Origin of the sequence: Neobacillus vireti, assembly GCF_036962465.1 — a bacterium.
Classification (GTDB): domain Bacteria; phylum Bacillota; class Bacilli; order Bacillales; family Cytobacillaceae; genus Neobacillus; species Neobacillus vireti_B.
In genome coordinates this window covers 1-40,386 of the sequence record NZ_JBALNF010000040.1, presented here as the reverse complement: position 1 = coordinate 40,386, position 40,386 = coordinate 1, and the positions used below count along the sequence as shown (strand labels likewise).

At 38.1% G+C, this 40,386-nt stretch carries 38 protein-coding genes and 3 pseudogenes; 8 read left to right on the top strand and 33 right to left on the bottom strand.

Going from position 1 to position 40,386, the window contains the following annotated elements; translation table 11 throughout:
- Both V7077_RS17420 and V7077_RS17415 read right to left on the bottom strand, forming a co-directional pair.
- Positions 1-783: pseudogene (locus V7077_RS17420) on the bottom strand (RCC1 domain-containing protein); the annotation flags it as partial.
- A 190-nt stretch (positions 784-973) separates the two neighbouring features.
- Positions 974-1,450, bottom strand: coding sequence for a PAS domain-containing protein (locus tag V7077_RS17415; RefSeq protein ID WP_335504197.1), 477 nt, complete (start codon positions 1,448-1,450; stop codon positions 974-976).
- 308 nt (positions 1,451-1,758) lie between these two features.
- Here V7077_RS17415 and V7077_RS17410 point away from each other — a divergent pair, with 308 nt between their 5' ends.
- Entirely contained in the window at positions 1,759-2,058 is a 300-nt protein-coding gene (locus V7077_RS17410; RefSeq protein WP_335504195.1) for a hypothetical protein, read from the top strand.
- A gap of 228 nt (positions 2,059-2,286) precedes the next feature.
- Here the strand turns inward: V7077_RS17410 and V7077_RS17405 are convergent, their stop codons facing one another.
- The 9 genes from V7077_RS17405 to V7077_RS17365 all read right to left on the bottom strand — a co-directional run bounded on the left by V7077_RS17405 (position 2,287) and on the right by V7077_RS17365 (position 11,709).
- The gene (locus tag V7077_RS17405) at positions 2,287-3,276 is read right to left on the bottom strand and encodes a Gfo/Idh/MocA family protein (protein ID WP_335504192.1); all 990 of its coding nucleotides are present in this window, start codon (positions 3,274-3,276) and stop codon (positions 2,287-2,289) included.
- Between the two features lie 8 nt (positions 3,277-3,284).
- Positions 3,285-4,127 (bottom strand): sugar phosphate isomerase/epimerase family protein, encoded by an 843-nt coding sequence (locus tag V7077_RS17400; protein WP_335504190.1) that lies wholly within the window; start codon positions 4,125-4,127, stop codon positions 3,285-3,287.
- Positions 4,128-4,162: 35 nt separating this feature from the next.
- On the bottom strand, positions 4,163-5,134 hold the full coding sequence (locus V7077_RS17395) for a Gfo/Idh/MocA family protein (RefSeq protein WP_335504187.1): 972 nt from the start codon (positions 5,132-5,134) through the stop codon (positions 4,163-4,165).
- On the bottom strand, positions 5,131-6,156 hold the full coding sequence (locus V7077_RS17390) for a Gfo/Idh/MocA family protein (protein ID WP_420489668.1): 1,026 nt from the start codon (positions 6,154-6,156) through the stop codon (positions 5,131-5,133). Before V7077_RS17390 ends, V7077_RS17395 begins: the two co-directional genes overlap by 4 nt.
- Positions 6,157-6,193: 37 nt before the next feature.
- Positions 6,194-7,171: an ROK family protein gene (locus tag V7077_RS17385; RefSeq protein WP_335504183.1), complete on the bottom strand. Its 978-nt coding sequence runs from the start codon at positions 7,169-7,171 to the stop codon at positions 6,194-6,196.
- A gap of 35 nt (positions 7,172-7,206) precedes the next feature.
- Positions 7,207-7,968, bottom strand: coding sequence for a carbohydrate ABC transporter permease (locus V7077_RS17380; RefSeq protein WP_335504252.1), 762 nt, complete (start codon positions 7,966-7,968; stop codon positions 7,207-7,209).
- A 71-nt stretch (positions 7,969-8,039) separates the two neighbouring features.
- Entirely contained in the window at positions 8,040-8,987 is a 948-nt protein-coding gene (locus V7077_RS17375) for a carbohydrate ABC transporter permease (protein ID WP_420489667.1), read from the bottom strand.
- A 74-nt stretch (positions 8,988-9,061) separates the two neighbouring features.
- On the bottom strand, positions 9,062-10,327 hold the full coding sequence (locus tag V7077_RS17370; protein WP_335504180.1) for an ABC transporter substrate-binding protein: 1,266 nt from the start codon (positions 10,325-10,327) through the stop codon (positions 9,062-9,064).
- Positions 10,328-10,503: 176 nt separating this feature from the next.
- Entirely contained in the window at positions 10,504-11,709 is a 1,206-nt protein-coding gene (locus V7077_RS17365; RefSeq protein WP_335504178.1) for an ROK family transcriptional regulator, read from the bottom strand.
- A gap of 411 nt (positions 11,710-12,120) precedes the next feature.
- On the opposite strand from V7077_RS17365, the gene V7077_RS17360 reads away from it, so the two are divergent.
- Positions 12,121-12,699: an NUDIX domain-containing protein gene (locus tag V7077_RS17360; RefSeq protein WP_335504175.1), complete on the top strand. Its 579-nt coding sequence runs from the start codon at positions 12,121-12,123 to the stop codon at positions 12,697-12,699.
- A gap of 97 nt (positions 12,700-12,796) precedes the next feature.
- On the opposite strand, the gene V7077_RS27770 is transcribed toward V7077_RS17360, so the two are convergent.
- The 4 genes and pseudogenes from V7077_RS27770 to V7077_RS17345 all read right to left on the bottom strand — a co-directional run bounded on the left by V7077_RS27770 (position 12,797) and on the right by V7077_RS17345 (position 15,212).
- Positions 12,797-13,399 carry a Gfo/Idh/MocA family protein gene (locus V7077_RS27770; RefSeq protein ID WP_420489670.1) on the bottom strand — a complete coding sequence of 201 codons (603 nt, stop codon included), beginning with the start codon at positions 13,397-13,399 and terminating at the stop codon, positions 12,797-12,799.
- A gap of 150 nt (positions 13,400-13,549) precedes the next feature.
- Positions 13,550-13,808: pseudogene (locus V7077_RS27765) on the bottom strand (Gfo/Idh/MocA family protein); the annotation flags it as partial.
- 67 nt (positions 13,809-13,875) lie between these two features.
- Positions 13,876-14,739 carry a sugar phosphate isomerase/epimerase family protein gene (locus V7077_RS17350; protein WP_335504173.1) on the bottom strand — a complete coding sequence of 288 codons (864 nt, stop codon included), beginning with the start codon at positions 14,737-14,739 and terminating at the stop codon, positions 13,876-13,878.
- A 308-nt stretch (positions 14,740-15,047) separates the two neighbouring features.
- Entirely contained in the window at positions 15,048-15,212 is a 165-nt protein-coding gene (locus V7077_RS17345; RefSeq protein WP_335504171.1) for a hypothetical protein, read from the bottom strand.
- Positions 15,213-15,461: 249 nt separating this feature from the next.
- Between V7077_RS17345 and V7077_RS17340 the strand changes: the two are divergent.
- Positions 15,462-15,530 (top strand): annotated as a pseudogene (locus tag V7077_RS17340) (hypothetical protein); the annotation flags it as partial.
- Between the two features lie 124 nt (positions 15,531-15,654).
- Here the strand turns inward: V7077_RS17340 and V7077_RS17335 are convergent.
- From V7077_RS17335 to V7077_RS17315, 5 genes are all read right to left on the bottom strand, one after another.
- Complete coding sequence (locus V7077_RS17335; protein WP_335504170.1) at positions 15,655-17,232, bottom strand: glycoside hydrolase family 32 protein; 1,578 nt, start codon at positions 17,230-17,232, stop codon at positions 15,655-15,657.
- Positions 17,233-17,305: 73 nt separating this feature from the next.
- Positions 17,306-18,781, bottom strand: coding sequence for a glycoside hydrolase family 68 protein (locus V7077_RS17330; protein WP_335504168.1), 1,476 nt, complete (start codon positions 18,779-18,781; stop codon positions 17,306-17,308).
- A 188-nt stretch (positions 18,782-18,969) separates the two neighbouring features.
- On the bottom strand, positions 18,970-20,265 hold the full coding sequence (locus V7077_RS17325; protein ID WP_335504167.1) for an ABC transporter substrate-binding protein: 1,296 nt from the start codon (positions 20,263-20,265) through the stop codon (positions 18,970-18,972).
- Positions 20,266-20,306: 41 nt separating this feature from the next.
- A complete protein-coding gene (locus V7077_RS17320; protein WP_335504166.1) occupies positions 20,307-21,491 on the bottom strand; it encodes a response regulator transcription factor in 1,185 nt (394 codons plus the stop codon).
- Between the two features lie 29 nt (positions 21,492-21,520).
- Positions 21,521-23,314, bottom strand: a complete 1,794-nt coding sequence (locus V7077_RS17315) for a sensor histidine kinase (RefSeq protein ID WP_335504164.1) — start codon at positions 23,312-23,314, stop codon at positions 21,521-21,523.
- 365 nt (positions 23,315-23,679) lie between these two features.
- On the opposite strand from V7077_RS17315, the gene V7077_RS17310 reads away from it, so the two are divergent.
- Positions 23,680-24,780 (top strand): DUF4236 domain-containing protein, encoded by a 1,101-nt coding sequence (locus V7077_RS17310; RefSeq protein WP_335504162.1) that lies wholly within the window; start codon positions 23,680-23,682, stop codon positions 24,778-24,780.
- A gap of 264 nt (positions 24,781-25,044) precedes the next feature.
- On the opposite strand, the gene glgA is transcribed toward V7077_RS17310, so the two are convergent.
- From glgA to V7077_RS17285, 5 genes are all read right to left on the bottom strand, one after another.
- Complete coding sequence (gene glgA / locus V7077_RS17305) at positions 25,045-26,490, bottom strand: glycogen synthase GlgA (RefSeq protein WP_335504159.1); 1,446 nt, start codon at positions 26,488-26,490, stop codon at positions 25,045-25,047.
- Positions 26,487-27,512 (bottom strand): sugar phosphate nucleotidyltransferase, encoded by a 1,026-nt coding sequence (locus tag V7077_RS17300; protein WP_335504157.1) that lies wholly within the window; start codon positions 27,510-27,512, stop codon positions 26,487-26,489. Before V7077_RS17300 ends, glgA begins: the two co-directional genes overlap by 4 nt.
- Before the next feature lie 32 nt (positions 27,513-27,544).
- Complete coding sequence (locus V7077_RS17295; protein WP_420489669.1) at positions 27,545-28,648, bottom strand: glucose-1-phosphate adenylyltransferase; 1,104 nt, start codon at positions 28,646-28,648, stop codon at positions 27,545-27,547.
- A 151-nt stretch (positions 28,649-28,799) separates the two neighbouring features.
- A complete protein-coding gene (locus tag V7077_RS17290; RefSeq protein ID WP_335504154.1) occupies positions 28,800-28,994 on the bottom strand; it encodes a hypothetical protein in 195 nt (64 codons plus the stop codon).
- 271 nt (positions 28,995-29,265) lie between these two features.
- Entirely contained in the window at positions 29,266-29,832 is a 567-nt protein-coding gene (locus V7077_RS17285; protein ID WP_335504152.1) for a PadR family transcriptional regulator, read from the bottom strand.
- Between the two features lie 125 nt (positions 29,833-29,957).
- On the opposite strand from V7077_RS17285, the gene V7077_RS17280 reads away from it, so the two are divergent.
- Positions 29,958-30,458, top strand: a complete 501-nt coding sequence (locus V7077_RS17280; RefSeq protein ID WP_335504150.1) for a phenolic acid decarboxylase — start codon at positions 29,958-29,960, stop codon at positions 30,456-30,458.
- A gap of 243 nt (positions 30,459-30,701) precedes the next feature.
- On the opposite strand, the gene V7077_RS17275 is transcribed toward V7077_RS17280, so the two are convergent.
- Positions 30,702-31,028 carry a hypothetical protein gene (locus tag V7077_RS17275; protein WP_335504148.1) on the bottom strand — a complete coding sequence of 109 codons (327 nt, stop codon included), beginning with the start codon at positions 31,026-31,028 and terminating at the stop codon, positions 30,702-30,704.
- 254 nt (positions 31,029-31,282) lie between these two features.
- Between V7077_RS17275 and V7077_RS17270 the strand changes: the two genes are divergently transcribed.
- Positions 31,283-31,483, top strand: coding sequence for a hypothetical protein (locus V7077_RS17270; protein WP_335504147.1), 201 nt, complete (start codon positions 31,283-31,285; stop codon positions 31,481-31,483).
- 11 nt (positions 31,484-31,494) lie between these two features.
- Here V7077_RS17270 and V7077_RS17265 read toward each other — a convergent pair whose 3' ends face one another.
- On the bottom strand, positions 31,495-32,628 hold the full coding sequence (locus V7077_RS17265; protein ID WP_335504146.1) for a low temperature requirement protein A: 1,134 nt from the start codon (positions 32,626-32,628) through the stop codon (positions 31,495-31,497).
- Between the two features lie 339 nt (positions 32,629-32,967).
- On the opposite strand from V7077_RS17265, the gene V7077_RS17260 reads away from it, so the two are divergent.
- Positions 32,968-33,807 (top strand): HAD family hydrolase, encoded by an 840-nt coding sequence (locus V7077_RS17260; RefSeq protein WP_335504144.1) that lies wholly within the window; start codon positions 32,968-32,970, stop codon positions 33,805-33,807.
- Between the two features lie 305 nt (positions 33,808-34,112).
- Here V7077_RS17260 and V7077_RS17255 read toward each other — a convergent pair whose 3' ends face one another.
- The 6 genes from V7077_RS17255 to V7077_RS17230 all read right to left on the bottom strand — a co-directional run bounded on the left by V7077_RS17255 (position 34,113) and on the right by V7077_RS17230 (position 38,280).
- Entirely contained in the window at positions 34,113-34,235 is a 123-nt protein-coding gene (locus tag V7077_RS17255) for a hypothetical protein (RefSeq protein ID WP_335504143.1), read from the bottom strand.
- Entirely contained in the window at positions 34,232-34,453 is a 222-nt protein-coding gene (locus V7077_RS17250; protein WP_335504141.1) for a hypothetical protein, read from the bottom strand. Before V7077_RS17250 ends, V7077_RS17255 begins: the two co-directional genes overlap by 4 nt.
- Before the next feature lie 645 nt (positions 34,454-35,098).
- On the bottom strand, positions 35,099-35,419 hold the full coding sequence (locus tag V7077_RS17245; RefSeq protein WP_335504139.1) for a ribonuclease E inhibitor RraB: 321 nt from the start codon (positions 35,417-35,419) through the stop codon (positions 35,099-35,101).
- 133 nt (positions 35,420-35,552) lie between these two features.
- The gene (locus V7077_RS17240; RefSeq protein ID WP_335504137.1) at positions 35,553-35,972 is read right to left on the bottom strand and encodes a hypothetical protein; all 420 of its coding nucleotides are present in this window, start codon (positions 35,970-35,972) and stop codon (positions 35,553-35,555) included.
- A 65-nt stretch (positions 35,973-36,037) separates the two neighbouring features.
- Positions 36,038-37,300, bottom strand: coding sequence for a replicative DNA helicase (locus V7077_RS17235; protein ID WP_335504135.1), 1,263 nt, complete (start codon positions 37,298-37,300; stop codon positions 36,038-36,040).
- A complete protein-coding gene (locus V7077_RS17230; RefSeq protein WP_335504248.1) occupies positions 37,297-38,280 on the bottom strand; it encodes a DnaD domain protein in 984 nt (327 codons plus the stop codon). Before V7077_RS17230 ends, V7077_RS17235 begins: the two co-directional genes overlap by 4 nt.
- Before the next feature lie 374 nt (positions 38,281-38,654).
- Between V7077_RS17230 and V7077_RS17225 the strand changes: the two genes are divergently transcribed.
- Positions 38,655-39,506 (top strand): hypothetical protein, encoded by an 852-nt coding sequence (locus V7077_RS17225; protein ID WP_335504133.1) that lies wholly within the window; start codon positions 38,655-38,657, stop codon positions 39,504-39,506.
- Positions 39,507-40,386 lie beyond the last annotated feature (880 nt).

The window sequence follows — 40,386 nt, the reverse complement described above, 5'->3', positions numbered from 1 at the left end:
ACCCGCCGAGATCGCCACAATATCGCGCCAGCTGCTTACATTGCATTGACCATGCTGATTTAAACCTACAGCCAACACCGTTCCGTCCGATTTAAGGCCAATAGTATGCTTACTACCTGCCGCTATCTCTACAATACCACGCCAGCCGCTTACATCGCATTGACCATGCTTATTCTGACCAACAGCTACCACCGTCCCGTCCGATTTAAGACCGACGGTATGCAGGTAACCCGCTGAGATCGCCACAATGTCACGCCAGTTGCTTACATTGCATTGGCCATACCGATTATTACCCACAAGCGTCACCGTTCCGTCCAATTTAAGACCGGCCGTATGCCAGTCACCCGCCGAGATCGCCACAATATCATACCAGTCACTTACATTGCATTCGCCTTCATTATTTCGGCCCACTGCTACCACCGTTCCATCCGATTTAAGCCCAATGGTACGACACCAACCCGCCGCAACCGTGACAATATCGCGCCAGTTTTTTACATCACATTGGTAATGCTTATTCCAACCTACAGCCACCACAGTGCAGTCAGATTTAAGACCGATTGTATGAGCATTACCCGTGTTCGTCGCCATATGAACATTACCCGTTGCGACTGCCACAATATCGCGCCAGCTGCTTACTTCGCATTGACCATATTGATTACCACCTACAGACGCTACCGTTCCGTCAGACCTTAGCCCAACGGTATGACGACGACCCGCCGATATTGTTTTTTTAGGCCACTCTTTCACCTTTATCGTCGCTTCTTTCGGTGAGATATATTTCATGTTTTACCCCCTTTATAAATGAGTAGATTGGGGCCGATGTAACATCTGCTAAAAATACATATCTATCATTCTTCTTGTTGTTTAAGCGAAATAATCACCTAACATATAAGTCTATTATAAAGAAAAACACATTGAATTGGTGTATTCAATGTGTTTTTCTGCAATTCCTCAAATGGGAAGGTACTTTTTATTATTCAGGCTTAACAGCTTTAAATTCGTCAATCGTTTCAGGGGTATTTAATCCTTCTTTCCCTTGAAAAAGTTCTATATTAACGGTCACATCCATATAGCCAAGGTACCTTCCACTTACATCACGCAATGCCATAAACTTTTGATATATCTGTCCAGATTCACCAGAGCGTTTTGGGAACCAAAATTCCCATTCGTCGCGTGTTCCTGACCGGAAATCATTCAACAATTTTTCAACGTGGTGAGCCACTTTTGGGTGAAGCTCAAGCACATGCTGACCAATCGCTTCTTTACGGCGACCATGTACGCGGTTTGGATTGTTTGAATACCAGCGGAAAATATCGTTGGCATCGCAAAAGCCCATTTCAAATGGCAAAAGTTTTATGATTGAATCCAAAGTGCTTGCTTTAATCGCACCAGTTTCAAAATTAATTACAGCTTCAGGACTAATTAAATCTGACAATTTTTCTTCAGACATTTTTAAATCTCCTTTATAAAAATAATAGAATAGAATAGTAATGTGCAAAATACACCCATTAATATGATAATTTTTTTATTACTATATTCATTTTTAAAAAATAACTCTTATAAGCTGATTATCATTCTCATTTGTAAATACATTTTTATCATAAGGGAAATGCATTGCTATTTCCTTGATTTAAATCAATTTTTTTATAATCAAATATTTATAACATCGCTTCCCTTTTAGTTATTCTACAAAAATAAGAGGAAACTGCTGCTTGTTTCAAGTATAATTTCCCCATATACATCTTAGGAGGTAAAATTATGAGTAATTCAACAATAAATGTTAATCAGATTTATACTTCACAAATGGAAGGAAAATCATATTTTGATGGTGGTTTATTACAATACATAGGTTGGACTATTTTAGGGGGAATTGTAACTATTTGCACATTTGGAATTTGTTATCCTTGGGCCATTACGATGATATTAGAATGGAAAACAAGAAATACGGTGATAAATGGAAGAAGATTAACCTTTAACGGGTCAGCCAACGGATTGTTTGGAACCTGGATAAAATGGTGGTTATTGTGCATTATCACACTATTAATCTATAGCTTCTGATTGTTTATTGCATTGGAAAAATAGAAAGTAAAACATACAGTATTTGATGATTAGCAAATAAAGCCTCCCAACAAGGAGAGGCTTATTTTTATGCGATTAAATATTTGATTATTGGATCCAAGTAATCTTTGCATTCCGCTCAAAATGATAATGTAGACTATTTGATACTTCAAAATAATATTCTATACTAATGTGTTTAACCACTTTCTCGGCATTTTTAATTCCCCATTATACCTCAGCAACTATTTCATAATCGTCCAGTTGTTTTGGCTGGCCTGTTTCCCCTGAATGATTAGCCGCCAATGTGACTGCTAAAGTTTTGACAGCTTCGGAGTATGGAGCTAGGATTAATTCCTTTTTGTTGAATCGGATTGCTTCAATAAATGCATTGTCCTGTTCCTCGTAGAAATCAATTTCACTTTCGAATGTGACTTTATTATCTTTCTCAATGACATGTAAGGATGTCCCATCGATGATCACTCTGAAATCCCGACCCATGATTTCAATTCCGGTTTGGTGATCAGCCTGGATAAAGGTACTTGAAAGGTTGCCGACAGCCCCAGACTCCATCATAAAGTTAACAGACGTCACATCCGGTATATCGATATCGGGGATGTCATTCATGACATTCAACGCTGAATTCGTATACACTGTGCGAAAATCGCCTCCCAGATAGCGAATTAAGTCAACGGTATGGGTTGTCTGTTCAACCAATTGACCACCAGATAAGGACATTTTCCTGTACCAAGGTGTCGGCACAAACTTGGTCAAATAATGCGCACGAATCATGGCAATTTGTTTACCTGTCAGGTATTCTTTGGCTTTTGCAACTGTATCAAGGTAGCGTAAACAATATCCTGTTGAACATATAATGTCTGAATCGGATATTGCTTTTTCCTTCGCCCTAACCATCGGAAGATCCAGTCCAACTGGTTTTTCAACCATGAGGTGGATGCCACGGCTGGCCGCTTTTTCCTCGATCAATCCATGTGCAAATGGCGGAACACAAACAAACAATGCGTGAAGAGACTCATTTTGCAACATATCATCTACATTTACATAGGAAGGTACTCCATATTGTTCCCCAACCTCACGGACTCTGTCAGGATTGATATCACATACAGCAACAATCGAGGCATGCTCATTTTTACTGATATTCTCCAGATGTTTAGCGGCAATTCCTCCCACTCCAATGAATCCAACGTTTATTTTTTCCATAAATGTATTTAGGCCCTTTCTGTTGTTAATAGGCAGTTAAAGATAACATCCATATGACGTGAAGTATCATGAGCTAAATCATATGAAGAAATCGAATAGGACGGAATTTCAGCGGTGACGGTATCATTATATCCAATCTCATGAAGAGCCGTCATAACCTCTTTCCAGTTAACGTCCCCAGCTAGCAATGGAACAAAGCCTGTGATGTTACCAACACTTCTTCTAAAATCTTTCACATGGACCTTCCTGATTTGCTTCCCTAAAATCCGGATCCATTGCTCAGGATAGCCAAACTGAAGCACATTTCCTGCATCGAAATAGACGCCGATTAAATCAGAATTAAGCTCATCGACATAGCGTTTCATTTCAAGCGGGGATAACAAAAATTTGTTCCAGACATTTTCAATTCCGATGTGAACGCCAAGCTGTTCAGCGAATTCCGAAAGCAACCGAAGCTCGGCCTGGCTATTTTGATAGCAATCCGCATAGGATGTCTTCTCATCCACGATTCCCGGAACGACCAAGACGGTATCCATTCCCATCACACTTGCCAACTCAAGCTGCTTTTTGACAATCGTCCTTCCCCGCTCCCTGGTGCTCGCATCATTCGAGGAGAGGGGGGCTTCCCACAAAAGGCCGGTTGACAGACTGCGCAGCTCGATGTCATAGCTTTCGGCCAATTTTTTAATCGCTTCTGCCTCCTTGGCAGAGGTATCTAATGTTAACCCTATTCCACCTGGCTTATACAGATTTAATTCAACTGCATCAAACCCAGCTTCCTTACTATATCTAAACACGTTCTCCAGGGATGTATCTTCTGGGTAGCACCATTGATTTATTCCTTTTAACATTTGTCCCCACCTCTTTCAGATTTCCTGACAACCAATTACTTCAGCTTTACAGGCTGCTTTTTTTCAGCAGATTCATAGGCTGCGAATGCAACCTCTAGTGCCTTTAATCCATCAGTTCCTGTGATGGATGGTTCTTTCCCGGTTGAAGCACTATTCAAGAAGTCACTTACCAATCCAAAATCCATATCGTCTCCCCAATAATTCCAATTAGCACCACTCATGTCATAAACATCTAATTTCTGAGCAAACGCATCGACCTTAAGGGTTCCTTCACTTCCGATAATTTCTAACGTCACGTCCCCCCAGGTTGGATAGGTTTCGTTCCGTGACCAGCTGCAATCCAGAGTGGAAAATACATCATTATCGAACTCAATGGTAAGAATGCCACAATCGTCGATGTTATATGGTGAGATGGAATTGTCAATCTCCGCATATACTTCCCTTGGCTCAGAACCCATGAACCACCTCATGATGTCGACAACATGGACGGTATGGTCAATAACAGCTCCTCCGCCTGATAAGGCTGGATCGACAAACCATCCGCCGGGATTGGTCCCGCGATTTGTGCCTTTAATGGCGAGGATTTGCCCAAGATCTCCATTTTCAATCATCTTTTTGGCTCGAAGAATCGCTGAGTTAAAGCGCACCGGGAAGGCAGTTTGCAAAATAACATCATTTTGCTTACATACTTCGATCATCGCTTCTGCATCTTCTAGCTTCGACGCAATTGGTTTTTCACACAAAATATGTTTTCCAGCCTTTGCTGCAGCCACGACATGTTCGCGGTGTTTGCTATTCTCAGATGTGATGATTACAGCATCTAAATCCTGTTCGAGTAATTCTTGATAACGGCTAAAATATTGGGTTTGATATCTTTCGGCTGCCTTTGTACCACGATTTTCATCGTCATCTGCAATTCCCGCCAATTGAACCCCATCGATCTTTGTTAATGCGTCAGCGTAACTGTATGCATGACCATGAGCGAAACTGATAATCCCTACCTTCATCGGATTTGTGCCTCCTCTTTTTGATTTTCATTTATGATGACCTCTCTGCCTGTTTCGATAGATTTAAGGGCAGAAAGGGCAATTTCCATTGCTTTATAGGCATCTTCTGCTGTAACTATCGGATCCTTGCCGGTTTTAATGCAGTGAATAAAATGGTCCAATTCAACGAAATAAGGGTTGTCCTTTAACGGACTTTCAGGAACGGCTACGCCACCGCCCGCTGTACTGTTTTTTCTGCCTTCAAATACAACGGGAACAGACTTAGAGCTGTCATGTTCAATAATTCCACTCTGACCCGAAAATTCAAATCGGGTTGTGAACGATTGATGGGCCCAAGATCCTTCTACATGGGCGATCACGCCGTTTTTAAAACGAAGAGTCACTAAGGAATAATCAATCCGCTTCAGATTCCCATCTTTGATGCTTTTGGCATAGACACGTTCCACTTCCCCATAACACCATCTTAAGAAGTCAAAGTCGTGGATAATCATATCTAACACCAATCCGCCGCTCTTTTCATAGTCCGCATACCAGTCATCTGATCCGTACGGAAATCCTCCCCCTCTAAAAGTACGGACAACGGCTACTTTTCCGATTGTTCCTTCTTCAATAATCTTTTTCGCGCGTACATACTCAGGAAAGAATCGCACGACATGACCAACAAATAGCTTTACGTCTTTTTCCTTGCAATACTCAATCATTTCTCTGGCATCAGCCAGATTCCTGGCAAGCGGCTTTTCACAAATGACCTGCAGCGCTTGGTCGGCAGCTTTTTTCAAAAATGGTTTATGAAATGGAGTAGGTAGACAGATTGAAACCACATCGACCTTATTTAATGATTTGATGGCTTCTTCGAATGTTTGGAACGCCGTTGTGTGTAATTTTTCGGCCAACTTCTTGGCTTTATCCAAATTTTTATCTACGATTCCAGCAAGAACGGCATTTTCCATTTTTACGAAGGCTTCACCATGCACACTTCCCATCGTGCCAGCCCCTATTAATAGAACATGTAACACTGTCATCTCTCCCTTAGTTTTAAAATTGGAAACATTCACAAATCTAATGAGGCAGGGCAGCTAGTTGATCATTTTTGCAAAAAAACAAACCGGTTGCTCCTACTACACATGCGTAACTGCCAAGACTTGATTTTTCGATTTTTACCTTTTCAACCATACTTTGAATGCCATGCTTTTGAACGGTCCTTCGGATTGATGGGAGAATTAATTCTGATTCGTTCATCACACCCCCGCCCAAAATCACCGCTTCTGTATTAAGAAGATGGATCAGATTAATAATTCCTAAGCCAAGGTATTCCCCAATTTCCTTAAGCAAACCGATTGAAAAGGAATCGCCCATTTTGGCTGCCGTGCAAATATCAACGGCCGTTAGCCCATCCATTTTAGCGAAAAAGTAATGACTGGCTTCTCCAGTTGCAAGCCGTTCCCGGGCGATAGCGGCAATCGCAGTTCCTGATGCGTAGTTCTCTAAACAGCCTTTATTGCCACAAGCACATAGGGGGCCATTCAGATTAATAGAGATGTGCCCAAATTCTCCGGCGCTGTCATGACTTCCTGTTAAAAGACTGTCGTTGCTGATAATCCCTGCCCCAATCCCAGTACTGACAGTGATGTAGATAAGATTGTGTTTTCCTTTTCCACTTCCCCATAGCCATTCACCTACTGCTGCCGCATTGGCATCGTTATAAAGCTGAACAGGAAGACCAAACTTCTTTTCTAATACGTTTCCAATTGGATAGTTTTCTAAATTTAAATTGTTTGCATAAAGAATTTCTTTCTTTTTTGAATCGATCACCCCGGCTGTAGCGATGCCAATGCCTTTAATTCGATTCATCTCGATGTCTTCTTTTTCCAGGAGGGATTCAATTGCAAGGATAATTTGATGACTGAAATTTTCTTCTCCCCCTTTTGTGTCGCACTGGATTTCCGATACAACTTCTCCATTCTTTGAAACTAGAGCGGAAAGGATTTTCGTCCCTCCAATATCTAAACCGATGGAAAACTCTTCCGTTGCGTTCAAATATGTACCTCCTTCCTATTATTCGGAAAAATCATCTACTTCCGGACACCGCTTAACGAAATACCGGCAATTAGGTGTTTCTGTAAAAAGATAAACATAACAATCATCGGTATCGTGGATAACAGGGCACCTGCCATGAGCAATGGATAATTCGTAGAATACTGGCCTTGGAAAGAAGCAATTCCAATAGACAGTACTCTCATATTCTCAGAGTTTGTCATAATTAACGGCCACAGAAAATCGTTCCATGATGCAAGGGCTGTAAAAATACCGAGAGCAATCAGTGCAGGTGTAGCATTCGGCAGCAGCACCCTCCAATAAATCCCCCACCAGGAACAGCCATCAATAATCGCTGCCTCATCCAATTCTTTTGGGATCCCCATAAAAAACTGACGAAGTAAGAAGACTCCAAATGCACTGAAGATTCCTGGAACGATTAGGGCATAAAACGTATCAATCCATCCCAGCCTTGTCATAATCGCGAAGTTCGGGATTAAAATGACTTGTGGAGGAACCATCAAAACAGACAAAATCACAATGAAAATGACATTTTTAAACGGAAATTTCATGCGTGCGAAGGCGAATGCCGCCATAGAACAAAGAAATAACTGGGCAAGTGTCCGGCCAACGGTTACGATAATCGTGTTAATGTAGTAGTTTAGGAAATCAACGTCTTCGAAAACTTTAACGAAATTTTCAAAATGCCATTCCTTCGGGATAATCGATGGCGGTACCTGCATGGACTCACCGTAGGATTTCAAGGATGTCGAAATCATCCACAAAAATGGCATGATCATAATCGCAGCACCAATGATCAGCAAAATATGACTAAATAGTTTTTTTTCTTTCAATTCCTCACACCCCCTCACTAGGAATCATAATGAACCCATTTCTTTTGGTAGATGAATTGGATGATCGTAATGGCTAAAATGGCTAAGAATAAAAGAAAGGCCTGAGCTGAAGCAATTCCCATTTGCGAGTATTTGAATCCAGATTCATAGACTCCAAAAACAATGGTTCGGAGTGGATCCAATAAAGCATTGTTGTCTCCAATCATCACAAAGATCAAATCAAACATCTGCAGGGAACTAATCATAGAAGTGATAAAGACAAAAAACAGAGTAGGTGTAATTAAAGGCAAGGTTATGTTTAAGAATTGCCTGAACTTCGAAGCACCATCAATCTGGGCTGCTTCATAATAGCTGTTTGAAACTCCCTGAAGTCCTGCAAGCAATAGAATGACATTATTGCCTATGGTCATCCATACATAGACAATAATGACTGAAAACAGGGCAATATTTGGGTCGAATAGCCATGATGGCTGAGGAAGATGGAATACACCTAAAAGATAATTAATTAAGCCGTAATCCGTGTTATATAGCCATTTCCAAACCATCCCCACTGCGACTGGCATGGTCACAACCGGTAAAAAGTACAAAGTCCTGTAAAGCACCATTCCCTTGATCTTTTGGTTCAGCATAAGAGACACAATGGTGGCAATCACCACGGATAAAGGGACCGACACAATAGTAAAGACGATTGTATTGATAATAGAACGTTGAAAGGCTGGATCCACAAATAAAGTCCGAATATTTTCAAGCCCTACAAATACCGGTGCTGTTATGCCGTCCCAGCTTGAAAAGGATAAGGCAAAAGATGCAATGGCAGGCAGCATATAGAAGATAAGAAGCCCTAAAAAAGTAGGAGCTATGAACAACAGAGCGTAAATAGCTTCCTTATTCACCCTTTTCTTATTCTGGTTAACGGCAACAATGTCGGGTTTGTTCTTTTCAATAGTCGAAGAAAAGCTGCTCAACATCATCTCTCCTTTCAATAGTCAAACAGACTGTCACACACAGTCTGTTTAACTATTCAATTAGGTAATCTAATTTACTTCGAATTTTCTTTGGCGAGTATGCCATTCATCTTTTTCGCAATTGTATCCAATGCTTCATCAATCGGCTTCTGTCCTAAAAAGGCGCCTTGAATTTCTTTTAGCTCAACATCCTGCCACTCAGCAGTATTTTTGGATATAGGGTATGGAACCCCATATTCCTGTGCGTCAAGGAATACTTTTAAATTTAAAGAAGGAATGGACTTAAGCCAAAGATCACTGATACTCTTTTCTGCAGGAATCGAGAATCCTGATTCGGCAATCACCTTTTCCCCTTCTTCACCTGATAAGGCTTTGATTAAATCCCACGAAGCTTTATCATTTTGGGTTTTTGCATTCATTGCCCAACCAATTCCATGAACAATGGAAGCCTTTTGTTTGCCTTTAGGAAGCGGAGCGACTCCTAATTTATCACCGAGTACACCTTTAAATTCGCCTGCACTGACTGAAATCGCAGGAATCATGGCCACTTTTCCGGATAGGAACAGCTGTTTTCCTTCTGTCTCCATAACCGTTTTCGCTGAAGGTGAGATTCCCTCGTCAATCAGCTTCTTAATAAAATGAAAGGCTTGTTTCGATCCCGGAGAGTCAAATCCAGACTTCTTTTTATCTTTGCTGATAATGTATCCTCCTGCTTGGTGCATAAGATCGTAATAAACAGATTGGCTTTGCTTGATATCAGCCGAATACCCATAAATACCCTTTGCTTTATTCGTTAACTTCTTGCCAGCCTTTTCAATATCATCCCAGGTCCAGTTTTCATCTGGGTATGGAACACCTGCATCATCGAAAAGCTTTTTGTTGTAATACAGACCAACTGAGTCGATAAAATAAGGAGCCGCGTAAAGCTTATCTTGATAAGTATATAAATCCACAACGGCTGGGAAATAATTATCCTTTTTATATTCACTATCATTTTTAATAAAAGGTTCCAAATCCTTGATAAATCCTGAGGAAGTATATTGATAAAAGTTCGGTCCATTCATCCAGAAAACATCCGGACCTTTTCCGCCTCCGATACTTGTTTTCAGCTTGGTCCAATAATCCTCCCAAGGTGTGTAGGTAACATTAACCTTAACATCAGGATGTTGTTTCTTAAATGCTTCGATTGATTTATCTACTGCAGGACTGACATTTTTATCCCATAAAGCCACTTCAATAGTCTTCTTTTCTTTCCCGCTGCTCTGCGTGTTGGAGCATGCCGACATAGCAACAACTACAATGATTAACAATAGGTGAACCAGAAACCTCATCTTTTTCATTTTTATCCCCCTCGGATTATTTGGTCCTTATGAAACTATTAAGATTGTAAAACCTAGAAGTCTATAAAAATGGTTAGCATTTTCATGTTGTCGTGTATTTACTACATAAGTGACCTATGTAGCAAGTTTTTTTAAATCTTGCATCACCTCCTAAAAAGCAGCCTACATATAGGCGATTAAATGGTAAATTGATATTTTTCTTGTAATATGATAGCTGCTGCCCCAAGCATTTCAAACTCGGCACCAAGGGAGGTTGGCTGAATATTGACCTCTTCTTTCAGAATGGGGATGACCTGCTTGGTTACATAGCTTTTGAGCAAATTCACAAATAATTCATTTTCCTGGACGATTTCACCGCTTAGAATAATGACTTCTGGGTTTAGCAGGTGAATGGTATTAATAATACCTGAAGAAAGATGTGACACGATTTCTTCCATAATTTGAAGACATAAAGTATCTCCCTCATTTAAGGCTTGTACAAATACCGCTGGAGTAATCCGATTCAGATTCTCTCCTACTAGATCCTTGATGAGTGTGTCTTTCCCTCGGCTCATTAGGGCCGTCACAATTTTGGAGTAAATGGCGGGCCAATTCACGTAATTCTCTAAACATCCTTCATTTCCGCATTCACATTTTTGGCCCCCCTTTACAATTGTGGTATGGCCAAGCTCACCTGAAACACCTTTATATCCGCGGATAATTTTTCCATTCACCATGATTCCTGACCCAACGCCATCACCAATCGTGATATAAACCAAATCTTTATACTGACCGAAGGAACCAAAGTAATTTTCTGCCAATACAAAGGCATTGGTATCATTATCTAAATAGGTAGGCAGTCCAAATTGCTGTTCAACCATTTCTTTTAAAGGAATATCGTAGAGTTTTAGTTTGGTATTATAGGAGATAATTCCCTTTCTTGAATCCACAATTCCCGGTGTGATAATGGAGATCCCTTCACACCCCACGAGATTTTCCTTCGACTGGAGAAAGTGTTCAATAATTTTTAGGGTCAGGCTAATGATTTCTTCACCATGCTGAGAATTGGTAGGATGGATTTCCTTTCGTAAAATGCTTCCTTCCAAATTCATCTCAGAAATTTTAATAAACGAATTCGAAATTGACACGCCAATTACATACTTAGTATTTGGATCGAATCGAAGTAAAACCGGCTTCCTTCCTCCATTGGAAGTACCAATCCCATCTTCCCTCACAATCCCTTCATGAATAAGTTCGTTCACGGCGGAAGTTACTGTAGTTGGACTTATATTAATTAATTTTGCGATGTCACTTCTCGAAATAGGTCCATGTTTTCGAATTGAGTCCAAAATGATTGACCTATTCAGTTCCTGCATCAGTTTTAAATCGCCTGTTCTTCGCATTACCCTACACCTCTAACTCTCCAAAACTTTCTTTTTCCAGTGTCTTTATAAAGTATAATAATCGGTATTCCACCAAATGTAAACACTTACATTTCTGAAAATATAAAATATTTTAAAAACAGGTAAAAACTCCTAGAATCTAAACTGCATGTAGTGATTTCAAAAATTTACACAATAAAGCCTCCTAAAAATGCAAAGAGCCCATCATAAACAAATGTAACCTGTTATTAAAAGAGCTGCCAACTAATTATGTGATAATCATACTTCTAGGTTCTAATAGATTGAGTGATGCACGATTTAACACGGACAAACTAATAAATCACTTTGTTTGCATTTAGCCAGTAAAAAAATGACTATGGTAAAGGATATAAATTCATTACGTCGAAATTGATTATTACACGATGTTTTTTAATGAAGAAAGGATGGGCGAATTTGTCAGCAAATTTCTGTTTAAAATGTGGTACTGGCTTGGAATTTCGTGATATTGGCGGAACAATGAGAAAGGCATGCTCCCGTTGTGATTTTATATACTGGGGTGACTATAGTATTGGCGTTGGAGCATTAGTCATTAAAGATGAAAAGTTTCTGCTAGTTAAACGAGCACATAATCCTGGAAAAGGATACTGGACTAATCCTGGCGGATATATCGAACAATTGGAATCAATCGAAGATACAATTATACGAGAGGTTGAGGAAGAATCAGGAATTAAAGCAAAAATAAAAGGTATTATGGCGATTCGAGATATTCCACGTAACATTCATAATCTTTATGTTGCTTTTGCAATGGAATATATGGATGGAATTCCAAGACCAGATGGTGTGGAGTCTGATGAAGCAGGGTTTTACAGTTTAGAAGAAATCGAGTCGATGAATGTAGCTCCCTTCACCAGATGGCTTATACAAGTTGCTTATCATGGAGAAAGTAAAGGGTTAATAAAGGATAATGATCCAGTAGTACCTATCCATGATAGTATTCTCTTTAAAGTTTGATAAAAATCATTATGCTACCACCCACGACTCTAATATCTTTACCTCTTAAAAAGAGACCATGATAAAACTGTCATGATCTCTTTTCTTACTATCAACGTTAATCAAACGAAATTTCCATTCCTTTTTCACTGGATTTATAGATGCCACATAAAATTTTCATCATCTCTAAGCCGTCTTCCACTGGACTTAAGGTCTCGGTTTCACCCAGGCAGGCTAATACGAAGTGATCCATTTCGTTTTGAAAGCCTTGTTCGAAGTCAAATGTTAACGAATCTACCTGAGGTGTAATGTTCAAAATCGTATTGTGCTTTTCAGTAATGATTGATAATTTTGGTTCCACTTCGAGTCCTCCCTCTTCTCCATACAGTTTGACTGAGATTTCATTCTGTTTTGCATGGAGAGTAAAACTGACACCTACCATTAAAGAAGCCCCGTTTTCAAATCGGATCAACGCATTTGCCATGTCTTCAACGGTATTGATTTCCGGATTATAATCTGCCGCTTTATAGAATGATAGATTTTTAATATTAGATCTGTTCCCGAGTTTAGAATAGGTATTCCCGCTAATCGACTTTACTCTCGGTTTTCCCATTAAACACCAGCAAATATCCATCATGTGTACTCCACGATCAATTAAGGGTCCCCCACCTGATCTTTCGATATCTGAAAACCAACCGCCTGGATTTCCGAGTCTTCTTATGCAGGAAGCTTTGGCATAATAAATCTCAACGATCTCATCCGCATCAATAAACTCCTTTAATATCGCTGTGTTGGAAGCATATCTTCTGACAAAACCAACTTGAAGGATTTTTCCAGTTTGTTTTACGGTTTCTTCAATTTGCTTTGCCTCGGCTACAGAGGTACTTAATGGCTTTTCTACTAGAACGTGTTTCCCTGCCTTTAATGCCGCAATGGCGATTTCCGCATGTGAGTTTCCATGTACAGATACTGACTTCATCATTGTCTTGATCAGCTAGTAATGACCGATAATCTCCATAAACTCTCGCAGCGCCATATTTACTTGCCTTCTCTCCTGCTCTTTCTGTATTCCTGTCACAAACAGCATATAACTCGGCTCTTTCATTTTTTTGATAGGACTGCAAATGCATATCCGAGATGGAGCCAGCACCGATAACACCTATTTTAAGTTTCCCCATTACTCATTCTCCCCTTCTATTAAACTTGTTCCCAAATTCTCCGAACATTGTCTAAGCTAATCTTTGAACCCTTCTTACAATCTTCCATACCTTCAAATTCGATGGAAATATAGCCGTCATAATTTGAGTGCTTAATCACTTTAATTATTTCATATATATCAATGTCCCCGTGGCCAATGATTGAGCCTCTTAAATAATTCCCAGAAGTTGTTTGAAACCATCCCTCTCCAGGGTTATACTTTTCAGGCCGGTAATAAAAATCTTTAATATGAACCATTGAAGCATGATGAATATTTTTCTTCACTGCTTTGATAGGATTTTCATCTACACAAAGAAAATTTCCGGTATCTAATGTGGTTTTGAAATTAACCTTATCTACACGATGAAGCAGAGCTTGGACACGGTCACTAGCTTGAACAAAATACCCATGGTTTTCAACACTAGTTGTAATACCATATTCGGCTGCATAATCAGCAATTCTTTTACAAGCATCAGTGAGCCTTGGTAAGTCTTGTTCAAATTGTTGAAAGGAACTCTCTCCGATTGGTCTCCAAGCCACATCATGACGCATAAGCTTGACACCTAGCCTTTTTGCAATATCCACTTGTTTAAATACTCTTTCTACTTCTTGTTCAAATTGCTCTTCATCCACCGTAATAAAATTTGCTCCAATGGCATAATTAGAAATCTCAATGCCGACATTTTCTGCTTTTTGGCGTATAGCATCTGTTAAATCAGGATTTTCGTCCAACGAATATCCCATTGGGACAATTTCAATATGTTCCCCTCCTTGTTCCGCAATCCATTCAATTGCTTCAAGGATATTTAATTCCTTTGACTTAAGGGCTGAATATAAACTATAAGAACTTAAACCAAGTTTCATTTTTTACCTCCAATATTTAAGTAGTTAAATAAATTCTTCATTGGATTAAATCGGTCCCTTGCTTTTTCCAATGACTTTATTAAGTTAAATATATGGTAACAGAAGCCATAAATGACTAACTTAGGAAAATTCCAATCTTACAGGTTCTCATCCAGAAATTTCAAGACTCCCGTTCGCATTTCCTCCGTTTCCACATGACCCACATCATAGAGGAAAATCTTCCATGCATCCTCAGCATTCATATTCCGGTAGACCTGTTTGAGCTCTTGATCAATTTTGTGTAAACCACTTAGTGGTGTAAGCGGGTCCTAGGTACCTGCTAAACCTAAATGAGCTCGTGGCGCAATTAAAGCATTGATCTCTGACGCGGTAAAATGGTTTAACAACTCAGGCACATAATAGTAAATACCATGGCCATCAAGACCGTCCTCTTCCATTAACGCTTGATAATCTGTTAAACAACAAATATCCACGGTTACTTTAATTCTTGTGGGAGAGATTTTACCTAATTATTGCAAAACCCTGGAAACAATTGAACTTGCGGTAATGGCGAAGGAAGCCATTCTGTTACGAGAAGAAGAATCTCATAACGAGCATCGTCCTGATCCCGTTCAAATGATGCTTAGTGTAATCAGAAGAAAAATAGTATGTCCTAAATGTGGAAATAAACTCGTAGACAGGAAAGGAAAATAGTATGTCCTAAATGTTGAAATAAACTCGTAGACAGGAAAGGAAAATACGGGGACTTTAAGGGGTGCAGAAGCTTTCCAAAATGTAAATTTACAGCATAAAAAGAACTGGCTCTAATCAGGGGTTATGGAACCCTATTTAGGGCCAGTTCTTTACGTTCTTTTACATCACTCATATTGATACGTAAATTCTTGAAACAGTAAACCATTTGCAAATCTATTTTTGCTAGGATTCCTTCAAATGTTTAATGATCAAATCTTTAAATACTGCTGTCCCTCCCTCTGAGAAGAGAGTGATGCCCTGGTCCGTTGTTTTTGGGAAGATTAAATTGGAATGAACGACTTTTCCATCATCCACAAAAACTTCAACACTTGATCGATCCACAAGAATCTTTAAATGAACGTTCTTTTTACTGACATCAAAAGGAGCCTGGCTTTCCAAATACTGATGACTTTTTTCAGGGTGACCGGTATTCGCTCGATTGACATAAGAATAGTGCTGCTCTACAAAAATACCTGCGTCCACGTGCCTGAACTTGTCGGCTGATTCTCTGAGCCTGATCCCTACATTTTTTAAATTTGACCACGAGATATCTGTTTCAAGTTGAAATGCATCACCTGTAAGGTTGATCGTTTTTGATCCGTTTACTTTCATTTGCTTAATATAATCTTTTGCATATACTAATTCATTAATTGCTTCTAATGGCTTGGAGGTTAACACATATTCGATGCTGCCCGTTGGTTTTAGTTCGATTTCTCGAACAATCGAATCCATCCCGTTGAAACCTTCTTTCATCGTCGGGGCGTTGTTTGCGTAATCCCATTTATTCATCCAAGCGAGAGCATAGCGCCTTTGAAATGGGGCGCTGGCTTTCCCATCTTCAAACGTGATCCCTCCGTACCAGTCGAAACCGTAATCTAACCATTTGGGCTCAATTTGATCAGGAGAAAATTCCAATCCGTTAAAACTTCCCGTCCAATAGGCATATGTATTTGGCTTGCCAATTTCTTTTCCGTTTGCGCTAACGCCAAGCACCCATTTTAATGCTCCGTCATTTGCCTGCATCAAGTAAAAATCCGGGCATTCCAGGGTTCCAATATTTTCTGTAAAGAAACTGCTGAGATAGTGCCAGTTTTTTAAGTTGTGGGACTCATAAAACCCTATTTTTCCTCCTTCTGCTAGGACCATGATCCATTTTTGATGGCTGCTGTCCCAGATAATTTTCGGATCTCTAAAATCCTTAGTACCCGGATTGGCCATAATCGGGGAATCGCTATAAGAGGTAAACGTTTTTCCATTATTTTTGCTGTACCAGAGAAATTGTTCCTGCTTTCCGCCATTGGCAGAAGGCTGTGTGACAATCGCAACAATCGCGCCGCGACCAAATCCCGCTGTATTTTCCCAATCGACAACAGCAGACCCTGACCACGGGTCTCCATTTTTGTTTTTATATTTAGGGATGGCAATCCCTTTGTCCGTCCAGTGCAATAAATCTTTAGACGTTGCTTGCCGCCATTCCGTCCCATTTCCAACAGGATAGTCTTTGTTGTAAAGGTAATAGTAATGATACTCCCCCCCAAAAAAGATCGGCCTCTGCGGATCATTTTTCCATTTGTCAGGAACAGAAAAGTGGTATTCTGGCCGGTAGCTATTTCCTTTGGCAGGTGTTGTTAAACTGTATGGTTTACTTGTGGAATCTTCTTGCTTTAATTTTATTGCCTTGTTGTCTTGAGAAATAAGTAGTCCAGTAAAAATCGCTAGGATCAAGCTATAAATTAATAAAGCTACCTTTACTTTGTTCATTGATCATCACCACATCATAGAAAAAAAGAAAATGCCTGCTGATACAGTGACATTTTCTTTTTTATTGGTTAGTTTATTCGTTAATGGTTAATTGACCTTGCTCAAGGATGCTGTTTGGTACAACAGATGTTTTAGAACCTTTAATGTTAAGCAAAAAGCTTGGCGCAAAGGTAGAATGATGGTCTGGATAGAAGCCTCTATTCGTCATATAACTTGTGATTACCACTTTATTACCTTCAGATTGCGGTACAGCAAAATGAGAGTAAGTAAATGTGAGATCAGCAGGATCAAGATTCATGTTCAATACAAGTCCATTTTCATTTAACGGTTTGAATGGACCATTTAAGGAATCGGCTACGAACCCTAGCATATAAACATCTTTGTCGTTAATTCCATCAATCGTCATTTTGGATCCTCTTGAATCCGTGAATAGATACCATTTATTATTCATTTTAAATATATTGGCGCGTTCGATTTCATCTGTTACTGTGTTTGATGCAATTAATGGTTTCATAACACTTTTCACTGTATAGTCATCGTTCAATTCAACAATGCCTAATGCACCATTCGCTAAAGAAGCAATTTGTTTTTTAGGACTTTGTAGCAGTTTATTTTTTTCATCCTGGAAGAAGACGTCACTTCCGCCATAGTAAGCTTTATTATTGAAAGACTGATCGCCTTGATAACCATCTGTTGTTCCAGTGTTGGCCTCAAATACAAGATATTTATGGCCCTTATCTTCAACATAGTGAGGGTCTCTTAATGTATGGTTATCACCTGAAATCCACTTGTCTTCATCGATAAATTGCTGAATGTTTTGATAAACTGTACCGTCTCCGCCATCAAAGACAGATTTGTGATCAGATACTCCATCGACTTTAAGTGTAGCTGCATCCGGCTGAGATACGTTGACTTGAGCAGTTGTAATAATTTGGTTACCAGCACCGGTTCCACCATCTTCAGGATTACCTGAGTAATCTGTATAGAATAAACGGACTTGGCCCTCTTTGGTTAAAGTAGCAGAACCTGACCACTCCTGTGTTTGATATTTAAGATACGGGTCATTTGGAACAAATTTATCCATATCTTTAAATACTCTTCCAGCATTTTTCCAGCTGTCAATCGATGTATCACCGACTTTTTGATAGAATAAATAAATTGAAGTATCATCACTGTTTTTTGGGTCACCTGCTAAAGCGAAAACGATATGATATCCATGATAATTTGCCGCAGTACCATCAGCGTTTTGCAGTGGCCAGCTATCCCATACATCTAAATCTATTAGGTTGCCTGACTTATCATACCCTTTTGCCGAATCAATGTTTTTGATTGCTGATGCATCAAATTGTGGCACTTTAAATTGATCACTGTTTTGCTGTCCTGGAATTTTTAGCATGTCAGCGCGTGTAATATGGGCAAAACCATAGTCATTATTGTAATCCCCACTGGTCATTTGCTGCGCAAAAATTTGCGGTCCGCCCGCTCCTACTAATATAGCGGTACTGAATGTTACGGCAGCTGCTTTTTTTGTTAATCTTTTGAAGTTCATCGTCTTCCTCCTTGGATATGTATGAATTGGATAAGAAAGCTAGTAATCGTTTCTTATTAAGTAGAATTATAGAGGAGGACGAATGGATTGGAGATGGCAGGGATTGATTAGAATTTCGTCTTAAATTGATATTGGAGTGGTGTTGTAATAAATAAAATAAAAAAGCCCCCAAATGGAGGCAGAAGAGTTTATTGCAAAGTGGACTTGGCCTTATCCCAGGATTTTTGAAATTCTTCCAGTAATTGCTCACGAGTAAGCTGTTTTCTTACGTAGAGCTGCATCGCCAACCCGAACTCTTCCCTCACACCAACCGGGAACTCCGGCCAATTGGAGTCTAGTATTTTCCCAGCTTGGTAATAAGCGAGTGTATCATGTGCCAGCGGTCCTAAATGGTTCGCTTTTATGTTTTTAAATGCAGGAATAAATTTGAACTCATCGGTCATAAACCTTTTCCCTTGCTTGGAGGAAACCATCCAGTTTAAAAACTTCTTTGCTTCCCTCTTCTTCTCGGGTGAGGTTTGTTTGTTGATCACCCAAAAGTTCGGTACACTGACGACTAAGGCGTCATTCTTCTTTCCATCATTAATCGATAAGGGCAGAAATCCGATATTCATATTTGGCGTCATCTGGTCAAGCATCGGCTGCACCCAGTTGCCTTGCTGAATCATCGCCGCTTTTCCTGTGGCAAATAAATTGACTTCCATATTGTAATCCGTGGAGAGCGGATTTGCATTTCCATATTTTAATGTGACGTCCAGCAGATCGATGGTATCTTTAAATTTTTGATTATTAGTGATCTTTTCTGTTCCGTTGTTCAGGGCTTTTATAAACAAGGCTGGTTTTTCCTGCTGGGCAAAGGCAATATTCAACAAATGAACACCCAGTTTCCACTCTTCGTAATAACCAGTGGCGAAAGGCGTTATGCCTGCTTTTTGCAATTGTTTGGCCGCTGCTGTTAATTCTGTAAACGTTCTAGGAACGGAATCAATACCTGCCTTCTTAAATAAATCCTTATTATAAATAAAACCATAGCCCTCCAGGTTTAGCGGCATTCCGTAAATTTTATGATCAAATTCCATTGGCTGCAGCGCCTTTGGATAGGCGTTTTTAATCCATGGCTGATCCGAGAGATCTTCCAAATAGTTCTTCCAAAGAATCGCATTTTGATATCCAATATTCGTAAAGATATCAGGACCATTTCCGGCAGACATCTCTGCCTTTAGATCGCTTAAGTCATCTGCAGCACCCCCTACTGTGTGAATCTTGATTTTTATATTTGAATTTTCTTTTTCATAAACGGCGGCCATATGTTCAAACTGCTTGGAAATTTCTACTTTTGGATTTCGAATATCCAGTGTAATCTTATATGTTGGGGTATCTGCTTCTTTTGGCTTCTTCTCTTTCAAACTAGTCGGTCCACAGGCTGAGAGAGAGATACTCAAGATGGCTATACAAACCATGTGTAATCGTAAAATTCTTTTCATTCCTACCCCCTCCAAATATGTACAGAAGATGTGGCCACGTATCAGATGCCCCCCGTTTGTTGTCTTTTTTTACGGTTTCGGTATTCAAAAGGGGTTAAACCCGTGACTTTTTTGAATAGTTTAGAGAAGTATTTCTCATCCTGGTATCCGAGCATCAGAGAAATAGAAAGTATACTTTCATCGGATTCTCTTAACCTAGATTTTGCTTGATCAATCCTTAGTTTCGTCATGTATTTGGACAGGGTCATACCCGTTTCTTGTTTAAACTTTCTGGAAATATGTTCACGGCTTAAGAAAAATCGGTTGGATAGTTTTTCCAGCGTCAGCTCTTCCATATAATACGTGTCTACATAATGAACAATGTTCCGCATGCGGCAGGCATTATCTAAATCGTTCAAACGGTGAATCGCTCTGAAATGTTGATCTTCCAACTTCATTTGTAAAGCCTTATAGGAAATAGAAAGGCATTCCAAAGACATCAAAGATTCACCGTCTACAAGACGCACAGGAATATCAAACTGTTTGCTGATCCATTCTTCAACAGATAACCAGACTCCTTTTACAGTAAGCACCAAACAAAGACTATGATCATTCTGAAGTTCAAAGGCATTTCCCCATTCCTGATGCTCAAGTTCTTCAGCTAGCTGTTGAATATACGGGGCCGAATGATGCATTTGGTAAAAAGAAATAAGGCTAAGGTCATATTCGTCGGCCGCAGGCAGAAAAGAAGCAATTTCGGCAAGGTCGAAAAACTCCCCTAGGCAAGCCTCTGTGACGATTTGATTGATACGTAGTCTTTTCACATCATCATATACGCCTGTTTCCTTGTATTTACGGTCTACTTCTTCATTTGCCCATGATTTTACCGCCTCTGCCAACGTGTGATTAAAAGGTTCAGCCTCAATTGGTTTTAGTAAATAATCAAAGCTGTTGTGCTTAATGGCTTTTCTCATGAAGGAATAATCGTCAAATCCAGTAATGAATATGACCTTGCCAGGATAAGCAATGCTGTCGAGCCACTCAATCATTTCGATCCCGCTCATGCCAGGCATTTTTACATCAGTAAAAATAATCTCTGGTTTTTCCTTCTGTATGATTCTTTTTGCTTCTTCCCCGTTTCTTGCTTCCAATAGTCCGGTAATTCCATTTTTCTCCCACTGGCCCAACTGGCGTATGACATAACGGACGTTTAATTCATCATCTACAATGAGAGCTTTCATTCCCATATTCATCTCCCCTGCTGCTAACTTTTAGATTAAACGGTTTCAAGTTCTTGACAGGCAAACTTTGATTCTAGTGGAATCATTAATCGAACAATAAAACCTTTCCCTTGATTGGTATCTATTTCCAAACCAGCCTTTAGCCCATAATTTAAAACCAAACGGTCATGAATATTTTTCAGACCAATATGCTCCGCTGAATAAGATTCTTCATTTGATTTGGTATAAATATTTTTTCGAAGGATTTGCAATTCTTCAGATGACATACTCGATCCATTGTTTTCTACTACAAGGCAGAGTATTTCTCCTTGCATTTCTCCATAGATGTTTAATTGTGCATCGTAGAAACCTTCTTCATAGCAGTGTTTAAAGAAATTTTCCACGAGTGGCTGGAGTGTCATACTTGGAATCGTTAGATTAAGTATCGTTTCGTCCAGATGGATTGTATACGTCAATTCGTTCCCAAAACGCTCCACTTGTAGAGACAGGTAGGTTTTTATATAATCCACTTCCTCCCGGACTAAGACCCATTGATTGGCACGTATGGAATATCGCATCATTTTGGATAAAGAGGTGACTAATCTGTATACGTTTGGCGAATTGGATCTAAGTGCAACCGCACCTATGGTTTGCAGGGCGTTGAATAAAAAATGCGGATTCACCTGGGACTTTAATGCCCTTAATTGATTGTTTCTATTTTCAATTTCCAATTTGTACTCTCGGGCAATATGCAAATTAATCCGATTCATCATTTCCTTTATGTGTTTTTCCAGATGCCCAATTTCATCTTGTCCGTTGTCATTGAAAGGAACATCCATATTCCCTGCCTCAATGCTTTGCACTTTTCTGCTGAGTAGCTTTATGGGTCTCGTAATCATGTAAGAAATAATCCCGATCATTAAAAGTCCCAAAAATCCGACCCCTATCCCTACAAGAATGTTGGTATAGGCGGTCTGTCTAACATCGTGAAATAAAACTTGTTCGGGTGTAATCTTTACTAACTTCCATTGACGCAAAGGGCCTGACAACGTTCTAGAGAGGATAATCTCCTTGCCCGTTTTGACGCCTGACTGATGAATAGACTTTAACAAATTGGATGGAACCGGTTTTCCTATGAGGTGTCGATCGCTAGCGTACATAATTTGGTTCTCCGAATTCACGAGTAATACGGTTTCTTTATCATTCTGTACAAGGCTGTTACAAAGCCGAGCATACGAGTTTAAATCAATATCAAGCGTAATGATTCCAAGAAATTTGTTCGAAAGTACGTCCATTACTTTATGGTGAATCGTTAACACTATCGTGTTATCTGATTGAGGAACAATAGCCGCGTCATTATAATTCTCAATCGGATGAGGAGGCTCAATCAAATACTTTGAATGAGAGTGATAAAGCTTTTGAATCGAATCTTCCTTTACTAAGTCCGGCTGAGATTTACGGGTACTGACCATGGCATTATAAACTGTAAAGGATTCTTTACTTTTATCAATATAAAAACGAATCTGCCGGATTTCGCTCCTTGTGAGATAAAACGTTTCAATGCTGTTTTTCACTGTAAGAGGGTTGAAATAAATGGAATCTTGAAACCCTTCTTCAAAGATCCGGAACAAATCAGGATTTCGGTAGGTAACATAGGGAAGGCCGACTAAATCCTCAAAGTATTGCTCCAGTTCATTTGATGCTTTCTCCATTTGATTGCGGCTGACTTCCAGCTCATGCTGTTCGACCAATTTCTTGGTATAACCATAAATAAAGAAAACCATCAAAAAATACGGGAGGATGATAAAAATAAGAAGCATTAGAAATAAGCGTCTCTGGATGCTTTTCATGTGTGATGCTCCTTTTGTTGATGTAATCCTTTAATTGAATGGTAGAAAATAACCTATAACCTATTACTCTTTTATTAAATCTAATTCTATTTACTAATGCCGTCAACATGAGACCATTTGGTGAAATAGTAGACTGTGAATGTCTTGTATTCCTATTAGGACGGGACATGGCAACGTTTACGGTGAGGAATGTAAACGCTGCTAGAGATAAGTAAAATGAAACTTAAGAACTAGTTGATGGAGGGTTATTACAAAAGATAGGTAGATAAGCTTAATTTTTGAAACAGAGGATTTATTTCTAGAGTTTTTTATCCTTCTTCAAGAAGGGTTATTTTGTTATAATTTGTAAAAAGTGAGGGAAGGTAATGGGATTTGGGTTTAGAAAGAGTTTCAAAATTGCTCCAGGGATTCGATTGAATGTTGGTTCCAAAAGTGTGGGTTTGAGTGCAGGTGTGAAAGGTTTACGCTATAGTGTGAATTCTAGAACAGGCAGCCGGATGACGGCTAGCATTCCAGGAACAGGGATTTACTATACCACTTCAGGCGGAAGGAAGCGAAACACCACAGCTTATAACCGGCAAAGTGAAATACAAGCAAGACAAAAAGAAATAGATCGATTAGATAAACTAGAACAAGCTGCCTTAGAGGTTGATCTCTATGAAAATAAATTAGAAAGAATACAATCCATCCATAAAGAAGCAGATGAACCGATTAATTGGATTAAGGTCCGAAGCGCGAACCCGCCCTATCATAAAAATCAAGGACAGAAAGGCTTCCATGAACAGGCAGCATTAGATAAGGTACATAATTATAAACCGAATCTGATCTCGAAACTATTCAAACAATCCGATAAGGAATTGGAAAAACTTAATAACGAAGTGATAGAAGCACGACAAAAAGATGAAATGGAATATCGTTCCTGGGAAAGGGACGTTCGAATAGCCACTAAGGTTATCGAAGGAGATATTGATACCTACTTCGAAGTCATCCAAGAATTCAATCCATTAGATGACTTACTTGAATTTGGAAGCGGCTTCGAGTTCTTTGCAGAAGATTCAAAGACGATGGAAATAGAATTTGATGTACATAGTGATACAGTGGTGCCTAAGGAACAGCTATCATTGACAAAAACAGGAAAACTATCCACAAAACAGATGCCAAAGGGCAAATACTTCGATATCCAACAGGATTATGTCTGCAGTTGTGTATTAAGAATTGCCCGGGATATGTTTGCGCTTCTGCCGTTGGACACTGTTTATATCCATGCAATGGAGACCATGATGGATACCTCAACCGGCTATAATAGAAAGATTACGATTCTTTCGGTAAAAATAGAAAAAAGGACGTTAAACAAATTGAATTTCGACCATATAGACTGTTCGGATGCCATGCAAAATTTCAGTCATCAAATGAACTTTAAGAAGACAGCGGGTTTTAGTGAGGTCCCACGATTAACCATTGATTAGTATTTCTTATACTTGTTGATCTCCCCTTACATATATGGGTATGTTTTATAGAGTTATAATAAGAAAAAGTTAAAAAAGACCAGTCATGCAACAACATGTCTGATCGAGCAATAGAAGGTTCCCACTAAGGGAATCGGCTAATTTAGTGTGACAATCCACCCGAGCCGTTAACTCAAGGGTGGATTATTTTTTATTTTATAAAAAGTATGGCTTTAAAAAAGGGTGTTACAAACTTATTGCTAGAAAGATCCATTCTTATCATGCTTACTCTATTCCCGAGTTTAGCAGCAGTTCCCTATAGATATCGTTGTATTTCTTCGCGGATTGCAGCCAATTATAATCTTGGCTCATCGCAGCTTTTACTAACCGACTCCAAATTTCATTTTCCTGATAATAAAAAATAGCTCTTCTAACGGTGTGCAGCATGTCATGAGCATTGAAATTTTTAAAGGTGAAACCGTTCCCGTTACCTGTAAACTCATGGTAGGATAAAACCGTATCGTTTAAGCCGCCTGTTTCTCTGACAATAGGAATGGTACCGTACTGTAAGGCAATCAACTGCCCTAAGCCACATGGCTCAAATTGAGATGGCATTAAAAATAGATCAGCCCCTGCATAGATTTGATGCGCTAACGCTTCATTAAAACCGAGATACACTCCTACCTTATCGGGATACTCTTGTTTCATTTGGTTAAAAAAGTTTTCATAATCCGTTTCACCTGAACCAAGGACGATGAATTGAAGATCCTCTTTCATCATTTCCCGAAATACATGGAGCACTAAATCTAACCCTTTTTGACTGGTTAAGCGTGTGACCATCGCGATAATGGGGGTGTTATATTTTTCTGGTAATCCGAAATAGTGCTGTAATTCTTGCTTATTTTTTGCTTTCCCCTCTAACGAATCAATATAATAGGAAGCAGCAATATCTCGGTCTATCCTAGGATTGTAAACCGTATCGTCTATCCCATTGACGATTCCGATCAGCTTATTTTTGTGCTTTCGCAAGAGGCCGTCAAGTCCCTCGCCATAATAGGGAAATTGGATTTCATCTTTATAGGTTGGGCTGACCGTCGTCACCATATCTGATGCAACAATAGCCCCCTTCATAAAATTGATATTCCCATAAAACTCCAGCTGATCATTGTTAAAATATTGAGGACTTAATCCTAACAGATCACTCATAACCGAATAAGGAAAAATTCCCTGGAACTGCAAATTGTGAATGGTAAATACGGTTTTCATATCCCAATAGAGCGGATTCAGACGATAGTGTGCGTCTAATAAAAAATTAACCATCCCTGTGTGCCAGTCATGGGAATGAATCACATCAGGAACAAAATCTAAATAAGGAATACTCTCAAGAACCGCCTTACAGAAAAAAGCGAATCGCTCCCCATCATCGAAATGACCATATAGAGAATCTCGGTAAAAATAATATTGGTTATCAATAAAGTAATAGGTAATCCCGTCTTGCTCTAGTGTAAAAATGCCGCAGTGTTGATTCCGCCATCCAACCTGCACACGAATCTCTTTATGAAATTGAAATGATTTTTTTAGCTTTTCAGGAATTAAGGAGTAATTGGGTAAAATAACTCGTACTTCTGTCCCAAGATCTTTTAACGCTTTAGGAAGTGCCCCTGCTATATCAGCCAGGCCACCTGTCTTCACAAACGGAACACACTCTGATACAGCAAATAGAACCTTCATGAATGTGCAACGCCCCTTTTCACGGTACCTTTTTTAACGACAAGAGGAGCTTCGGTTGTTCCTGTCATTTGGATTCCATTTCCGACAATGGCATCCTTATCTAAAATAACTCCATCCAGTACACAATTTTCTTCAATTTGACATTTCTGCATGATAATCGAGTTACGGATAACCGTCCCTTTTCCGATTTTAACAGCCCGGAAAATAACGCTATTCTCTACTTCCCCTTCAATAATGCACCCATTTGCAATGATGGAATTCCTAACCTTTGAACCCTTTTTATACTTTGTTGGCGGCTCATCTTTAACCTTTGTAAGGATGGGATCGTCGTTTGTAAAAACCTGTTCCCATACGGTTGGCTGTAGAAGTTCTAAGCTAGATTGATAATAGCTGTGCAGGCAATCAATGTTGGTAATATAACCTGTCCAAACATACCTGTTTATTTGAAGTGTATGGCGTCGATCATGCACGACATCAAAAATACTGTAATATTGCTGATCCTTGTATTGTTCAAACAAAGAAAGCAATAAATCCTTGCTCAAAATATAGGTCTGTAATGATTCGCCATCATGAACGACCTCTGTGATATCCGCTCTTGTTTCTAGATGACTATCTAAAATCTTACAAAAGTCTATCGTTCCGACGGTATGGCAATTGGCAACAACTACATACTGCTGCTTACTACGTTTGAAATATGTCATATTATTGGCAAAATGAGCAAAAGATCCAAATCTCTCAATCTCCGAATTGCCTTCAGGTGAAAACACAAACAGCCCATCACGCTTTCTGCCTAAGTCCCATTGCTTACCTGATTCCAAGTGATCCATCAGGGACCGAACTTCTTGTCCGGTAAAAATAGCTACATTCGTAATTCCTGAATTCACCATATTGGATAACATAAAATCAATCAATCGATAGCGTCCTGCGAACGGAAGAGAGGCTAATGTACGATGAGCAGTTAAAGTTTGAAATGTGTCAAACTCAGTGGTTGCATTGATAATTCCAAGCATTGAACAAGACAAAAGTATCACCCTTTCTACTCTTTTTAGTTATCTTACGATTCTTCACCTGCAAACAGGATCACACCATCCTGCTTTGATGGACGAATGACAGCATGATCTTCAACAACAATTCCTGGGGCGATAATCGCCCTCTCTATTACGGCATTTTTTCCAATTCGGGCATCAGGCATAATAACAGAATCGTGTATCTGACACCCTTCTTCTGCCGATACTCCCTGGAATAAGACAGAATGATGGATGATCCCTTCCACCTTACAGCCTTCATTAATCAAAGAATCTTCTATTTGTGCGGACGGGGCAATATATTGGGGCGGCCGGTTTGGATTGGCAGAGTATATTCTCCATTCTCGATCATAAAGATCGAGTTCTGTATCATCATTTAATAAATCCATATTGGCTTCCCACAAGCTCCCAACTGTTCCGACGTCTTTCCAGTAGCCTTTGAATGGGTAGGCGACCACCTTTTTATTTTCTTCCAGCAAAAGTGGAATAATATCCTTGCCGAAATCATTGGATGATTGTGGATTTTTATCATCCATTTCTAAAAAATCTCTTAAAACAGGCCATTTAAAGATGTAGATACCCATGGAAGCTAAATTACTTTTGGGAGATTTCGGTTTTTCCTCGAACTCAATGATCTCTAAATCTTCATTCGTATTCATAATTCCAAACCGGCTTGCTTCTTCCCAAGGCACTTCAATGACAGAAATAGACACATCTGCATCCTTTTCAATATGGTAATCAAGCATTTTAGTATAATCCATTTTATAAATGTGGTCACCGGACAGAATGATCACGTATTCTGGATTGTACTGTGTTAAATAATTTAAATTCTGATAAATCGCGTTTGCCGTCCCTCTATACCACCTAAGACCGGAAGTTTCCGAATAAGGAGGCAATACGGTTACCCCGCCATGCATTCGATCTAAATCCCACGCACTTCCGATTCCGATATAGGAGTGCAAAACGAGGGGCAAGTACTGAGTTAATACTCCTACTGTATCAATACCAGAGTTTGTGCAGTTACTTAAAGGAAAATCAATAATTCGATATTTTCCCCCATAGGCAACAGCCGGTTTTGCTTTATCCTTCGTCAGTAAACTAAGCCGGCTGCCTTGTCCACCTGCCAGTAACATGGCCACGCACTTTTTTTTCTGTTTCAATGCTTTTACTCCCCTTTCTTGATTAACAGGTCATAAGATGTAGACTCCAAATGGCGGGATGATGAGTTCTTAATGGTAGAGCTAGATAATAAAGGATTTGCAAGCGTTTCCAATTTTCATATTCTTACTCCCACAATGCCTTGGATTGTTGATATCGATTCATCCATTTTTTAAAGTAATCATTCATTAAGCGATCTATCTTATTATTGTGTAATACCCAATCTACATCTTCTAAATCCTTCCATTCATCAAACACTATAAAATATCTTATTGAGCCCTGGTTTGATAAATAATGAAAAAAGGATTCGCAAGAAAACAAAACAACCTCCCCCTCCCTTAATAAATGGGAGGGGGAGGTTGTTTTATTAATAGACCGCTTTAGGACGGTAAATTACAAGAAGAATTTAAATTGAAACGACACCATCGGCTACTAAATGGCATTTTCAATTGAATAAATAATAATAGTTCAACCCTTTGAGTGAAAAAGTCTTCCTCACTACTAAAATGGAATGCCTCTCTGATCATTATTTAATGGATTTTGGAATAAGCGATAACAATAGTAAGGGAAAAACTCTCCCTTTGGGGGAGAATTATCGACTTTCTTGTTTATTTATAATATCTAAACTTTTAATTATCCAAAAAATGTAATTTTCTTCGCGTGAAATGGCTTTTGTCAGAACTAAGTAGTGACCTAATTCTTCAGCATCTAAAGATAGAGGATTCTTCTCTACTCCAAAATAAAAAGAGAACTGTTCTTTTAGAAAGGATAATTTTTCGGTTCTGAGTTTTAATTGGTTATTAAATAACACTGGGATTTCTTCCGTTGGGATATCTTTTAAAAAATATAACCGTAATGCGAAGATATCCTTTTCCGTTTCCACATTTTCGTCCAGTTCCAGCAACCAATTTTGAAGTTCTTCTTTTCCTTTAGTTGTAAGGCTGTACATTTTTTTTTCTAGTTTGACTCCTGCCATCTCTATATATTGAGAAATCGAATCTTCATCTAATAATTTTTTTAACTCAACATAGATTTGGCTATGCTTTGCACTCCAGAACTGTCCAATCGCATTTTTGAATTCGGACGTAATATCATATCCACTCATGTCTTCTTTACTTAATAACCCTAAAATTGCATATTTTAATATTCTGCGACTCACCATATAACCTCCGCTTATAACATCTTGACATAATTATAACACAAGTATAAACTCAAACATGTAAGTTAATACATGTAACTATTTACATGTTTGTTATTGAATAATATTTAAGGAGTGACCAGTTTATGAAAGAACTTAATGAATTTTTAGGAAGCCATTTTATTTATACGTATGAAAATGGCTGGGAATATGAAATGTATATCAAGAATGAAGATACAATCGATTATCGTATCCATAGTGGAATGGTGGGAGGACGTTGGGTTCGTGACCAAAAAGTAGATATTGTAAAAATTGTGGATGGAGTATTTAAGGTTTCATGGACTGAACCGACAGGTACTGATGTTTCGCTCAATTTTATGCCTAATGAGAAACGAATGCATGGAGTTATCTTCTTCCCTAAATGGGTTCATGAACATCCAGAAATTACAGTTTGTTACCAAAATGACTTTATTAATGTAATGGAAGAATCACGTTTAAAGTATGAAACTTATCCTAAGTATGTTGTCCCTGAGTTTGCTGATATCACTTTTTTCAAAAATGAAGGAGTCAATAATGAAAAAGTGATATCTCAAGCTCCTTATGATGGAATGACTAATGATATGCGTTCAGGAAAATTAACTTTTTAAATGGATATTTATCTAATTCTATCAACTAAAAATAAACTAAGGTAATCCTTAAAAGTACGCCCTTTTGGTTTACTGAACAGATTGATTATTATAAAAATGTAAAAATGTGAAGGAATGCACGTAGTAATGAATTAAATTAAAGAGCCTAAAATATGCAAGCTATTATTCACTAGTTGCTTATTTTGGCTCTATTAACATTCAAAAAAATAATTAGAAAAAAAGAACAGCTCCAAAATTTTCAATTTATACAAAACTAAAATGCTTGATTAATGAGAAGTAATATACTTGATTTACGGTGATTGCAGTTACTTCTGAGCTAACTGACTCTCCTTTTTCACGTCTTAAATAAAGAGGAAACACTTTTTGAAAAGTATTATAATTTAATATTCTTGGAGTAGATAGTTTACTTGAGGGCTCATGTGAAGTTGCTTTATCAATTATGATTATGTCTCCGTTTGTAGTAGCAGAAAACCAAACTGGTATCTTCTTTATTTTTGGAATAGTAGGGAGCTCAATGGTTTTTCCCTCTAAATTTTTTGTGATTGAAATCCATGCTTCTAGTGGCGTCATTATAAAACCCCTCGTCCTAATTTTTAATCCATCTTTACGAAAGAAATTCCATCTGACTCGTTATACTATTTCGTTTTATATAATATTTATTGGAGTTTACATATAAGTCACTTTAAAAGCTTAATTATCAAACTTATATTAAAGAATCATTTTGATGGCTAATGTGGTAAGAAATACACTGATGATTGTTCTGAAAAATATTAATTAATGTATATTGCCCGATCTCCAAATTTTAAAAAGAAGGTTGAAACTAAATGGGAAAAAGCAAAAAAACTAAAGAAGAGCGAAAAAGAGACAGGTATATTGTCGAGCGATTTCATCAAAAACTAACCGAAGACTCACTTGAACCGTTATATAAGGCCTTTTTGGATTGGAAGAAGGGCATTTTGCCTTATTATGAACTCACCGAAAAAATTCATTTCGTTCTATTTTCCGATGATAAAAGAAGAAAGTAATAAAATGAAAATTAACTCCTCAGTTTAATCTCATTCGTCAACGGTTTCTTTTTGGTAGAAACTGTTAGTTTAGTATAGATAATAAAAAACAAGGTTATTTCAGCTACTATAAAAATATTTGGTACGACAATAATCAAATTAATAATAAAAAAGATGGCTAATATTCCTAAAAATAACGCTAAGTGATAAATTTTCAAGCGGTGGTGCACATATCTATATTGATGGAAAACAAAGGTCGTTGACAGGAAATAGAGCAATACAGTTCCAAAAACAAAAATTAAGATAAAGGAGTAATGGACCTCCTGTAAAAACAATAGTCTGATAGAAGCTGCAATCATGCTCAAAGACATTAAAATAAACAGATGACCATAAATAATGATTTGGCCGGATGTTTGTAAAGACTTGTCGAGTTTCTTCTCCATGTTATCGAAATATTGCCACCACATCGATATGATTAAGATAAATGAAATGATCGCAAAGCCTATTGAATCCCAATTTCCTTGTGCAGGCTTTATGACCGCAAGTGTACTAATAAGTGCTTCCCCAAAGAGAATAATGGTAAATAAACCAAATCGCTCTAATAAGTGAGCCGTATTTGTGGGAACCTTTTCTAAGCATTTTCTTCCAAGCACCGGGACCATGATATCAATAAAGATTCCCGTATACAACACAGCATAGCGAACCCATGAATCAAACAAGACAGACAATAATGAAATAACGATTCCAATCCAGAAATACCTTCCCAAAAAGAGGGCTGCATGTTTTCGAAACCCCGTTTCTATACGCTGGACAATAAGATATTGGATAGCAGTCACTGCTCTTAACCCAATATACCCAATCAAAAAAGAAAGGTAATAAGGATCAAAATCAACTGATAAACTTGAAGTCATAATTAGTACAAAAAACATTTGCAGAATTAAAAAGATACGTTGATGAAATAAATCTTTTCCAAACCGGTTAATAAATATGGTTTGCCCTACCCAAGCCCACCAGATAGGAATAAAAATTAATACAAACTTCACTAAATACACTGTATGGATATGACCATCTTCAACATGAAGTAAAACATGAGTCGCAGCCGCAACCGCCGCCACAAATAACAAATCATAAAAGAGTTCTAACCACGTCACTTTCTTTTCTTCCATTTTCTTCACTTCCTTCATTCCTTTATAGTTACTAGTATGATAGAAATATATGGTGATTGAAAGAAAAAATAAAATGAACGCCCTAGATGAAGGTTGATAATTCCCTTCCTCTCTATACACACTCATTTCTATTTGTAAAAAGCGATGATTACTAGACTAAAGGGCGGTATAGTTGATTAAGAAATGTTAAAATAATCGGTAAAGATGATAAAAAAGGAAAATAAAATTAGCAATGAATCTAACACGAAAAATCCATGGTAAATTAATATTATTGGAGTACGTGGTACAAAATTCTAATTTAGAGCTTCCTCTTTATAAATAATATAGTAGGTGAACCTTTTGCAGAAGATTATTTTCTTGGATATTGACGGAACTTTACTGAATGATAATGGGGTGATTCCTGAATCAGCAATACTTGCTGTTCGCAAGGCTAGAGAAAATGGTCATCTTGTATTTATCTGTACTGGTCGTTCTAAAAACATCATATTCCCTGAAATCCTTGAGGTTGGTTTTGATGGCATTATTGGAGCGGCAGGTGGATATATCGAAATCGAAGATAACATTTTATTTCATGAACAAATTAAAAAGGAGAACATCCAGTATCTTGTGGAGTACTTTGATACACATGAAGTGGACTTCTTGTTGGAATCTAATGACGGTACATTTTGCAGTAAAAACGCAAAGAAGCGTATGCTTTCCGCTATAGAAAACCACTTGCTGGACAATCCTGATTTTAAAGAACATATTGAAAAAGGGTTCATGCCTTTCTATGAGATGTTAATTGATGGAGAAGATTTGATTCGGGAAGATATCAATAAGATTATTTTTTTTGGTTCCGATTATTTACCCTTTGAAAGAATAACACAAGAATTTGAATCGAGATTCACAATTATCCCTAACACTGTGTCCGCATTCAGTAAAAATGGGGGAGAGTTATCCATTCTTGGTATCAACAAATCAACCGCTATTATGAAGGTAATGGAGCATTTTAACATAAGCAAAGAACATACCTTTGCCTACGGGGACAGTTTGAACGATTTGGAAATGCTCGAGTTTGTACAGCATGGCATTGCGATGGGAAATGCTCACGAAGCGGTTAAGAAAGTAGCTGATGATATAACCGATTCTCATGATGAAAATGGCATCTATAATAGTTTTAAAAAGTATGGGTTGATATAAAAAGAAATAAATATGGGGGTGAATAATTAATATTTCATTCCCCCCCTTTTCTTTGGTCTGTTAACTTTTACGAAAAAGGATTATTTTAATTGGAAAAATGGTATAGAAAAATCATCTGTCATTACTTCATAAGGTGTACCCTTTCTGATTCTCTCGTCTAAATGTACGAAAGTATATTGAGTCCTACAATTTGCCGCTTGTCTTCTTCATTTGAAACCCTGAATATTTAAAAGAAAATACTCCTCCTGACGGAAATCCATATCCTATTCCTACGCTGCCCAAATATACTGATATTGCCGGTATTTCTAACTGGACAAGCGAGTAACACTTCCTACAATCTTCCCGAGAAAAAATGCTTCTTCCCCAGGCATCACTCTAATTGCTCCCATTCCATATTGTTCATGATAATCCGACTGGAAATATCTCATTCCTTCAGCCATCTCATCTGTTGTCGGTGTGAGGATATAGACCTCTTGAACAGCTCTCTCTCTCCGTTGTTTCGCTTAAGTATGCCATCGCGGTATTTATGCATTTCTCCCAGTGCAGGACCGAGATTATCTGGAACACGGTACTTGGGGTCAAACACGATTAGACCGTTTTCCCCTTCCTGGACAATATCAGGTATCATTCTTTGCGTTTTAATCATCACCAATACTCCATAAATCTTTATCAACAGTAAGTAAATCTAAAACATTTTTGAATAAAGTCTACTTGGTCTTCAAACCTTTTAAGAGTGAATAGTCCACTGAAATATGCTGCAATTCCTTCGTCAAATTGACATAATTCTTTAAAGATTTCCAGAAGTTGCTTTTTGGAGTCCAACTAATTGGTCTTTATTTAGAAAATATCTTAGATTTATGACTCAATAAATTATTGTTCTTATTCCTCTAATAAATTCACAAATATATCATAATTTTACATTTATCACCTTTTTTCGCTATTTTTCTTACCAAACAACCTAGTTTTTCTATAAAATTAAATATGGAATGACTTCAAAAAAGTATTCCATGATTAGTTATCCATGAGTACCGGATTCAAAGGTCCATGGTGTCTTTGTCGATGGTTTTGACTATAATAATTGGTACCTACTCCATATGAAGACAGACCTTCATTTACTAGTAAACCTCTTCTTTCATGACGAATAATAATCAAAACTTGTCTAAAAAACAAAAAGCCAAGCACCATCCGTTTTTCGGAAAAATGCTTGGAACTTTGTTGTTTATTTTAGTTTGTTATAATATTTCTTAGATTTTCTCTAATAAATATAACAATGACATTTAACTCAAACCTTTTAATCGACAAAAATGCCCCAACCGTCAGAATAGCCACCATATGGTTTACTTAAGTCATCTAATTTCTTCTGTATGTTAATTAATTCATTATAATTCAAAAGCATTCTTTTAGAGCAACAACATGCCCACTCGTCCGTTTCGTCGTCTTGATCCAAAAAACAATTGAATCCTTCTCCTTTTAGGACATTCTGTAATTTTTCACCTGTTGTTTGATTAGGCACAGCCACAAAAAATTCGACTGTTTGTTGTTTTTTAAAATTTATTCCATCCTTATAAAGACTTTGTAAAGCCTCTCCATCACCATCATTAGGAAATTTCATTCGTTTTCCCTCCATCTTCTTGTACTTCAAAGTTGTTATTATAATTCAATTATATCTTTTCTACCAGTAATAAAATCATATACAGGGTTAAATTTAAAACAATTGAGTCACAAAAGTACGACTCGAATTCAGTTCACCTTTTAAAATACCCTGCAATAGCTGGAAAATTCTCGATTTCCTGCCTCATTTCACGAAACGAAACCGTACCATTCCCTCTAATAAACTCAAAATCTAGACAAGATTCGTGACAGTTCATAGGCTTTTGTTGAAAGGTCTTCATATAGAACTGGATTGCCTCTTCCGGGTTCTTCGCAAAGATAAACACAAACTCCTTTTGGCTCATCTTCAGTGAGTATATACAAACTTTATGAAAACCTAAGACATTGTCTTCAATCATTTTGGCAACCTTCAGATGATCCGCTTGTTCTAAATCTAATTGGGATAGGTTATCCTCTAAGCTAATCTTCTTTTCTGCGAGTAAATGGTGAATGTAATGCGCCAATGATGATTGTTCATAACGTAAAGAATCCAGGTAAAGATCTTTCACTAACATCTTCTGACACCTCATTTTCGAAATTTGGGCATCCGTGGTTTTCGTACTTAAGGGACAATAAAATGCTAGGCACCGGTAACACTTGTTTCCTTTTGGTCGTCAATCTTGCCTGTATTCTGGTTATAATTCACGTTGATGCTTCCAACTGGACCATTTCGGTTTTTCGAGACTATGATTTCAAGGAAATGATTGTCCGTTTCTTTGTCATAATACGACTCACGAAATAAGAACAAAATGACATCAGCATCTTGTTCCACACTGCCCGATTCCCGAATGTCAGACATCATGGGTCGTTTATCCGCTCTTGATTCGACTGATCGATTTAGCTGTGCCAAACAAATGACAGGGCAATTAAAATCCTTGGCCATCGTTTTCAGGGATTTTGATATTTCTGTGACCTGTAAATGAGAATTCCCTCCGTAAATTTGGCAGGTTTGGATCAATGTTAAGTAATCTATAAACAAAATTGGTTTCCTGTTAGGAAATTGATTGATCATTTTTCGGGTTTTCGCTCTTATTTCAGCAATCGATTGTCCTGCTCCATCAAAAATTTGTATTTGGGTTGCATCGAGGTCACCGATCACATCCGACCATTTATCCTTTTGACTTTGATTCAGCAATTTCTTCGGATCCCGCATTTTAGCACGGTTAAAGCCTCCTGTTGACGCCATTAATCTGCTTGTGATCAGCCGTTCAGGCATCTCCAGGGAAAATACGAGGGGCAGAAATCCTGCCCAGCCCGTCGTTTTGGCGAAATGCAGCATCACATCAGTTTTTCCCATTGATGGTCTTGCTGCCAGAATGGTCACTTCCCCATCCTGAAATCCGCCCGTCACTTTATCGAGCTTTTTGATGCCCGTTGTGACACTGTTCCGTATTACTTGATCCTCCCATGGTGCCTCATAGATTGTGGACAATGCCTGTTGGATAGGTGTGTGATCCACCATCTTCAGCTGGTTAATGTTATCTAATTCTGTGACAATTCTTGCAATCTCCCAATCATTCATGGCTGCCACTGTCAGGATATTTCGCTTTTCCCGCTCCTTCCATTGTTCCAGAATGAGCTTCTCCATTCCTTCGAATTTCCCAAGGTCCGCAAACGATAGCAGCTCTGAAAGATAAGACATCCCACCATATGAATCAAGATCAGGTAAGGTTGTTAACGAAATCAAATCCACATTCTTACCGGCCCGTTTTAACTCGACCATTTTTCGCATTAAGTCTTTATGACGTGTACTTTCCAGCTGTTCAGGTAAGACCACCGTATCCTTAAGTAAATACTCCGCTTTCAATAAGCTGCCTAAGAATACCTTTTCCACCATACTCATTCGTCTTCACCCGCCGTTAGATCGAGTTCAAATTCTCTTGGAATATGCCTTCCGGTTGGAAACGGTTTGCGCTTGGTTACAGGCTTTTGGTTCTCCTGATAGGAATCAATTTCCTCTACGGTTAGTAACGATTCATTTTCCCAGTTTTTCAGAATCCCAACGACATAGCTCAGTCTTCGCTTATTATTGGAACATGCAATATTCATTGCTTTTAGAATCACCTCTTTTGGTTGCAAAAAGCTAGAATCTTCAAACCATGCTAACAGCTGCTGTTTCGCATTTATGTTCGAAAATCCAAATCCGTTGTAGTCCCAGAATTCAATGATTTCCTTTACATCTTCAAGTTTTTGATGATTCTCCTCTTCTGGATTTTCCTCTATGTATGGATAAAGAGCTTCTTGTTGTTGTTTTTCTTTTTTATTTTCTTTTTCTTTTTCTTTTTCCTCTCGATTCGTGAAAGGCTCCGTGAACGTATCGTCTAGTTCTTCATCTTCACTGTTTAAATAGGAAATCATTTCATTTTGGTCGTTACCTTCAATACTCCATAACCCTTCTTCTTGGACACAAAATGATTCATATACGCTGCGAAATTCCTTTTTAAGAATGGATTCGGCCACATATTCAATAAGTGAGCGATCTTCGACTTTTTTTAATTCAGAATAAATACAATCCATTATGGGTTTTCCACCTTTATACAGGTTATCTTTCGCCCAGTTTTTTAAGGCGAGTTCTCTTGTTTCAGGATTGTAACGAATCAATTTGTGATGTTCGATGAAACGTTGCATTAAGGCCTCCACACTTTCAATCGAATAGCCCAAATCAAATGCCATTTCTTTTTTCGTAATTTTATAGATTCCAACCTGCGTTGTTTTCGGATTGGTAAGTAGATACAGGTGAAAATACTTATCTTCCGGGGTCATTTCTTCTAAAACAATCGGATTCTTCCAAAAATCAATATGCACGATTCGATACTTTGCCATCTTCAACCACTGCCCTTCTATTGATAGTACTTTCATAGTTTATTTATTGTTAAAAAAAGGAGTAGGACAGTAGGTCTTTCATGATCATGTGACTATTTTATGACAAAAGAAATTAGGATTTTTCCCGGGTTTTATAAGAAGAATCAAAATATAATCTAATAACGAAAATTGATATAAAAATAAGCGAAATTATAGAAAAACGGCTCCAAATTTACAAATTTGATGGCAAAAACACGCTTTTCATGCAAAAAGTGGCCCCAAATTAGAATTTTTGAGATTCGAATTCCATAGCCAGAACCAGTATCTTAGAAATGCCGGAAATGTGGGATTAACACGTTAGCTGGCCTAGATTATGTGAAGAGGTGGCTAATCATATGAATTTAAAATCTGGCAATATTGAGGGATTTGAGTCGTTTTCGCAATTCGGAAGTTTACAGGAGTTTAACCGCCATATGGAAAAGTGGATGCTTGATCACAAGAAGGATTTTTCAAAGGGTGAATTAATTGGCTTAAAAAAATTAATCCGGTTCTCTGCCAAAATCCCTGGTGTTTGTAATGCCAAAATTGGCACGATTTTAAAAGCGATTAACCAAGAAAGTAAAGATAACATCCTGTCCCGTTCGACTTTTAAACGGATGATTCTTAAAGGTAAAAAACTGGGGATCTTCACTGTCTATGAAACCGAAAGAAAGAACGGCTCTCAGTCCAGCAATCTCTATGTATTTAATCGTTATCCTGCTAATGAACCACCCAAACAAGAAAGCATGAACCGCCCTAAAGAAACTAGTAATCTTTTAAAAACTGAAAAAGAACAAAAGATAAATAAACGTAAAGAAGAACCGATTCATTTGGATCACACTTTTGTGAGCAATCGAATTCCACAAGCTTTCGTTGAAATTTTTAATTGCTTCTTTCCAGAGGCAAAGGCAATTGAAGAATATTGGCGTATGGTCCAGATCACTGCCTATGGCTATGAACTGCATCATGATACGGATCTAATGGTTAACCTTGCCATTCAATCCTTCAAGCAGTTAATTCGAAAACTAAAATTTACAAATGCTGTAAAAAACCCGATTGCTTACTTCTACGGAATCCTAAAAGAGAAATTTTTTCAGTATTATGAGGAGAAGCTTAACGAAGCGCACGAAACAGGCGTGATTCAATATAAACCGATTGGTTTTGAGTATAATGGTGAAAGATTTGAGTGGGATTGGTTGAATATATAAAATTCATAGTGTTTTTCCTGCCCTTGAACAATGCAAACTATTGCAAAATTACCAATATGCACTTCTGTAATCAAAAAGTAATTACTACACTTTCTTTTGATGGTAAGAAGGGCATTCTTGGATATTTTGAGACTTTCTATAATGGTATTATCTATACATATAAATTTAATTAGTGAATTTATCACAAGTAGTTGGATATCTCCCTAAAAGAAAAAGGGTGAACACCTTTTACTGGTGGTTCACCCTTCTTCTTATCTTAGCAGCAGTTTTTTTAAGTTTAGTAGTCTTGTGATTGAAATGCTTTTATGTCATTTATTTGATTTTCTGACTTATTTCCTTACTATATTCGACCTGTTACTCTTCGTGCGTGGCATAATATAATAATTCACTAATATTCGCCCACGCATTTAGGTATTCATACTTTTCCATGGTCTATACCTCCTTTGCACCTGGTTCTGGTTCGCTAACTTCATACCATCAAAAGTCCAATACTGTATCTACCCCTTTTCCATTAGATGAAACAGTTATTTGTTCATTGTTTCGTATATGTTAGATTTAACCAAGACAAGCGATAGCTTTCCTTTCACAAGATAATAGTGCATCCATATCTGTCGGGGAATAATGTTAGAGAAAAATCCAAAGCAATCATTCTTTGTACGCCATACATTGGACAGAATCTTAGCTGTAACACTTACAGAAAAAAGCTTACTTAAGTGAATTTAAGTAAGCTCAATTAAACAGATTTATAAATTTTATAGTTTGGTATGGGAGCTACTGTTTATCGACCATCAAATAGTAACCAAAATTTATCTAGGTATTTCTTATATTCTTTTAGTGACTACTCAAAATAATACCTTAAAGGTAAGCGTCAAATAATCCC

Excerpts from the sequence above, each read along its gene's own strand:
- V7077_RS17415 (WP_335504197.1), bottom strand. The coding sequence starts at position 1,450 with ATGTCTGAAGAAAAATTGTCAGATTTAATTAGTCCTGAAGCTGTAATT.
- V7077_RS17410 (WP_335504195.1), top strand. The coding sequence starts at position 1,759 with ATGAGTAATTCAACAATAAATGTTAATCAGATTTATACTTCACAAATG.
- V7077_RS17405 (WP_335504192.1), bottom strand. The coding sequence starts at position 3,276 with ATGGAAAAAATAAACGTTGGATTCATTGGAGTGGGAGGAATTGCCGCT.
- V7077_RS17400 (WP_335504190.1), bottom strand. The coding sequence starts at position 4,127 with ATGTTAAAAGGAATAAATCAATGGTGCTACCCAGAAGATACATCCCTG.
- V7077_RS17395 (WP_335504187.1), bottom strand. The coding sequence starts at position 5,134 with ATGAAGGTAGGGATTATCAGTTTCGCTCATGGTCATGCATACAGTTAC.
- V7077_RS17390 (WP_420489668.1), bottom strand. The coding sequence starts at position 6,156 with ATGACAGTGTTACATGTTCTATTAATAGGGGCTGGCACGATGGGAAGT.
- V7077_RS17380 (WP_335504252.1), bottom strand. The coding sequence starts at position 7,968 with ATGATCATGCCATTTTTGTGGATGATTTCGACATCCTTGAAATCCTAC.
- V7077_RS17370 (WP_335504180.1), bottom strand. The coding sequence starts at position 10,327 with ATGAAAAAGATGAGGTTTCTGGTTCACCTATTGTTAATCATTGTAGTT.
- V7077_RS17365 (WP_335504178.1), bottom strand. The coding sequence starts at position 11,709 with ATGCGAAGAACAGGCGATTTAAAACTGATGCAGGAACTGAATAGGTCA.
- V7077_RS17360 (WP_335504175.1), top strand. The coding sequence starts at position 12,121 with ATGAAGAAAGGATGGGCGAATTTGTCAGCAAATTTCTGTTTAAAATGT.
- V7077_RS17350 (WP_335504173.1), bottom strand. The coding sequence starts at position 14,739 with ATGAAACTTGGTTTAAGTTCTTATAGTTTATATTCAGCCCTTAAGTCA.
- V7077_RS17335 (WP_335504170.1), bottom strand. The coding sequence starts at position 17,232 with ATGAACAAAGTAAAGGTAGCTTTATTAATTTATAGCTTGATCCTAGCG.
- V7077_RS17330 (WP_335504168.1), bottom strand. The coding sequence starts at position 18,781 with ATGAACTTCAAAAGATTAACAAAAAAAGCAGCTGCCGTAACATTCAGT.
- V7077_RS17325 (WP_335504167.1), bottom strand. The coding sequence starts at position 20,265 with ATGAAAAGAATTTTACGATTACACATGGTTTGTATAGCCATCTTGAGT.
- V7077_RS17320 (WP_335504166.1), bottom strand. The coding sequence starts at position 21,491 with ATGGGAATGAAAGCTCTCATTGTAGATGATGAATTAAACGTCCGTTAT.
- V7077_RS17315 (WP_335504164.1), bottom strand. The coding sequence starts at position 23,314 with ATGAAAAGCATCCAGAGACGCTTATTTCTAATGCTTCTTATTTTTATC.
- V7077_RS17310 (WP_335504162.1), top strand. The coding sequence starts at position 23,680 with ATGGGATTTGGGTTTAGAAAGAGTTTCAAAATTGCTCCAGGGATTCGA.
- glgA (WP_335504159.1), bottom strand. The coding sequence starts at position 26,490 with ATGAAGGTTCTATTTGCTGTATCAGAGTGTGTTCCGTTTGTGAAGACA.
- V7077_RS17295 (WP_420489669.1), bottom strand. The coding sequence starts at position 28,648 with ATGTTACTGGCAGGTGGACAAGGCAGCCGGCTTAGTTTACTGACGAAG.
- V7077_RS17280 (WP_335504150.1), top strand. The coding sequence starts at position 29,958 with ATGAAAGAACTTAATGAATTTTTAGGAAGCCATTTTATTTATACGTAT.
- V7077_RS17275 (WP_335504148.1), bottom strand. The coding sequence starts at position 31,028 with ATGACGCCACTAGAAGCATGGATTTCAATCACAAAAAATTTAGAGGGA.
- V7077_RS17270 (WP_335504147.1), top strand. The coding sequence starts at position 31,283 with ATGGGAAAAAGCAAAAAAACTAAAGAAGAGCGAAAAAGAGACAGGTAT.
- V7077_RS17265 (WP_335504146.1), bottom strand. The coding sequence starts at position 32,628 with ATGGAAGAAAAGAAAGTGACGTGGTTAGAACTCTTTTATGATTTGTTA.
- V7077_RS17255 (WP_335504143.1), bottom strand. The coding sequence starts at position 34,235 with ATGAGATATTTCCAGTCGGATTATCATGAACAATATGGAATGGGAGCA.
- V7077_RS17250 (WP_335504141.1), bottom strand. The coding sequence starts at position 34,453 with ATGATTAAAACGCAAAGAATGATACCTGATATTGTCCAGGAAGGGGAA.
- V7077_RS17245 (WP_335504139.1), bottom strand. The coding sequence starts at position 35,419 with ATGAAATTTCCTAATGATGGTGATGGAGAGGCTTTACAAAGTCTTTAT.
- V7077_RS17240 (WP_335504137.1), bottom strand. The coding sequence starts at position 35,972 with ATGTTAGTGAAAGATCTTTACCTGGATTCTTTACGTTATGAACAATCA.
- V7077_RS17235 (WP_335504135.1), bottom strand. The coding sequence starts at position 37,300 with ATGAGTATGGTGGAAAAGGTATTCTTAGGCAGCTTATTGAAAGCGGAG.
- V7077_RS17230 (WP_335504248.1), bottom strand. The coding sequence starts at position 38,280 with ATGGCAAAGTATCGAATCGTGCATATTGATTTTTGGAAGAATCCGATT.
- V7077_RS17225 (WP_335504133.1), top strand. The coding sequence starts at position 38,655 with ATGAATTTAAAATCTGGCAATATTGAGGGATTTGAGTCGTTTTCGCAA.